Below are 57671 nucleotides of genomic sequence, written 5' to 3' on the forward strand. Positions count from 1 at the left end.
GGTGAACGCGAACCCTCGCACGTTGCCCACGGCCACGAAGTACAGCACGACTGCCGCGAGCAAGTTCACGGCCTTGGCTGCGAGCACTGTTTGCCGTGCTCGTTTCCAGCCGTGATCCACCGCTGCGGGATGCTTCTGCCCGCGCGGATCTCGTCCCTGATGCGCTCGAAGTACACGATGAACGAGTCGGCGGTCTGGCCGATGGCCACGATCAGACCGGCCACACCCGCCAGCGACAGGCGGTAGTTGGCACTCCAACCCAGCAAGGTGATGGCGAAGTACGTGATCAGGCCCGCCACCAACAGTGACGAGATCGTGACCAGGCCCAGCCAGCGGTACTGGAACATCGAGTAGACGCACACCAGTGCCAGACCCACCAGGCCGGCGATGATGCCCATGCGCAGCTGGTTGTTACCGAGAGTCGCGGAAATCTGCTGTTCCGACTCGATGCTGAAGCTCACCGGAAGGGCACCATACTTGAGCTGCTCGGACAGGAACCGTGCGTCCTCTTCCGTGAAGGAACCGGTGATCTGAGCACTGCCGTCGTTGATCACGGCGTTCATGGAGGGCGCGGAGATCACCGTGCCGTCCAGGAGGATCGCGAACTGGGAGCGGGGGTCGCCTGCTGGGACTGACCGATCTGGTACAGGCGCTCGGAGAGTTCCTTGAAGGTCTGGGTTCCCTCGGAGTTGAACTGCAGGTTCACGGCGTACTGGCCCGTGGACATGCCCTGCTGGTTGGTCGCGGTGCCGTAGGAGGCATCGTCGATGTCCGTGCCGGGAATTTCGAGGGGGCCCAGGATGTACTTGGCGTTGTTCGCCGGGTCGCAGGCCACCACGGCCTTCTCGGGATCCTGTGCCTTGCGTTCGTCCTGGGGGCGCTGCGCGGAGCAGTCCAGGGCTTCGAACTCCTTGACGAGTTCGGGGGTCACCCAGTTGGGGTCCGAGGAATCCGTGGGTTCGGCATCCGGTTCCGGAATGTCTCGATGGGGGTGCGCTGATCCTCCGGGGTGGGCGCACCTTCCGCCGTGGTGATCACGGGGCGGAACGCCATCTGCGCGGAGGTCTGAATCAGGTCGCGAGTCTCGGCGGAGGGAACACCGGGCATGGACACCACAATGTTCGAACCCGACTGGGTGCTGATCTCGGCCTCGGAGACACCCGTGCCGTCAACACGCTGGCGGATGATCTCCACGGCCTGGTCCAGCTGCTCCTGGGTGATCTCCTGACCGTCCTGAGCTTCTTGCAGCTCCGGGGACAGCACCATCTGTGTGCCACCCTCGAGGTCCAGGGCCAGCTTGGGATCCCAACCGGTCCGATCGGTGGTGACACCGTAGATCAGGATGCCCGCAAGGGCGATGGTCAGCACCGCCAGGGCCACGAGTCCGCGTTTGGCCGTGCTCACGGCGCTTGGGATCCCGAGCGCACAGAGCGAGACGCGCGGGATGCGGCCTTCGAGCTGGATTTCTTCGACTCGTCGGTACCCGAACGGCCCGAGGTGTCTTTATCTGATGCCATGTCTGTCCTTCAACAACGCACGGTGCGTGCGGCCTGCGCCCCAGCCGCACCGGGTCCGGTCATGAGAAACGGGCCGATGCTCTCGGCCCGTGTCTCACGCACTTCTTCAGTTGGTGTCGTTATCGCGGCGGTTGTCGCGCCACGTTCCGCGCGGTACATCATCACCCGGGACGTCCTGGCCCGGGGTGGTGTTGCCGGTTGCGGTATCACCGGGGACGTTGTCACCGGGCAGGTCGTGCTCGCGGTCCCCAAAGGATTCGCGTGCGCCACCCGCGGCGGTGGAACCCTCGCCGTCGGCCAGGCCGTCCTGTGCGATGGCGGCGTTCTCCGTGGCGGGATCATCGAGGATGGTGGTGACGGTCTGGGTGTGCACGGTCACGGAAGTACCCGGGGACACCTCCAGCACAGCCTTATTCTCATCACGGTCGATGGAGAGGACCGTGCCGTAGAGGCCGAAACTGGTCATCACGCGGGTACCGGGTTCCATGGTCGCTGCTTGGCCTTGATCTGGGCCTGAGCCTTCTTCTGGCGGCGCATGGGCAGCCACAGCAGCAGCACCATGACCACGAGCATGACGGGCAAGAACCATGCGGTTCCGCCGCCTCCTGACTGCTGGGCCTGTGCAAGAAGTTGGGCGGAGAGAATCACGGAGTTCCGTTCTGTAGACAATGTTGACGTCTGAGGTAACCCGCGAGGTCATGGGTGGACAATCGAGGCACCACAGGGATCCGCTCAAGTGTAGGTGATTGACCTGGCCGCCCGCTGAACCGTGACATACTCAACTCGCACTCACCTCGGACACGCAGCACACAACGCGCATCGCCACAGATGGGCAAGCCTCAGAAGGCCGTGGGCTGATCTTCCTCCGGCGGTTCCGTGGCCAGGGCCGTCCGCAGGGCAGGATCCTTGAAGGCAGCGTGATCGGGCACATTGAGTCCCAGGTGTTCCCACGCCGCGGCCATGGCGATGCGCCCGCGCGGAGTACGACCCAGGAGTCCCTCTCGAACGAGGAACGGTTCGGCCACGGTTTCGACCGTCTCGGTTTCCTCTCCGACCGCGATGGCCAACGTGGAGAGTCCGACCGGTCCCCCATTGAACTTGGTGACCAGGGCCGAAAGAACGTTGCGGTCCAGGCGGTCCAGTCCTCGGACGTCCACCTCGTACATGTCCAGCGCGGCACCTGCCGTACGGGCATCGATGCGATCCACACCGTGCACCAGGGCCCAGTCCCGCACACGCCGCAGCAGACGGTTGGCGATGCGCGGGGTGCCGCGGGAACGAGAGGCCACCTCGTAGAAGCCCTCGGAGGTCATGTTCAGATCAAGCAGACCTGCCGATCGGCGCAGGACGAGTTCGAGTTCGGGAACCGAGTAGAACTCCAAGTGGCCGGTGAAGCCGAAGCGATCACGCAGCGGACCGGGCAACAGGCCCGCACGCGTGGTGGCACCCACCAGGGTGAAGGGCGGAAGGTCCAGCGGAATGGACGTGGCACCGGCGCCCTTGCCGACCACGATGTCCACGCGGAAGTCCTCCATGGCCATGTAGAGCATTTCCTCAGCCGGCCGGGACATGCGGTGGATCTCGTCCAGGAAGAGCACTTCACCGTGAGTCAGCGAAGACAGGATGGCCGCGAGGTCTCCGGCGTGTTGAATCGCCGGACCCGATGAGATCCGCAGGGGAACGTCCAGTTCCTGGGCGATGATCATGGCCAGCGTGGTCTTGCCCAGTCCCGGAGGTCCGGACAGCAACACGTGATCCGCCGTGCGGCCACGCAACTTGGAGGCTTCCAACACGAGTGAGAGTTGGGCGCGCACGCGTTTCTGCCCCACGAAATCATCCAGGGTGCCCGGACGCAGACTTGCCTCGAGCTGCTGATCGTCCAGATCGCCCTCGGCGCCGACCAATCGTTGCTCACCTTGCACGGAACCGCGTTCTTCGTAGGCCATCAGGACCGTCCTCGGCTACGCGCGTGGCTCGTGCCCTTGGCCGTTCCCAACCAGGACAGCACCGCGCGCAGAATCTCCGGCACGTTGCCCGAGTCTGCCAGTTCGGGCTGGGTCTCCAGGCGTCGTCGATGCCCCGGGTGGCGTCCTTCTCGCTCCACCCCAGGCCCACGAGAGCGTCCATGACCTGTTCGCGCCACACCTGCATCTGCGGCTGAGCGGCCGGGCTCTCCTTGGGTTCCGGGAGCACGAGTTTGTCGGCCAGTTCCAGCACGATCCTGCGGGCGGACTTGGGCCCGATCCCCGGGACCGCGGTGAAGGCCTTGTCGTCACCGGTCGCGATGGCGCGTCGGGTCTCGTCCGGGCCGAGCACGGAAACCGCGGCCAGGGCGGTGCGCGGACCCACGCCGGACACCCCGAGCATCACGGTGAAGACTTCCTTCTCGTCCGCACCGGCGAAACCGAACAAAAGCGGGGCCTCGTCCTTGCGGGCGATGTAGGCGGTGTGCAGGTGCACGGTGCACCCGTGCGCAGCCCCGCCAGGGTGTGCGGGCTGGCCTGGACCTCGATGCCGAAGCCCGAGACCTCGACTACCGCCTGCGTGGCGCCCACGAAGCGCACCTCACCGGTCACCGAAGCAATCACTGGGCGGCTCCCGTCACGCGGGGTGTTCCCGCTATTGATTCGAACATGTATACGAACTGCAGCACGGCATCACTCTAACAACTCCCACGGACACGCACATTGCGCCCGCTGCGTCATCACCGGCGGGGAGAACGAGCCGCCCTGGGGGCCCTCGGCTGCCGCGATGCAGCTTCCGCCTGTTTCCACGCCTGTTGGGCCGCAGTGAGCCCGGAAGCTCGGACGGATGAAGCTGCGAGCCGGAGTGGGTGGACGTCTTGGCCGCCGCGTTCATACCGGCCATGCCTCCGCGCCAGCCGTGGCACACGGCCAGCGCAAGGGCGTCGGCGGCGTCGGCGGGCCGAGGCGGTGCCTCCAACCGCAAGATGCGAACCACCATGCGGTTGACCGATTCCTTGTCCGCGGCGCGTCGCCGGTTACGGCCGCCTTGACCTCGGACGGTGTGTGCCACGCGACCGGGATCTTCCGTCGGGCGGCGGCCGCTATGACCACGCCGGTGGCCTGGGCGGTTCCCACCACGGTGGGGGCGTTGTTCTGGGCGAATACGCGCTCCACCGCCACCACGTCCGGTGAGAATTTGTCCATGAGCGCCTCGGCGGTTTCCATGATCGCCAGCACACGGTTTTCGAGGGCTTCGTGCGCCTTGGTGCCGCTGACCTGCACGTGCACGAACGTCCCCGTGCGGTTGGCCGCCATGTCCACCACCGCGAAGCCGCAACGGGTCAGCCCCGGGTCCACCGCCAAAATGCGCTGTCCCGGGGCCGATCCGGTGGTCGAGCTAAGTGACACGGAGTGCTCAGTCCTCGTCTTCGAGCTCCGCGATCACGGACTCGGAGATGTTCGCGTTCGAGTACACGTTCTGCACGTCATCGAGCTCTTCAATCGCATCCGCGAGCTTGAGGAACTTCTTGGCGCCCTCGGCGTCCAGGTCCACCTTCATGGTGGGGCGGAACTGGGGATCGTCATTGTTGTAGTCCAGACCGGCTTCCTCGAGAGCCTTACGGATCTCGGGCAAGTCGGTGGCCTCGCTGACCACTTCGAAGACCTCGGATTCCTCGATGACCTCGTCCGCGCCGGCATCGAGCACGGCCATGAGGACGTCGTCCTCGGTGAGTCCGTCGGTCTTGGTCACCTCGGCCACGCCCTTGCGTTCGAAAAGGTAGGCCACGGAACCGGAATCCGCCATGGTGCCGCCGTGACGGGTCACGGCCACGCGGACCTCGGAGGCCGCGCGGTTCTTGTTGTCGGTCAAGCACTCGATGTACAGCGCGGTGCCCTGGGGACCGCGGGCTTCGTACAGGATCTCCGAGTAGTCGATGGTCTCGCCGGTCAGACCGGCACCGCGCTTGATCGCGCGGTCGATGTTGTCATTGGGCACGGAGTTCTTCTTGGCCTTGGACACGGCCAGGTCCAGTGCGGGGTTACCGGCGGTGTCCGCGCACCCATGCGGGCGGCCACCTCAATGCCTTGATGTACTTGGCGAAAGCCTTGGCGCGCTTGGCGTCGATCGCGGCCTTCTTGTGCTTGGTCGTGGCCCATTTGGAGTGACCTGACATCGAGTTCCTCCTAGAAGTTGTGTGCGCCCAGCGCAGCCGCGCCGGGTCAACGATTTGTCAATTATTTTAGCGATTCGACGGGGCCCTTCGGGCCGGGCCCCGGTTCGCTAGCGGGGTCTGGTCTGGGCGACGGCGCGCGCTTGCTCCGCGTAGGTGTCGTCCAGGGGTGTCACGGCGAACTGATCGCCGCGTGTCTCCACCGCGGTCCGCAACAGGAAGTCGGCCAGCGCCGGGTTCTTGGGCAACAGGGAACCGTGCAGGTAACTACCCAGGACATTGTGAGTCCGGCGCCCTCCGTGCCGTCCTCCCCGTTGTTGCCGGCTCCGCTGACCACGGTGGCCAATGGCGCTTGGTCCGGCCCCAGGGTGGTCAGTCCGGAGTGGTTCTCGTATCCGATGATGGTGCCGAATTCCGGCGACTCGGTCACGATGTTGCCGATCAACCGTTCCGGGCCGCCGACCGTCTGCAGGTCGAACATCTCGATCCCGGGCAGGGTCTCTCCCCCGCCCGTCCGAAATTCTTTGCCGAACAGCTGGTACAGACCACAGATCACAAGCATGGGGGTACCCGCCTCGGCAGCCTCGTGCAGCTTGGGCGCCACCCGAGCGAGGTCCTCGGCCACTCGGAACTGCCCCGAGTCCTGGCCGCCGCCACCTACGAAGAGGTCGGCGTAGTCAGGCCAGGGATCGCCGGGGTTGTAGTCGTGCACGCGCACCTCATAGCCGTAGCGTTCGGCGCGGCGCTTGAGGGTCAGGGTGTTGCCCCAGTCCCCGTAAATGTTCATGTCCCGCGGATACAGCTGGACGATGTCCAGGGAACCCAATTTTTCCTGATTCATGATCGGCTCCTTAGATCGCGTCCACGTGGGTCATGCCGCCCAGGATCTTGCGCAGCGACAACATGGCGGTGTACGTGCAGAAGATCCGCATGGGTCGGTCCCCCGCACCCGCGATGAACTTTTTGAGCGCCGTTTCCAGATCGGGTTCGACCGATCCGACCTCCACCAGGTCGTAGTCCAAGCGCAGGGCCATGTCCCACGCCCGCACACCGGAGACGATGTCCACGCCACCGGCACGCAGACTGTCGAAATCCACATCCCACAGCCACGACACATCGCGGCCGTCCGCATACGCGTCATTGATGGCAACCATCGTCGCGTAGTCATCGGCAGACGCCGAGGCCAACGACAAGCGGAAACCGGCCGGGTTCTTCACGAGCAACAGCTGCAGCGGCTTACCCTCCACGGTCACGGTCTCACCGCGCCCGAAGGCCGGCGTCACGCGCGACAGCTCATCGACCAGCGAGGCGACATCCGCGGTCTCGCCGAGCACCTGCAGGCTCAGTGCCAATGCCGCGGCGGCGTTGTACTGGTTGTACACGCCGTACAGGTCGATCGTGGCGGAGTGCTGCTCGCCGTGCACGTAAAGGTCGACACTGTTGGCCTTGACGGCGGTGAGCACCACGTCCGCTTGCGGCCGCGCCACGGAAGGCTGTTCCGAATCCAACTCGACGTCCTCCGTCTGGCGCAGCACATCGCGCATGTCGTCATCGGACGGGAACATGGGGCGCAGCGCGTCGGAGAGACCGAACCATTCAATGGTGGCGTCAGCGGCGACGTCGTCCGCGAGGCTGGCGATGCGCGGGTCTTCGCGATTGAGCACGACCGTGCCCGTGGTCGCTTGGCAACCTGGCTGAGCATCCGGCGCGTGGTGTCGATCTCGCCGAACCGGTCCAGCTGATCGCGCATCACGTTGAGCAGCAGCGCATAGCGCGGCTTGACCTGCTTGACGAAGTGCACGGCGTGCGCCTCGTCGAGTTCCAGCACCGCGACGTCCGCGTCGAGACGGCCGAAGGCATTCATCTCGGCGAGCAACGACGCCGCCACGCCACGCACGAAATTCGATCCCGTGCGGTTCGTGAACACGCGCAGTCCCTGTGAACGCAAGAGCTGCACGGCCATCTTGGTGGTCGTGGTCTTACCGTTGGTGCCGCTGATCACCACCACGCCGTGGGGCAGTTTGGCGAGTTCTTCCGACACGAAGCGGGGGTGCAGCTTTTCCATGACCAGGCCGGGGAAAGCGGATCCGCCGCCGCGCAGGCTCGAAGCCCACCGAACTCCCTGGCCGAGTAGACGTACGAGTGTCGAGACATGGATTCCATCCTAGTGACAGGGGTACCGCACGCGGACGCCGACTTTCGGGGCCCGCGTGCGGTGAGAATCAGGAACGGGGCCAGGCCGCGGCGATGTCGTCGCGATTGGCGCCCAGGGTCTGGATCAGTGGCTTGGTGTTGGCGATCACCGGCATGAAGTTGGCGTCACCGCCCCACCGCGGCACCACGTGCTGGTGCAGGTGAGCGGACAGCGAACCGCCCGCGGCGGAACCGAGGTTCAACCCCACGTTGACGCGGCCGGCTGTGCCACCTCGCGGATCGTGGCGACCGCAGTACGTGTCAGCACGTTCAGCTCCCACAATTCCTCGTCGGTGAGCTCGGTGATGTCCGCAACGTGACGGTACGGGCAGACGAGCAAATGGCCGGGGTTGTAGGGGAACAGGTTGAGCACCACGAAGCAGTGTTCACCACGGTGCACAATCAGGGCTTCTTCGTCCGTACGGTCCGGTCCCGTGCAGAACGGGCAGCCCGGATCCTCGTTGATCGAGGGGTCCTCACCGCGCACATAGGCGAGCCTGTGGGGTGTCCACAGCCGTTGGAAGCTGTCCGGGACGCCCGGGATCTCGAACTCGTCCTGAGAGACCCAGTGTTGGCTGTCGTTCTGCGACGTTTCGTCCGTCACGACTGCTCCGCAGCGGAGTCCGTGACGTCACCGTCCGACGGCGCCGAGGGATCCTCGTTCACGCGGTCGCGCACGTGCCGCACGATCATCTCAACGGCATCATCCACGGGGACCGCGTTGTACTGCGAACCGTCGCGGTAGCGGAACGACACGGCACCCGCATCGGCGTCGTCGCCGCCGGCAATGACCACGAACGGGATCTTGTCCTTGGAAGCCGTGCGGATCTTCTTGGGGAACCGATCCGAGGACGTGTCCACCTCGACCCGGATGCCCTGGGCCCGCAGCTTGGCCGCGAACTCGTCCAGGTAATCGTTGAAGGCCTCGGCCACCGGGATGGCGCGCACCTGAACGGGGGCCAGCCACGCCGGGAAAGCACCCGCGTAGTGCTCGGTCAGCACGCCCATGAAGCGTTCCACCGAACCGAACAGGGCGCGGTGGATCATCACGGGGCGCTGACGCGTGCCGTCCGCTGCCTGGTATTCCAGGTCGAAACGCTCGGGCAGGTTGAAGTCCAACTGGATGGTGGACATCTGCCACGTACGCCCGATCGCGTCCTTGGCCTGCACGGAGATCTTGGGGCCGTAGAAGGCCGCTCCCCCGGGATCCGGCACCAGCTGAAGACCGGAATCCTCGGCGACTTCCTGCAGTGTGCGGGTGGCCTCGTCCCAGATCTCGTCCGAACCGACGAACTTCTCCGGGTCCTTGGTGGACAGTTCCAGGTAGAAATCGTCCAGGCCGTAGTCCTTGAGCAACGAAAGGACGAAGTTCAGGGTGGCCGTCAGCTCATCCTTCATCTGCTCGCGCGTGCAGTAGATGTGGGCGTCGTCCTGGGTCATACCGCGCACGCGCGTCAGACCGTGGATCACGCCGGACTTCTCGTAGCGGTAGACCGCGCCGAACTCGAACAACCGCAGGGGCAGCTCACGGTAGGAGCGGCCGCGCGAGCGGAAGATCAAGTTGTGCATCGGGCAGTTCATGGGCTTGAGGTAGTAATCCTGGCCCGGCTTGGTCAGCTCACCGGTTTCCGGATTGCGCTCTTCGTCCACGTGCATGGGAGGGAACATGCCGTCCCGGTACCAGTCCAAGTGACCGGAGACCTCGTAGAGGTGGCCCTTGGTGATGTGCGGGGAGTAGACGAACTCGTAGCCGGCTTCCGTGTGACGCTGGCGCGAGTAGTCCTCCATCTCCTTGCGGATGATCCCGCCCTTGGGGTGGAACACGGGCAGGCCGGAACCGAGCTCGTCGGGGAACGAGAACAGATCCAGTTCGGAACCGAGCTTGCGGTGATCACGACGCTCGGCCTCCGCCAGTCGTTCCTTGTACGCCTTGAGCTCGTCCTTGGACGGCCAGGCCGTGCCGTAAATGCGCTGCAGCTGCTTGTTCTTCTCGTTACCGCGCCAATACGCGGCCGCCGAACGCATCAGCGCAAAGCCGTTACCGATCAACTTGGTATTGGGCACGTGAGGGCCGCGGCACAGATCGCGCCACACGATCTCCTGGCTCTGCCGATCCACGTTGTCGTAAATGGTGATCTCGCCGGCGCCCACTTCCACCGAGGCGCCCTCCGCGGATTCCTCCATGGAACCCGAACCGGGGCCGTTGGCCAGGTCGATCAGTTCGAGCTTGTAAGGTTCGTCCGCCATTTCCTTGCGAGCCTCAGCTTCATCAACGGCGCGGCGCTGGAACAGCTGCGACTTGTTCACGATCTTGAGCATCGACTTCTCGATCTTCTTCAGATCTTCCGGCGTGAACGGATCATCCACGTCGAAGTCGAAGTAGAAACCGTCCGTGATGTACGGACCGATACCCAGCTTGGCGTCCGGCCACAACTGCTGAACAGCCTGGGCCATAACGTGCGCGGTGGAGTGCCGCAGGACTTCCAGGCCCTCGGGGTCGCTCACCAGCACGCGTTCCACCGTGTCACCGTCAGCCAGTTCGGTGCTCAAATCCTTGAGCTCACCGTTGATGTGGGCCACCACCACCTCACGCTGATCCGCGTACAGATCAGCGCCGTGGTTCCTTGCGTCTCGGTGCGCGGGGCGCCGTCCACGGTCAGCTGTAATTGAGCGGCATCAGACATGAGTAACTCCTTGAAATGTTCGTGTGACGCGCGACCATACCGGGGACGCGCGGGACCCGCGGACCTTTCGGTGTAACGGGGACGCAGATGATGCTACCGCCCACGACCGGGGCGGAGACAGTTGACGGGCCGCAAACCCGCGCAGAATCAACTGCACCCCGAGCCGTGAGGCCCGGGGTGCAGCTATTACCGATTCAACGCCTCAGCGTTGCGGATCAGTTTCAGCGACGGGGAGCGTTGTCGCCCAGGCCGTCGCGACCGTCACGGCCATCCAGATCGCGGTCACGATCGGTCAGGTCGCGGTCACGGCCGTCAAGGTTACGGTCGGTGTCGGTCTCGACGTCGACCTGTTCCTTGCGAACGTCAGCTTCGACGCGCTGGGTGTCGCGAACGGTTTCCTTGTTCAGGCCAACCTCTTCGACAGCCACGGCTTCCTTCTCGACCACGGGGCGCTCTTCGTGGAGGGAAACCTCGACCTCTTCTTCACCGATGGTGCCGGTACCGGGGCGGCCCTGGCCGTCGCGGATCGGGGTGCGCTCGACGGAAACCTCTTCGCGCTCCACCGGGACGTCAACGGTCTCGTGGTCGGTGACCACGTACTTGCGCAGACGTGCACGGCCGGTCTCGCGCTCCTGGGTGCCAACGTTGAGCTGCTCCTCGTGGCGAACCACGGAAGCGTCGTCGCGGTCGGTGAGGTCGCGGTCGCGGTCAGCGACGTCGCGGCGATCCTGGTCAACCAGGCCGCGGTCGCGATCGTTCAAGTCGCGGTCGCGATCACGATCGGTGAGGTCGCGGTCGCCGTCACGGCCTGCAGCTGCGCCTGCAACACCGGCGGTGCCAGCGGTGCCGGCAGCGGCGTTACGGTCGCGATCGTTCAGGTCGCGGTCACGATCGCGGTCGGTGAGGTCGCGGTCACGATCTGCACCACGACCGTTGTCGTAGTTCAGCTCGTAGTAGCGGTAGAGCTCTTCCTCTTCCTGCGGGGAGAGGTGCTGGTCTGCATCAACCTTCGGAGCGTCCTTGATGACGTCCTTCTGGTAAGGCAGCACAACGCGATCGCCGTCCTGGCGAGCATCCTTCACCGGAACGAAGCTCTCCTTGGCGCCGAACAGGCCGGTGTTAACGGTCAGGAACGTGGGCTCACCCGAGTTGTCGTCGAGGAACACCTGCTCAACCTTGCCGACCTTGTCGCCGTCAGCATCGTAGGCAGTGCTGGAGAGAATCGCATTCACATCGAAAGTGGTCATCGCAAGAACTCCTTCAAGTTTATTGCGTTCGTCAAAGCACGGTTTGTGCCCTGCGAGCCATCACTCTGCACGATGGCATTGTGATCTAGCTTGCCGCCCAGCTTACTGATCTTCAGTTGACTGACAATAGGTTTTCTCTCTCGGGTGAAATGGCTTCGGGGTACTTCCCTCGGCTCGATTTTTCGATTAGTGACCCATGAGTACCACCCCGTGCTCCGGTACCCCGCCCGGCCCGGAATTGGTCATTCCCGAGCTGGGCACGTGGGGTAAGGCACAATGGGAAGGGAGCCGACAGGTGGCGGGCTGCGCATCCTGCGGAGGCGGCCACTTCCGACACTTCAACCAAGTATGGAGCCTCACGTGTGGGACGCACTGGTCAATAATCCCTGGATCCTCTGGCTGATCATCATGTTGATTTTGGCCGGGATCGAGATGCTCACCCTCGACTTCTTGTTTCTCATGATGTCCATTGCCGCACTGTGCGCCGGGGTGGTGAGTTTCTTCACCCACAACATCCCCTTACAAGTAGTCACATTTGCGGTGGTTGCAGTACTTCTCATCTTCCTTTTGCGTCCGGTTGCTCTCAACCGCATTAACAAATCCACCCCCAGCACGCGTTCCAATGCCGAACGACTGGTAGGCCTGTCCTGCACCGTTTTGGAACCCGTCAGTGAAAACACCGGCTTGGTCCGTCTCGAGGGCGATATCTGGACGGCGCGATCTGCCGAACACGACACGCTCGAGGTTGGCACCAAGGCCTACGTCTACCGGATCGACGGCGCCACGGCGGTCGTTTCAGGCACCGCCCCCGCCACCACGGATTTCTCCGACTCCCCCGCTTCCCAACCCGGGTACTAGAACCTCAGTGGGGCCGACCGGCCTCGCTCCACCCATGTGAGAGGACCCCATGGAAATCGTCATCACAGTACTGCTCGTAGTGGTGGTGCTGGCTGCGGCAATCGCCTTGATCAAAGCAGTTCGGATCATTCCGCAGTCCCGCGCCGGCATCGTGGAACGACTCGGCAAGTATCAATCCACTCTGAACCCCGGCCTGCACTTCCTCATCCCGTTCATCGATCGTCTGCTGCCCCTCATCGATCTGCGTGAGCAAGTGGTGCCGTTCCCCGCGCAGTCCGTGATCACCGAGGACAACCTGGTGGTCGGCATTGACACCGTGGTGTACTTCCAGGTCACCGACCCCCGTGCGGCGACCTACGAGATCACCAACTACATCCAGGCTGTGGACGAGCTCACCAGTGCCACCCTGCGTAACGTGGTCGGTGGCCTGAACCTCGAAGAAACCCTGACCTCGCGTGACAAGATCAACGCCGAGCTGCGCGGTGTGCTGGACTCCACCACCGGCCGCTGGGGCATCCGTATTTCCCGCGTGGACATCAAGGAGATCACTCCCCCGCCGTCCATCCAGGACTCCATGGAGAAGCAGATGCGCGCCGAGCGTGATCGTCGTGCGACCATCCTCACGGCCGAGGGTGAAAAGCAGTCCCAGATTCTGACCGCAGAAGGTGAACGGCAGGCCGCTGTGCTCTCCGCTGAAGGTGACGCCAAGGCAGCCATCCTCCGTGCAGACGGTGAAGCCCAGGCCATTGCCAAGGTGTTCGATTCGATTCACCGCGCCAAGCCCACGCAGAAGCTGCTGGCTTACCAGTACATCCAGACCCTGCCCAAGGTGGCGGAGGGTTCTGCCAACAAGGTGTGGATGATTCCTGCCGAGCTCAGCACCGCGCTGCGCGGTGTCGGCAACTTCCTCGCGACCCCGGGTGGCGGTGGCGAAGGCCCTCACGACTCCTCATGGGACGATCAGGAAGAGGAACCCGCAACCACCGGTTACTCCGAGCCCATCGTGGAATCGGAAACCGTCAAGGTCACCGAGAAGGATCTCGAGCCGGACTTGACGCTGACCGACCCCAATGATTTCGAAATGCCGGAGGCCCCTTTGCCGATCCGGCAGCCGGCGAGCACGGTTCGAGCAGTGCCGGGAATGAATCGCGCTAGTTCGTGGTTGTACCCGGTTGATGCGGATCTCTGGGTCCCGAGCGGCACGTTCGGGATCCGGGATCACGCCCTTTGTACCAGTAAGACTTCAGGAAGGACCGTCCAGTGAGCGATCGCAGCCTACGTGGAATGCGCTTGGGTTCCCAGTCCATGGAAACCGAGGCCGGAGTAGAGCCGGCACCGCGCCAGCGCGTGGAATACCGCACCAAAGATGGTGAGTCGGTGAGCGTGATGTTCGCGGCGGAGGCCGAGATTCCCCCGGTGTGGACCACCAAGACCGGTCACGAGGCCATCCTGGTCAACGGCGAGAAGCCGGAGAATCCTAACGAGAAGCACGTGCGCACGCACTGGGACATGCTCATGGAGCGTCGCAGCGCCGAGGAACTCGAGGAAATCCTCCAGCAGCGCCTGGACTTCTACAAGGAGCGCCACGCGATCTGATCCTCGCCTCTCCCCGGCCGGCCACCCGCACGGCGCGTCACCGGAGAGTGACCACGAACCAACGCCGACGCCGCGTACCAAGTTTGGTACGCGGCGTCGGCGTTTAAGGTCGTCCGGGGACGCGCCCCGGTCGCGTTACTTCCGCAGGCCCAGCTTGGCAGCGAGGGTCTGGGCGCGAGCGGTCAGGCCCCATTTGGCCACGTTGGTCGCGGCTTCCACGGTGACGTTCTTGCTCATCTTGGAGACGCCTTCTTCGCGTTCCACGAAGGTGATGGGAACCTCGGTGATCTTCAGGCCCAGGCGCTCGGTGCGCCACGCGAGGTCGATCTGGAAGCAGTAGCCGCGCGAGCGCACGGAATCCAGGTCAATAGCTTCGAGGGTGGCACGTTTGTACGCGCGGTATCCACCGGTGATGTCGTGAATGCTGGTGCCCAGCAGCACGCGCGAATAGAGGTTGCCGCCGCGGGAGATCAACTGACGATCCAGCGGCCAGTTCTCGGTGCGGCCACCCGGCACGTAACGGGAGCCGATGGCCAGGTCCGCGCCGTTCTCAATGGCGTCCAGGAGCAGGGGCAGCTGCTCGGGCTGGTGGGAGCAGTCCGCGTCCATTTCCACGAGCACGTCGTAGCCGTTGTCGAGGCCCCAATGGAAGCCAGCGATGTACGCCGGGCCCAGGCCTTCCTTCTTGGCACGGTGGAGCACATGGATGTGGTCATCAGCCGCGGCCATGTCATCGGCCATCTGACCGGTGCCGTCCGGGCTGTTGTCGTCCGTGATCAGGACGTGCGCGTCGGGAACGGCCGCCCGCAACCGGTTCACCACCGTGGGCAGCGATTCGCGTTCGTTATAGGTGGGAATAATGGTGAGAACTCGCACCGGGCGTCCTTTCAAGCCACTGGGGACGGGGAAAAACGCCCCGAACACACCACAGGGCAGGCCCACCCGCCTTCGGACCAGGCGCGGATCTCTCCGCAGCTCTGTTTTCTAAGGACGGATGAACCCACCCGGCAGTAAGAATTTAGTCTAACTGGCAATTCTGGTCAGCACCAAGATAGCCAATTGTCAATCACTCGAAGATCACGTTTCCGTTCACCACGGTGCGTTCGCACACGGGTAACCGCGGGTCGTCGAGTGCGGGAAGCGCTGGTGTGCGGGCACGAGGGTCCGTGCTCCACGACGCCCCCGTACCCTGCGCCTGCTGCACCATGAGTGACTCCGCATCCCACATGGCCAAGCTGGCTTCTGCTCCGGGAGCGAGTTGGCCGGCCAGTGGCTGAGCGTCACGCTGGGCCCGCCACACGCCACGGGTCAGCGCCAGGAACGCGGCGCGGGCCGAGGTTCGGTGGCTCGGCTCCTCCGCCTCGAGGGCGTCCTTGACGGCCTGCCACGGGTTATCGGCATCGGTTATAAGTGTCACGGGGACACCCGATCGTGCCAGTGCGGTCAAAGGCGCCGCACCTGGACGCGAACTCACGGACAGGGCGTGGCGGGCGAGCGATTCACTCTGCTCGTCGCTGAGTTCGCCCACGCCCACGAGTCGGTGCCCGCGCGACCTGAACGCACGCTCTCCCAGCGTGTCAGTCGCACGCTGGGCCGCCTCGAGAATCGCGTCGATGGTTGACGACGGCGTACCCTCCCCGGTCTCGTCGGTATCGACTACGCGGTCCTCGCACACGACCACTGCCTGGTAGCGAGCCTCGGAGCAGGCTACGAGGTGGGCGGTGATGGCTTCCACCTGGGCGGCATGGTCCTGAGCGGGGTCGACCTCAATCCCGAGGCACGGTCGGGGTGCCTCGACGGACGGAATGTCCGAAGCCTCTGTCACCGGATGGACGAGGATGGGCAAGGGTACGAGACCCGACTCGGAGGCGCGGGTCGCGGCGTCGTTCAAGGTCTGTGCGTTGTCGGCGAGCAGCTCCACTGCGCCATAGCCCTGCGCCGGAGAAACGATCTGCTGCCCTGAATCCGTGATCCGCTGATGCGCGACGAACGCGGGGGTGATCACTGCGCCTGTACATCGACCACGGTGGTCTGTTCGCTGGCCATGGCCTGTGCCGCGCCGTCCGAACCCAACCACGCGACCGTGGGCCCGTCCACCAGGATGGCCGTGGCGAACGGATCCACCGGTGAGTACACCGAGGCGTTCACGTACATCGCGGTGGTCTTGGTCTGTTGGATCACACTGTCCTCCGGAAAATCATGCGGTTGTTCACTGTTCAAAGACGCTGTACTCAACCACACCGCGACGCACGGCCTTGATGGCCTCGAGCGCCGTCTCGCGGATGGTCGGATCCAGGTGCTCGACCCCGGCCAGTTGGTCCAGCAGGTCGATGGTTTGTTTGGCCCAGCGGACAAAGTCGCCGGCGGCCAGGTCCGTACCGGACAGCGTTTTGGTCAGGCTTGCGCCACGGGCCCAGCGGTACATCGCGTCCACGAGCCCCAATTCGGGCTGCGCGGTCTGGGGAAGCCGATGCTGACCCTCTACATCGGTCAGTACCGACCAGTTATGAATCAGGGTCTGCACAGCGGCTTCCATGTGGGCCGTGGGCATCTTGGGGCGGGAACCTGGTCCTCGCGGCGAGGCTGGTAGACCAGTGCGGTGACAACGCCGGCCAGCCCGGCCACGTCCAGGCCGTCCAGGAACCCGTCGCGCAGGGTCAGGGCGAGTAGGAGATCGCGTTCGCCGTAGATCCGGCGCAACTGTTCACCCGCGGGCGTGGGCTTGAGTTTGCCGGACTCGTCCTGGCGCAGATAGTCGAAATGCGTGAGCACGGCGCAGACTCGGTCGAAGGTCGCCGCGATACTGCCGGTGCGACCCGCGATCTGCTTGCGCAGGCCCTCGGTTTCCTTCTCGAGTTTCCACGCGCGTTCGGCCCAGCGGGCGTGGTGCTCGCGGTCTGAACAACCGTGGCACGGGTGGGAGCGCAGGGCACGGCGGAGATCATCGATCTTGCGGTCCCTGGCCGAGGTCCCCCGGTCGAAGCGAATGGTGTGGCCGCCGCTGCGTTCGCGTGCGGGGCGGTGCTCACGCAGGCCGCGCGCACAGTGGACGCCAAATCCTTCCGTTCTTGCGGGGAACGGCCCGAGAATCGTTTGGGGATCTTGACCTTGGATTCTGGCTCCAACGAGCCGTCCAGATCATTGACGCCCACGCGACGCAATTTGCCGTCAAGGGTGAGGATGTGGGGACGCGGATCGAACGGGTGCTCGTCTGCCTTGACGACCACGGCGTATCCCGCGTTGCGGCCCTGTGGAATGTCGATGACATCTCCGGGGAGCAGATCCTGTAGGGACACCGCGGCATCGTTGCGTTGCCGGGCCGAACGGGACTTGGTGGCCGACTTCTCGAGACCGTTGAGCTCACGCCGCAGCCTTGCGTACTCGGTGAAATCACCCAGGTGGCAGGACATGGCTTCGCGATATGCCTCGAGGGTCTTCTCTTGGGACCGCACCCGTTTGGCAATGCCCACCACGGATCGGTCCGCCTGGAACTGGGCGAACGAGGTTTCCAGAATGGACCGTGACCGCTTAGCACCGTATCGGGCGATCAGGTTAGTGGACATGTTGTACGTGGGGCTGAAACTGGAGTTCAACGGGTAGGTGCGTTTGGAGGCCAGCCCCGCCACGGCCTGGGGATTCATCCCGTCGCGCCACAGCACCACGGCGTGACCCTCAACATCGATGCCTCGACGACCTGCACGACCCGTGAGCTGGGTGTACTCACCCGGGGTGATATCAACCCTCGATTCACCGTTGAACTTATCCAGACGTTCCAGGACCACGGAGCGGGCGGGCATGTTGATGCCCAACGCCAAGGTTTCCGTGGCGAACACGGCCTTCACGAGTCCCTGCGCAAACAACTGCTCGACCACTTCCTTGAACACCGGGAGCATGCCCGCGTGGTGAGCGGAGATACCGCGCACCAGTCCGTCGTACCAGTCGTGGTAGTTCAACGCCGCAAGGTCCGCGGTGGTCATGTGCGAGGTCGCTTCGGCCACGTAGGCGCGAACGGTTTTCTGCTCCTCCGGCGTGGTCAACCAGAGATCCGCGGCCACGCACTGGGCACGGCGGCGTCGCAACCCGCACGGGAGAAGATGAAGGTGATGGCCGGGAGAAGTGCCTCGGCGTCCAAGCGACGAAGCAACTGTGGACGGGAAATCCGCTCCTGGCGCGCAACGCGAGGCTCGGAATGGTGTGGCCCACGGCGGCGTCGGCCGCGATGATTGGGGCCGCGTCCGCCACCGCGACCACCGCGGGGGTGCTGGGCACGGAACAGTCTGAGCAGTTCCGGGTTGACCGCTGGCTCGTCCGCATTGGGCTCGGCCTGGCGCTCGGCGGCTTGCTCCACCGTGTCGTCCACGAAGAGGTCCAGTAGCTGCGGACCCACCTGCACGTGCTGCCACAGCGGAACCGGGCGGTGCTCGGAGACCACCACATCTGTGTGGCCCCGCACCTGGTCAAGCCAGGCACCGAATTCCTCCGCGTTGGAGACCGTGGCGGACAGTGACGCGAGTTGAACGTGTTCCGGCAGGTGGATGATGACTTCTTCCCACACGGCGCCGCGGAAGCGGTCGGCGAGGTAGTGCACCTCGTCCATGATCACGAACCCCAGATTGGTCAGGGTCGAGGAGTCCGCGTAGAGCATGTTCCGCAGGACTTCGGTGGTCATGACCACGATCTCGGCCTCGGAATTGACCGAGGTGTCTCCGGTCAGCAGTCCCACGCGGTGGCTGCCCCAGCGACGGGAGAACTCGTGGAACTTCTGATTGCTCAGCGCCTTGATGGGAGTGGTGTAAAAGGCTTTACGACCCTGAGCGAGGGCCAAATGGATCGCGAACTCCCCCACGACCGTTTTGCCGGCGCCCGTGGGTGCCGCGACCAGAACGCCGTGGCCCTTCTCGAGTGCTCTACAGCCCTCGATCTGGAACGGGTCGAGTTCGAAGTCCAGCGTCTGTTCAAACGCCGCGAGTTCGGTGTTCGCGTGGGCTGCACGAGCTTGGCGGCCATGAATCGATCGGCGTGTGAAGACATGGGACCAGCCTACGGCGTAGCGCGGACACCCATAAAACAGGGCCGCGTGGTTCCGCTGCTAGCCCATTTTGCGGAGATCGTCCGCGGAGGTCGCGCTGTCCGCGGTCATTCCCGTGGCGGCTTCGCGCTTGGCGGCCTTCTTGGCGCGCCTGCGGTCCAGGAAGAGACACAGCCCCACGGCCACGAAGAAGAGCAGCAACAAGGGGATGGCCAGGTACAACATGGTGACCGGGTCCGGACCGGGGGCCGCCATGGCCGAGATGACCAGAACGATCACCACGACCACGCGCCAGGACTTCAGAATCGTGCGTCCTGACAGCAGACCCAGCATGTTGAGCCCCACCAGGAACACCGGTATTACACAGGAGACGCCGAAGGTCAGGATCAGCTGCAAGAAGAATCGCAGGTACTGGTTGGCCTCCACGAAGTTCGCGCCACCCTCGGGCGTGAACGCGGTCAGTGCGTACACCGCGGCTGGCAACGCTGTGATGGCCAAGACACAGCCGCCGATGAACAGCGGAATGGCCGCGACTAGGAACCCCATGGCATAGCGGCGCTCGTGCTTGTGCAGGGCCGGGGTGATGAATGCCCACAATTGGTACAGCCACACGGGCGAGGCAAAGATCACGCCCAGCACCAGGCGACCTCGACCATGATGTTGAAGGAGCCGCCCACCGAGGAGTAGTTGATGGTGGCGGTTCGTCCCGAATCCGCGAGCCGTTGCAGCGGCTCGGTGATGTACTGCATGAACGGGTTGTAGACCATGAACCCCGCGACCGCACCGATCACGGCCGCAATGGCGGACTTGATCAGGCGATTGCGCATTTCGCGCAGGTGCTCCTTCAGGGCCATCTGGGCCTGAGGATTATTCCTGCGCGACGTGTTCTTCTTGCGGGCCCGACGCTCCTTACGGCGCGAAGGATCCCGCAGAGACTTGGAATCAGTGGCAGACATACGAACCTATGCGTTGAGTTGGACCGCACCGAGGTGCACAACCGGGCCGAACCATACGGTCCGGCCCGGGCGCTCAGTATTGACTAGTGCCCCGTGGATTACGCGCTGGGGCGCTGGTTGGGATCAACCTGGTTGTTCGGCTGAGCCGTTGTCTGACCGGTTGATTGGCCAGGAGACACCGGCCCGTTGTTCACGGTGTTGGTCGTGGTGGGGTTCTGCGGCTGGGAGATGTTCTGGCCGTCGGAAACCGGCTGACCGTTCACGGTGACGTTGTCGTCCTCGCCATCCTTCTTCATTTCCTTGACCTCGGACTTGAAGATTCGCATGGACTGTCCAAGGCTACGAGCCATGCCCGGAAGCTTGGGGGCACCGAACAGCAGCAGGATCACCACGAGGATGAGAATGATGGTGAGGGGGCTGTCAAACAAGCGGCCCATGGTGGAGTCCTTTCCGTTCAGCCCGGCGAAGGTCGGACAGCCGTTGGGGCTGGCCCTTGGCGTCCTTGCGGTTCATGCGGCGGATGAGCCGGGCTGTTTGTCGTTGATCGCGACCGCTCGAATAGGCGGCGCGGGCCGAGTTCACCGGGGTGAACACGGCAGGTTCAGCGGGTGTGCGCAGTGGTTGTGACGCTCCCTGGGCCGCGGCGTTCCACCGCACCGTGAAGTCATCGGCGAACGCCTCGACCTCACACAATGCGGGTAAGGCCTTCTTGGTGACCAGTCCCCACACCGCGCCCACGATGAACGCGAGACTGACCAGGACCAGAACGGTCCACAGCACAATCCACATCCACCACAGCATGGACCCCAGTATAGGGCCGCGGCCATGGTCTACGGTTGCGTTCCTTCCGTGAAGAGGCTGTTATTTATCCACTGTTCAACTGTGCGAACCACCTCGGGAGGTGCAGCCACGGCCACGTGCCCCGCGTGCCGGGTCACGAGCGAACACAGTGCCTCGACCGTGGGGAAATCCACTTCCGCAGCCACGTACTCGGGCAACTGCTTGGGACCCTTGGCACCCGCGTGCCCGTTGGTCACGGTAATGGGCGGTTCGTCCGTGGCGGGCAGTTCCACGGTCGCCGCACGCTTGGCGTGATAGTGCTCCACGATCCAGCGGCCGCGCCGGTCCGTCACGAGCACCGCTTGCACGGGCCTGCGCTTCTCGGGGTACAGGCTCGTGCGAGTTTCGGAGTCCATGCGCGGGTGTGCCTGGGCCTCCCCCACGTCCTCGCAGCTGAGAATGCAGTCCGCGCGGAACGTCCTGGGACCCTTGGCGTTGAGGCACCAACCGCGCACGTACTGGTGGCCGTCCGATGAGACGATGCGCACAGGGTCCACGAGCCGTTCGGTGACCTCGTCGCGGGACGCCACCACGTAGCGAATCTTCACGCGCCGATTGTTGGCAATCGCCTCGCGCACCCGGCCCACCAGTTCGGTGTCCTCAGGGACGGGCTCGGCGGGCTGGTCCGGCGCGGCCAGCGCGTCCGCGAGCGGCAAGGCATCCGCGGCGGTCGCGACTTTGCGCATGGTCGAACGGACGACGTCGCTGTTGCCGCCCGGCAGCGCCTGGAGGGTTTGCAGCCCCATCAGCAGCGCGCTGGCCTCGGGCACCGTGAGCCGCACGGGCTCCGACAGTTCCTGCGCGTTGCCCAGATAGATGTGCCCGTCATCCCAGGACGCGTCAATCAGTTGATCGGGCATGTGGCCCGGTCGACCGCACACGAACAAGGTTTGCAGGTCAGCAATCAGTTCCTGGTCGGTGATCCCGAAGTGCCGCGCCGTCTCCTCGAGCTGCGCTCCCTGGTGGGAGTACACGTGGCGCACGATGTGCAGGAGCCTGGCCAGGTGCTGCTCGGTGCTCGCCTTCGCGGCACCGTTACGGCGCTGTTTGCCCCAGGCAACCTGCACCCCACCGACACGGTCCTGGAACTTCTCGGCCTCGGCCAAGCGGCGTTCGACCGCTCGGGCCACGGCCCGCTGAGTGTCCAGATCGGCACCGGCGGCCGTGGCGACCCGGGCGTCCGGTCCTGCGGCGCACACGTGTTCGGCCGCACCCTCGGTGTCCGGAACGGCCAGCAGCACGGCGTCGAAACCGTCGGGAAGGTGTGGGTCCTCATCCGTGAGGGGCGTGGCGATCTGACGCAAGAGTTGAGCCGCGCCCTGGCGGACATAGACCGTGACCCGCACGCGCGTGGGCGGGTGGACCATGCGCGCGAGCTGGCCGCCCATGGAGAAATCTTCGGGAGGTTGGAAAGTGTCCCGGGTGATCGCCACCTCGGAAATGATGCGCGACAACCGGAAGGTGCGTTGGGCCTGCCGGTCCTCATCCCAACCGGCCAGGTACCACGCGCCGAAACGCGAACCGACGCCCCAGGGTTGAACCGTGCGGCGGCTGTAGGCACCCGTGCGATCCACGTAGTCGAAGCGCACCGTGCGGTGGCTCAGCACCGCGGACAGCAACGGTTCGAACGCTGGGTCCGCCACGGCCACGGTGGGCTGGACGTCACGGCCGGGTGCTGCCTCATGAGACAGCGCCGGTTCCAGCTTGTCGAGGGCGCGGCGCGCCAAACGATCCTGAGCGGCGTCGTTCCAGGCGTCCGCGGCAACCGCGAGGACGGCCGATTCCTCGGCGCTGAACTGGACCTGGGGTAATTGGTACGAACCGCGGGACACGCGATAGCGCGGGGCCAGCTGGGCGTCGGAGGCCCACGGATCGTCGTCGGGGATTTCCTCGACCGGGTAACCCAGGGACCTCAAATGCGATTTATCACGCTCGAACATCCGCTCGAACGCATCGTGGCTACCGGCCTTGTGGTACCCGGGAACGATCTCGCGGAGCTGGTCACGCGTGTAACCGCTCTCGCGGTCCAGGAGCGCAATGAGCAGGTTGAGGAGCCGCTCCGCCGACGCAGCGGTGGAGCGGCCCGTCACCGAACCTGAGGATGGGGGCATTTAGCGGACGTCGAGCAGATCGACCACGAAGATCAAAGCCTCGTCCGGGCCGATGGCGCCGGGAGCGCCGCGCTTGCCGTAGGCCATCTCCGAGGGGATCTCCAGACGACGGCGGCCGCCCACCTTCATTCCCAGCAGACCCTGGTCCCAGCCCTGGATGACCTGACCGATACCCACGGTGAAGTCCAGGGGTTGGTTGCGGTTCCAGGAAGCGTCGAACTCTTCGCCACCCGAGTATGTCACGCCCACGTAGTGGCAGGAAATGCTGTCTCCGGCCTTGGCCTCGCGGCCGGTGCCCGGAATCTCGTCGGTGATGCGCAGTTCGGTGGGAACCGGGTCCTGCGGGAAATCGATCTCCGGCTTGGAACGATCCAAGTTGCGCTGTCCAAATGACACGTTGCTGGCCTTTCGTAGAAACCGTCCCGGCACCGGGACCTGTCCGATCGACTAGTTTACTTCTCCGACTCGGACGGTGCTGGCTCGGGAGCCTCCGACCCGTTGCCTTCCTCCGAGGGCTGAGGAGCAGCGCTCTCCGACGGGGCGGCGGACTCGCTCGGCGCGGGCTCGGGGGTCGGAACGGCACCCAGGATGTCCACCACGAAGACGAGCGAACCGGACGGGTACTGCGAGTCCTTGCCCAGCTGCTTCTCGGTCCCGTAAGCCTGATCGGTCGGCACAGCGAGCAGGACGCGAGAGCCCACCTTCTGCCCTTTGAGGCCTTCCTTCCATCCCTCGATCACGTTGTCGAGCGGGAAGGATGCGGGCGCATTCTTGTCATAAGAGGAATCGAAGACCTCGCCGTCCTCCCAGCGCACGCCCACGTAGTTGGCGACCACCGTGTCCGTGTCTGCTACTTCTTCACCGTCGCCCTCGATGAGCACCTCCGTCTGGAGATCCTTGGGTTCCTTGCCGGAGGGCTTCTCGATGGTCGGGGTGCCTTCATCGTCCTGCGTGACATTGGGCATCTTGTCCGAGGTGTCCTTCATGTCCTCGTTGAGGGGCACCTGGATCTTCTTGGCCACCTGATACACCTCGACCGAGGTGGACTCGTCCCCCGCCGCGCCGCTCGTGTCGGGCGAGCTGTACGCGATGATCGCGCCTTCCTTGGCGTCAATCAGGGCATCGTGCATCTCGGGGATGGCTTCCTTGAGCTGGTTGTCCAGCTTGAGCACCTGACCGGCCCCCTGGCTGTACGTGTCGCCCAACGACGAACCGTCGGAACCCTTGAACAGCGCCGCCTGCAGGAGGATGTTGTCCCCCTCGTTGAGGTCTTCGCCGTCACCTTCGCGCAGCACCTTGGTCTCCGCCTCGCTCACCTGGAGTGGAGTTTCGAACGAGACCGACGGCGCGGTGCCCTCGGACGGGTCCTTGGCCAATTCCACCGAATCCATTTCGGCTCCGCCGCACGCGGTCAACATCAGGGACAAGGCCAGGGCGGTGCCCGCGGCCGGAACAATCTTTCGCAAAGGAGAATTCACCTTTCAACACGAATGGGCACTGAGGGAAGTCGCCCACCAATCTAAGGGACGCGCTTGAGCACCAGCTGATACTTCACCGGTCGCTCCAGTGGGGGTTCCCCGTGAACTTTCAGCTCTTGGACATGGCCTGGACCTCGGCAATCAGCTCGTCAGCGTCCGGTTGGGACGTGGCGAACGGGTCCTTGCACATTACGGTGCGCTGGTTCTGCGAACCGTTGAGTTTGAGGTGCACCCAGTCCACGGTGTAGTTCTCCCCCGCGTCCAGAACGGCCTGGATGAATTTCCCACGCAGCCTCGCCCGCGTGGCCGGAGGCTGCGTGACGGCGGCCCGAGCGGCGTCGTCGGAAATGAAGGACGCCACCGCGCCCCGCCGACTGAGCATGCGGAACAGCCCGTGCGTGGGTGAGGTGTCGTGGTAGGCGAAATCCAACTGCAGCAACCGCGGGTTGGCGTAATCCATGCCGTGGGCGGCGGCGTAGGAGTCCAGTAGTTTCTTCTTGATGGCCCAGTCGAGCTCGGTGTCCACCAGGTCGAAGCGCTGCTCGGCCACGGCGCGCAGACCGCGTTCCCACAGCTCCAGCACCCAGTCCACGCGATCGTGGTGCGCGCCGTGGCGATCCACGAAGTGTGTCACGGCCTGCAGGTATTCCTGCTGCAGGTCCACGGCGGACATCTTCTCCCCCGAGGCCAGTTCCACCTGCGCCCGCCGGTGAGGTCATGGGAAATGATGCGCAGCGCGGCCGCGGGATCCGCCAGTGTACGGTCCGGCAGGATCTTGCCGGCCTCGATCATGCGCAGCATGAGGTCCGTGGTGCCCATCTTGAGCGCCGTAGTGGTCTGGGACATGGAAGAATCGCCGTTGATCACGTGCAGCCGGCGGTAGTGCTCAGCGTCAGCGTGGGGCTCGTCGCGCGTGTTGATCATGGGCCGCGAGCGCGTGGTCGCGGAGGAGGAACCTTCCCAGATGTGGTCGGCCCGTTGCGAGAAGGAGTAGCTGGGACCGTTGGATCCGTCACCCAGAGTGAGCCCGCCGAATTCCGCGGGACCGTTCGGGTGCACGCGGCCGGCTCCCACCAGGATCTGGCGGGTCACCAGGAACGGGATCAGAACCTGCACCAGGCGGGCGTACTCGGTGCGGCGGGAGATCATGTAGTTCTCGTGGGAGCCGTAGGAGTTACCCGCGGAGTCCACGTTGTTCTTGAACAGGTGCACCGTGCCGCCGGTGCCGTCCTGGTCCAGTTCTTGTTGGAGCTGCTGTCGCAGATCGTCCACGATCAGCTCACCGGCTACGTCCTGCGCCACGACATCCTCGAGTGAGGCGGTCTCCGCGCTGGCGTATTCGGGGTGCGAACCCACGTCGAGGTAGAGCCGGCCGCCGTTGGGGAGGAACACGTTGGATGCTCTCCCCCACGCGAGCACGGGCGCGAACAAGCGTCGCGCCGTCTCGTCGGCACCCAGGCTGTGCCCCTGGGACACGCTGTGGTGATGCCGAACTCGGTTTCGATGCCGTAGATTCTGCGGTCCACGAGGTTACTGGCCGCCCTTCTGGACGAAGCCCTTCACGAAGGCCTCAGCGTTGGTTTCAAGCACGCCGTCGATCTCGGCGAGCAGGTCATCGGTGCCCTGGGTGTCGCGCTGGGCCTGACCCGCGCCCTGCGACGGCGCCGGGGTGCCGTTGTCGGGCAGGTCGGTTTCTTCCTCGCGGCGCGAGCCCTGGCCGAAAATTCGTTCCTGTGCCATGTGTCTCTCCTGAATCTTTCTGTGCTTCAAGTATCGGTACTCAGTTGATGCCGGTTCCGGTGACCGTGCCGGGGCGTTGTGCGGCCACCCGATGTACCCACTGTTCAACATCCGGGGCGTCGAACCATTCCCGGGTGCTCTCGCGGGTGAGGTCCAGCGGTTCGGGCATGCCGATGCGCGCGCCCCTGCGGATACCGGGGAATTCCACGTTCACACTGTCCCAGCCCACGCTCACCATGGCGGACGGGTAGCGGCGCACGGCGGTGCCGCGGAACCACGCACGGGTGTCCTCGGGTGGTTGATCCGCCGCGCGTTCGATGGTTCCGGAGTCGACCAGCGTGCGGATCCGTCCGGCCCCAGCCAGCCGGTGGTAGAGCCCCTTTTCAGGGCGTACGTCCGCGTACTGCAGGTCGATGGCGATCAACCGGGGGTCGTTCCACGCCATGCCGTCGCGCTGCCGGTACGCGTTGAGCAGGGCGTACTTGGCGGCCCAGTCGAGTCGGTCGGCCAAGCGGGAGGGGTCTTCCGCGAGGTCGGTCAGCACCTCGTCCCACAGGTCCAGTACCTGCTGGGTGTCCCGGTCCAGCCCGTCCGGCGCCAGTTCGCGCTCCAGGTCCAGCGCGGCACGGTAGTACTCACGCTGGATGTCGACGGCGCTCAGCTCGCGGGCGTCGCGCAAGGGCACGGTCGCAGTCACACTCGGGTCGTGGCTGACCGTCTGCAGGGCGGCCACGGGATCGACCAGGTCCAAGTCGGGTATCCGATCGTGTTCGATCAGGTTGAGCACGAGCGAGGTGGTGCCGAACTTCAACAGCGTGGCCGTGTGGGACAGGTTGGCGTCACCAATGATCACGTGCAGCCGGCGGTACTTGGTGTCGTCCGCGTGCGGTTCGTCGCGCGTGTTGACGATGGGGCGGTGGATGGTGGTTTCCAGGCCCACGGTGCGCTCGAAGAAGTCCGCGCGTTGGCTCAGCTGAAAGCCCGGTTCGGAACCGTCCACCCCCAGGCCCACGCGGCCGGCACCGCACATGATCTGGCGGGTCGCGAAGAACGGCAGCAGCGCCGCGGTGATCCGATCGAAGGGCACCGCGCGGTCCACCACGTAGTTCTCGTGGGCACCGTAGGACACTGACTTATTGTCCGTGTTGTTCTTGTACAGGTTCACGGCCGGAGTCCCCGTCTTTTCAGCACCCCGCGTGAGATCCTCCACGGCGCGCGCGGCCACCACGTCTCCCGCGGCATCCCACGTGAGCGCGTCCAGCGGGGTGGTGACCTCCGGTGAGGAGTACTCCGGGTGCGAGTGGTCCACGTACACGCGCGCCCCGTTGGGAATCACGGTGTTCATGATGACCTTCCGCCAGTCCATGTCCTCCGTGTACATCGCGGACTCGGTGATGGCCTCCGCCGCGATTTCCTCGGCGGTCAGTACCGGGGCTTGATCGGTCAGCTGCGAGGGGTGAGCTTGTTCACGACTCATGGTGTACCCGCGAGCATCGGACAGCGGCGCCTCGGAACCGTAGTCCCAGCCGGTGCCCACGCTCGTTTGCCCGCCCGAACCGTTCTTTCCAGAAGATTCCCGGGACAGTTCCCGTGCCACCCGCAGCGCATAACTGGTCACCACCCGCGTGGACAGCACGGTGGCATTGGCGTGGGGCTCCCCCACGGCCAACACGCCGAACTCCGTCTCACTGCCCATGACCCTGCGGACGCTCATGACCGCTCCCCTTCGGCGAGCGCTCCGGTGCCCCGATGAACGGCGATCCGCACGTCCTGGATCGTGTTGGCCCGGCGGCCGGTCAGGCGTGCCCAGTCCTCGGGATCCGCGGTGTTGGGCAGGTCCTGCTGTTCGTAGAACTCTTCGTCCACGGCGTCCACCAGGTGCTCGCGGGTCAGACCGCGCTCGCCCGTGGTCAGCAAGGTCTTGATGGCCTGCTTCTTGGCGCGGTCCACCACGTTGCGGATCACCGCGCCGGAGGCGTAGTCGGCGAAGTACAGGGTTTCCTGACCGCCGTCCCGGTAGGTGATGGTCAGGAACTCCGTGGCCGAGGTGCGGTCGTACATGTGGGCGATCGCTGCGTCGATCAACTGATCGGCGGCGGCCTCTCGGGAACCCGCCGCGGCGACGTCGGCCTCGCGCAACGGCAATTCCGGGGTGACGTAGAGCTTGAAGATTTCGCGAGCGCCGTCGCGATCCGGGCGGTCGATGCGGATCTTGACGTCCAGCCGGCCGGGACGCAGCACGGCGGGGTCGATCATGTCCTCGCGGTTGGTCGCACCGATCACGATCACGTTGTCGAGCTTCTCCACGCCGTCGATCTCGGTGAGCAGCTGCGGCACGATGGTCGTTTCCACGTCCGAGGACAGGCCCGAACCGCGCACGCGGAACAGCGAGTCCATTTCGTCGAAGAACACGACCACGGGAACGCCGCGGGCGGCCTGTTCGCGCGCATTGGCGAAGATCGAACGGATCTGGCGCTCGGTCTCACCCACGTACTTGTCGAGCAGCTCGGGGCCCTTGATGTTCAAGAAGTACCCCAGGGCGCGTTCGCGTCCGGCCTTCGCGGCACTGCGTTCGGCCAACGAGCGCGCCACCGCCTTGGCGATCAGCGTCTTGCCGTTGCCGGGAGGACCGTAGAGCAGAATGCCCTTGGGCGGGCGCAGGCCGTGCTCGCGGTACATGTCCGGGTGCACATAGGGCAGTTCCACGGCGTCGCGGATGGCCTCGATCTGGGTACCCAGGCCACCGATGTCCGCGTAGCTGACCTCCGGTACTTCTTCCAGGACCAGCTGTTCCACGTCCGTGCGTTCCACGTGCTCCAGGGCGAATCCGGTGCGGTGGTCCACGGTCACGGCGTCACCGGGCTTGGGGCGGTTCCGGCGCAGCGCCCCGGAGAGCAGCATGACGCGTTCCTCGTCCGAGCGGCCCACGGTCAGCACGCGGTCGTGGTCGATGATCTCTTTGATGGTGGCCACTTCGCCCACGCGGTCGTAGTCAAGCACCGCGGCCACCACGTAGTTCTCGTTGAGCAGCACCCCGATCCCCGGTTCGCACGAACTCAACGACACGAGCGGGCTCACGGCCACGCGCATCTTCCGCCCGGAGACCAGCACGTCCAGGCTGGCCATGGTGATCACCGGACCATCTCCCGTGGCCGTACCCACGGGCTGGTGCCCGGGATTGACCTGCTGCACCACACCGAAACTCATGGGCGGAACGGCCTCAGCGGCCAGCGTCTGCTTGAGTTTGACGATCTCCTGCCGCGAGGCATCCAGCAGGCGCACGAGCTTCTGGTTCTGCGAACCCACGCTCGCGAGTTGCTTGTCCAGATTGCGCTTCTGGTCGCGCAGCATATTGATCTGCCGCTGCGTGTTGTCGGTGGCCCGGTTCTCCGGGGTGGCGTCACTCATGACTGGTGTCCTCCGTGCTCTGCGGGGTGTTCTCCCGCCGCGAGTCGGGATCGATCTGTGCGGTGGCCTTGGCGGCCTGTTCGGCCAGGTTGGTCGCGTCGCGGCCGGCGCGGCGCAGCTTGCGGTCAGAGACGATCCGCTCACCCAGGGCCACGGGCGTCCACGCCTGCAGATCCTCTTCCGTGTAATCGCTCTTGGACGCACGGCGCTTGGGCGCCAGACGCACCGCACCTTCCGCGAGCTTGCGGGACTGGATCAGGAATCCCGTGTGCGCGACCATGCGGTGATCGGGGCGGACCGCCAGACCCTCCACGTGCCAGCCACGCACCATGGTCTCGGAGGCTTCGGGTTCGGTGTAGCGCCCGTCCGCGCGCATCGCCTCGGCCACGCGCGACAGCTGGGTCACGGTCGCGACATAACACATGACGACGCCGCCCGGGGCCAGTACGTGGGCCACGCGTCCAGGCATTCCCACGGGGCCAGCATGTCGAGGACCACGCGGTCCACGGAACCGGCTTCTTCGACCCGGGGCAGTTCCTCCGCGAGATCTCCCAGTGTCAGCTGCCACGCGGGGTGCGGACCGCCGAACATGGTTTCGATGTTGCCGCGGGCGATGTCCGCGAATTCTTCACGGCGTTCGAAGGAGTGCACCGTGCCTTCATCACCCACCGCACGCAGCAGCGAGATGGAGAGTGCACCGGAACCCACGCCGGCCTCAACCACGCGGGCCCCGGGGAAGATGTCGGCCATGGTCACGATCTGGCCGGCATCCTTGGGATACACCACGGCCGCGCCACGGGGCATGGACAGCACGAAGTCCTTGAGCAGTGGGCGTAGGGCCTGGAACTGGATGCCGCCCGAGTTGGTCACCACGGTGCCTTCAGGAGCGCCGATCAGTTCCTGGTGGGCCAGCACGCCGCGGTGGGTGTGGTATTCACCGCCCTCGGCCAGAGTGATGGTGGTGATGCGGCCGCTGTCATCGGTCAGCTGCACGCGTTCGCCCACGCGCAAGGGCCCCCTCCGATTGGCAGCACCGCGGACGGGTGCTGCGCTCTGGGTGGTTTCGGGGCGTTCGTGCGACTGATCGGTCATGTGCTCGCTTTCACGGAAGGGCGATGTGTTGTTCATCAGGGGGTGGCGCGCGTGGCGCTCCGGTCACTATCTGTCATTGTCTCACCGTGACGCGTGGGAGTCCTCATCGGCCCATGATGTGGCGGGCCAGATCCGTGTGGTGCACCACGCCCACCACGGAGCGGTCAGGATCGAGGATGAGCAGCACGGGAAACCGTTGATCTCCAGATGCCGCAAGAGATCGTCGCCTCGCTCGTCGGCGGGTGCGGAGGCTTCGGTGGGCGCCCATTCCATGACGTTACCCACCGGGGTGCTGCCGCGCAGGTCGGTCGGTACGGCGGCGGCTCGCTGCGGGCTGAGCACGCCAAGGTGACCCGAGGCGGCGTCGCGCGCCACGACGTCGGGAGTCCACCCGCTGTAGCCCTGGCTCGTGGCGGCTAAGACGGAGGAGTCCACCAAGGACAGCGGGAGGTCCGGGGAGAATTCGAGGGCGGGTCGCGCGATCGATGCTGCGCGCAAGGGGTGAACCCGGCCCAGCACCTTGGCCTGTTTGAGTGCTTGGGAGGCACCCATGAAAATGAACGCCGCAATCATGAGCGTGATCAACAGAGTGATGGGCGAGGACCAGAGTCGCTGCCACACGATCCACACCACGATCAGCGCGGCCAGGCCGCGGCCGCTCCACGCCGCCACGGTGGTGCCCTTGCTCTCCGACCCGGTGAGCCGCCAGACGATCGCCTCGACCACGCGGCCACCGTCCAGGGGCAGGCCGGGCAGCAGATTGAACAGGCCCAGGATCCAGTTGGCGAACACCAGCAACTGCAACAAGGCCCACCCAGGTCCCGCGTTCTGTGCCGGGGCCAGGAGCATGAGCGCGGTACCGATGCCCGCGAGGATGATGTTGGCGATTGGACCCACCAGAGACACCACGGCGGTGGAACCCGGCGAAGCGCGCACGGCGCCAAACGTCGTGTGGCCACCCATCAGCGTCAGCACGATCCGTCCGACCGGCCAGCCCGCAGCCCTGCCCACGAGCGCGTGCGCAACCTCGTGGACCAAAACGCTGAAGGCCAACCCCACGGCGAAACCGAAAGCGATGACCAGATTCAGCCAGCCCAGTTCGGGGTACACACGCCACAGAATGGGACCGTAGAGCACCACGGTCACCACCGCGATCACGAACCACGAGCGATCCAGGTGAACGTCAACACCACCGATCCGTCCCAGGCGGAGCCCCCGAGGGGCCGCGGAACCGCCGCTCATGCGAACGCCCGCTCGGTGGTGCGGGCGTGGTGTGTGGAGCGTTCTACAGGCATGCGCCCATGTTAAACGTGCGCCCGGGGAAGCTCCTGGATCACCACTCGTGGTACTGCATCCCCGCTCGCCGTACAGTGGAACGGTGAGTACGTTTGACGAGAAGAATTCGCAACCGCAGGTCGGGCCCTTCGGCGTGGTCCGCGACAGCGACGACACCGAGAAGGTCACCGTGATGATCGCGGCCTTCGAGGGCTGGAACGATGCCGGTGACGCCGCGACCGATGCCCTCAAGCTCATGAGTGAGCACTACGGGGCGCGCGAGGTCTTCGAGGTCTCCCCCGATGATTTCTACGACTACCAGTATTCCCGGCCCGTGGTCCGCCGTGGCCTGAGTGGTGAGCCCAAGCTGCAGTGGCCCACCACCAAGCTGTCCAAGGCCTCGGTGCCCGGAACCAACCTGGAACTGGTGCTACTTCACGGCTGGGAGCCCTCCTACAAGTGGCGCACGTTCACCGCCGAGTTGCTCGAACAGGCCACCACGCTGGACGTGGACTTCGTGGTCATGATCGGGGCGCTGCTGGCCGACGTGCCGCACACCCGGCCCATTCCCGTCACGTTGACCTCGGACACCGAAGAACTGCGCGACGAGCTCAACATCGAGGCGCCGCAGTACGAAGGCCCCACGGGCATCGTGGGCGTCCTGTCGCACATGGCCGCGCTCGCGGGATTCCCGACCATCAGCATGTGGGCCGCGGTCCCACACTACGTGGCGCAGTCGCCGTCTCCCAAGGCCGAGCTGGCCCTCTTGCGTCAGTTGGAGGAACTACTGGGCATCTCACTGCCCGTGGATCCGATCGTGGAGGACTCCGAAGCCTGGGAGCGCGGGGTCAATGAGCTGTCCGAAGAAGATCCAGAAGTTGCCGCCTACGTGCGTCAGTTGGAAGAAGCCAAGGACACCGTGGACCTCCCCGAGGCCACCGGTGACGCCATTGCGCGCGAATTCGAACGCTATCTACGACGCCGCGACGACCGCGGGTAGCGCCCCTCCCCCGCGTTCGTGCGAACGTCCCGGTCACAGCACAGTGGCGGCGGTTCCCTCCGAGGGGAACGCCGCCACTGTATTTCTTCGCGATGAGTCGGCTGATTAGAGCACGACACCCAGACGGGATTCGATGAGATCCACGGCCAGCTGACGATCCTCGGCGGACGCATGGGCGCCACGAGCGGCCGCACCGCCCTTATTGCGTGCGGCCCACGCATCTACTGCGATCAGGGCGGCCGGAGCGTTCAGGTCCTCGGCCAACGCAGCGCGAACCGCCTTGAGCAGGTCCTCAGCACCGGCGGTCTCCGGCTTGGCTGCGGCTTCGCGCCACGAAGCCAGCCGACGCTTGGCGTCCGCGAGCAACTCATCGGTCCAGAACCAGTCGGTGCGGTAGTGATTCGCCAGGATCGCCAGCCGGATCGCTGCAGGGTCCACGCCCTGTTCACGCAGCTTGGAGACCAAGACCAGGTTGCCTTGGACTTGGACATCTTCTCGCCCTCGAGTCCCACCATGGACGTGTGCACGAAGTGCTCGGCCATGGGCTTGCCCGACAGCGCGTAGGAGTGCCCGGCACCCATGTCGTGATGCGGGAACGCCAGGTCCGAACCGCCGCCCTGCACCGTGAACGGAGTGGGCAGGTACTTGAGGGAGATCAGGGAACACTCGATGTGCCAGCCGGGGCGGCCTGCGCCCAGTGAGGCACCATCCCAAGCGGGTTCGCCCGGGCGATTGACGCGCCACAACAGCGGGTCGAGGATGTCTCGCTTGCCTTCGCGCTCCGGGTCTCCCCCGCGCTCGGCGAACAGCGGGAGCATTTCTTCGCGAGTCAGACCGCACACGTCACCGACCACCCAGGCATCGGGATCGGTTTGCTTCAACTCTGCGGCGGCGTTGATGTCGAAGTAGACGTCGCCATCCGGCTGCTCCACACCTTTCTCGTCCACGCCTCCGGGCACCCGGTAGGCCAGACCTCGATCGATGAGGCGCTCCACGGCCGGCACGATCCACTCGACCGATTCGGTGGCACCCACGTAGCGGGCCGGCGGGACCACGTTCAAGGCGCTCATGTCCGTGCGGAACAACTCGGTTTGCTCCTCGGCCAGGTCCCGCCAATCGACACCCGTGGCTTCGGCGCGTTCGAGCAGGGGGTCGTCCACGTCCGTGACGTTCTGGACGTACGTGACGTGCTGAGCGGCGTCGTTCCAGGCGCGGTGCAGAAGATCGAAAGCTACGTACGTAGCAGCGTGGCCCATGTGGGTCGCGTCGTAGGGGGTGATGCCGCAGACGTACAAGCTTGCCTCGGGACCCGAGGGCAGCTGAACCATCCGCTGCTGCCGCGAGTTGTAGACCGAGGGCGTGGGGGCTGTTCCGGGCAATTCAGGAACGGGACGGGCAGACCAGGACTTCATACTCACCTTTTGTTCACGGACATCGGTCACTCATGACTTCAACGGGTGCCCCCGGCACCCTATTCCCCCGAATGTGTGGAAACACCGATCAGGCGTTGATCACTCCGGTTCCCAGGAGAACAAAGATGCCGGCACCCAACAGGATGCGGTACCAGACGAACAGGTTGTAGCTGCGCTCGGAGATGTAACGCATGAACCAACCGATGATCACGTAGGCGATCACAAAGGCGATACCCGTGGCCACGAGCGTCTGACCCATGGTGTAGATGCCCTCGGGTTCCTGGCCCGTCATGGCCTTGTACAGCTTGTACAGGCCGGAAGCGAAGACCGCGGGGATGGCCAGCAGGAAGGCGTAACGAGCGGCGGCCGCGCGGGTGTACCCCATGAGCAAACCCGCGGTAATGGTGCCGCCGGAGCGGGAGACACCGGGGATCAGGGCCAACGCCTGCGCCAGGCCGTAGCCGATGGCGTGCTTGACGGTCAGATCCTGCAGCACGCGTTCCTGCTTACCCACGTGATCGGCAATGGCCAGGAACAAACCGAAGATCACGAGCATGGACGCGGTGATCCACAACGAGCGGAACTGGCTGTCGATGTAGTCCTCGAGCAGAAGGCCCAGGAGCGCAATCGGGACCGAGCCCAGGATGATGAACCACCCCATGCGGCGTCGGGGTCCTTACGGGAAACCTTGCCGACCAGCGACAACGACCAGTGCTTGATGATCCGCACGATGTCTCGCCAGAAGAAGATCACCACCGCGGTTTCCGTACCCAGCTGGGTGATCGCGGTGAAGGCGGCACCCGGATCCGCGCTGTTGGGCAAGAACTCGCCCACGATGCGCAGATGCGCCGATGAGGATACGGGCAAGAATTCAGTCAGGCCCTGGACAATTCCCAGAATGATTGCTTCGATCCAGTTCACGCGACAACTGTACGGCACCCGGTGCTGAAAAATGGGTGAATAAAGGGCCCACGTGTTCTATAACACGTGAGCCCTCTTCCGCCCACACGGTGGGTCGTGACCGCTGACTATGCCCTAGCGACGGGAGGAATCCGACGAATCATTGTCGTCATCATCGTCGTAGTCGTCCTCGTCCACGAGATCTTCGTCCATCATCTCGTTGTCTTCGAGCAGGTCCTCGTCGTAATCGTCATCATCGTCGTCATCATCGTCGTCATCATCGTCCGAGTCGTCCTCGTCCTCAGCGAACACGCTGAGCGGAGTGACTTCGTCGTAGGCCTCGTACAGAGCCTCTTCGTAGGCGTCGAAGGCGTCGGCAATCGACAGGTACGCCCCGTCCACGGCGGGGTCGTTGTCCGAACGTCGATTTGCGGCGGCGGCCAGGTGTTCTTCGAACGCGTTGACCAGTGTTTGCAGGGCGGCGCGAGGATCATTGCTCATGGGGTAGACGTTAGTCGTTATCGAGGCAGAATGGGAGCAATGAAAGAACAACGTTTGTCCGAGATCACGTCCGCGCGCCATCTCCCCGTGGCCAGCCGGGACGACAGGTACGAATACCTCACGCTGACCGTAGCCCCCCGCGAACACCTCGCCGATGCCCGAGCCAGGTTCGCGAGCACGCAGAGTACGGCAAGTGGGAACTCATGCGCTCGGCGGTCCTCTACGGCGGTGCCCGCCGCTACGTCATGCGGCGGCGCATCATTCGCGTCGAACGCACCTTCTGATCTCGCGCTGATCTAGTCCGCCCGCTCGACGACGCCGTTCGGTACAGTCCTCGCGTCACCCCAGCTGCGGGCGCGGGCTCAGTCGGTCGGGATCGGACCCAGCAGCGACTTGGCCGTGGCGGCATGCACCGACTCGTTGTCCGACGGGTGGTACATCCCGGCAAGCACGTCACGGTAGAGCCGTTCCAATTCGCTCCCACGGCGGAACTGCGACCCACCGGTCGAACGCAGTGCCAGATCCACAACCTGCCGGGCGGTCTCCGTGGCCCGGTGCTTGAGGCCGGAGAACAGGATGAACCAGCGGGCACCGTGCTGAACCTCATGAACGGTGCCCACCGAATCCATGTCCGAGCTGAGCTGGCGCAGTTGTAGTTCCACGCCATCGCGCAGGATCCCGGCCTCCGCAATGTGCCAGCGGATATCCGGATCGGTCGCATAGCTGGCCCCGCGCGCATGCGACATCCGCTTGTTCACGATCTCCACGGACACCTCGATGGCCCGATCCGCGATCCCCGTGTAGACGGACGCCAGCAAGACCTCGAAGCACCCGAAGATTCCCCACACCACCGGATCCGGCGAAGGCCCCACGGGAATCTCGGTGAGAACGCGCTCCGGTGCCAGCACGGCGCCGTCGAGCACCGTGGTGCACGACTGTGAGGCACGCATGCCCAGCGCATCCCAATCCTGTTTGATGTCGATGCCTTCGGCCCCGCGTTCGAGGATGCCGAACACGAGGCGTCCGGAGCGTCGTCGTCGCGATCCGTACGGCGAGCGTGGACCAGCAGCCGGGTCCACGCCGGGGAAAGTGAGGTGAAAATCTTGGTACCGCGCAGAAGCAAGCCGCCGTCCGTGGGCTCCGCAGTGGTGGTTGCGTCGAAGAGCACGGAATCGTTTCCCGCCTCAGAAATCCCGAACGCAAACACTTCACCGGCCACGACCTGCTCGAAGATCTCGCGTGCGCGGTCGTCCCCGCGCTGCCACAGTGTGCGGGCAATGCCCACGATCACGTGGTGCATGTTGATGCCCAGCGCGGTCGACGGCGCCGCGGCGGCCAAGCGGCGCTGGGCCTGAGCGGCGTCGGACAGAGTGAAGCCCAGACCGCCGAATTCTTCGGGGACCAGGAGCCGCAGATAACCTGCGGCGCGCAAGTCCTCGAGGTCCTCGGTGAAGAACTCGTTGCGCTCGTCGTAGCCGGCCGCGCGATTGCGGAAGGTCTCGAGCATGTCGTCGGGAAGTACGTCCTGAATCGTGGTCACTGGATCTCCTGGGGATCGAGAATCGTCGGTAGGCGGTGGTCGTGGATCAGCGCAGGGGGTCGGCGGCGTCGAAGCTGCGGGCGATGCGATGGGTCGCGAAGAACGCCTCGTAGGGGCGGTTGCCGTACACGCCGATACGCGAGAACGAGGCCGGTACGGAGGCGTCCCGGTACCAACCGTCCGTGACATTGGGGCGCATGATGTCCAGCGTGGGCTGGTTCTCACCGTTGATCTGCACCTGCTGCCACTGGCCGTCGGTGTTGATCCACATCTCCACCCAGCCGCCGCTGCTCGCGTACGCATACTTGTACGCCTGAATCACGCCCACCCAGCGCCCGGTAGGCACCCGCACGTGGTTGCCGAGCAGTTGCGGGTCATCGCCCATGCGCAGCATGAGTCCACCTTCGGGGTGCCGCACGAGCATGAGGCCCAGCAGAGACGCACCGTTGGCCGCGGACCGTAGCCGCCGGTGAACAGGGTGATCCAAGTGTCGCGGTCGAAATCGCCGTCCAGCACGTAGACGGAGAACCCGTTGAAGTACACGTCGTTGTCGTTGCCGTGCGCGGCCGCCTTGATGATCGGCTCGGTTTCCACCATGGAACGGGGGAACTCGTTGCCCAGGGTCAGGCCGGGCCGGGAGGTGAAGCGGGCAACCTGACGACCGCCACCCACCGGATCAGGGACCAGGTGTACCCGAGCCCTTGCCGGTTGTCGTCGGGGATCAACTTGGCGTAGCCGCTGAGGCCCCGACCGTTGATGTCGGCGTCGAAGATCCGATCCGCCGCGAGTTCTTCGTCGCTCGGTTCGTCCTCAATCCAGTCGGGAATCTGGGTGGCGACTCCCACCGCGGTGGCCGCAGCGACCACGCCTGCGGCGGTGATGATCGCCCGACGTCGTGTGAGGCCAGCGCGGCGGTTCTCAACGGATTCGGGATCGGCGCTCCCGGGATTCTCCCCCACGTGTGCTCCTAATAGTTGGTCAGCAGGCGGTGCAGGACACGCGAGCCGAACTCCAGGGATGCGACCGGAACACGCTCGTCCACGCCGTGGAACATGCCCGTAAAGTCCAGCTCGTCCGGCAGCTGAAGCGGGACAAAACCGTAGCCGGTGATGCCCAGTTGCGAGAGTGACTTGTTGTCCGTTCCGCCGCCCAGCATGTAGGGCAACACCACGGCGTCCGGGTCTTCGGCCTTGAGCGAGTCCACCATGGCGTCCACCACGGTGCCCGAGAACGGAACTTCCAGTCCGATGTCCTCGAACTCGGTCTCGAAAGTGACCCCCTCACCGGCCAGTTCTTTCAACTTCTCCATGACGATGTCGCGCTGCTCGGGCAGGTAGCGCACGTCGATGGTGCCCTGGGCCGAACCGGGGATCACGTTGGTTTTGTAACCGGCATCCAGCATGGTCGGGTTCGACGTCGTTTGCAGCGTGGAACCCACGAAGCGCGCCACGTGACCGAGTTCGTCGAGCAGTCGCTTGGGATTGTCCGGATCGAACTCGACCCCGGTCATTTCGGTCACGGAATCAAGGAACGCCCGGGTGGTCTTGGTCAGCTCAATGGGCACGTGTACTCACCGATATTGGCCATCGCGCGGGACAACCGGGTCACAGCATTGTTCTCGTGCAGTCCGGAACCGTGGCCGGCCTCGCCCTTGGCAATCAGATTCAGCCACATCAGGCCCTTCTCCGCGGTTTGCAGAAGATAGGCGCGTTGACCGCCGATGTTCGCCGAGTAACCGCCCACTTCGCTGAGCGCGTCGGTCACGCCGTCAAACAGCTCCGGGTGGTTCTGCGTGATCCACTTGGACCCGTAGCTCATCCCGGCTTCCTCATCGGCGAAGAAACCGAACACGATGTCACGCTTGGCGCGATCCCCCGTGCGCGCCATGTGGCGCATGACCGAGAGCATCATGGCGTCCATGTCTTTCATGTCCACGGCGCCGCGGCCCCAGATCATGCCGTCCTTGACCTCACCCGCGAACGGATCCACGGACCAGTCATCGGCCAGTGCGGGCACCACGTCCAGGTGACCGTGCACCAAGAGCGCGTCTGCCGAGGGGTCGGTGCCCTCGATCCTGGTGAACACGTTGGCACGCCCCGGAGCGGATTCGAAGTACTGCGGCTCCAACCCCACCTCGGTGATCAATTCGGCCACGTATTCGCCGGCGGCGCGTTCACCCTTGGCGTTGCCCTGGAGTAGTTGGTGGTGTCGAAGCGGATGAGCTTCTGACAGATATCGGCCGTCTCGAGTTCCGGGGCCGAAGCTCCCGAGGTCGTGGAATCCGATGCAGACATGAGGTCTCCTTCTCCTGGGGTCGCCCGGGTCCAGCACCCCGGGTGTCGTTCGCTTACCTTCAACGGTAGTCCCCGTACTCCCCCGAGGCATTCAAGCGGGACCGTCTTGAAACAGCCACGTTCAAATAGTGGACGTGATTTGACAGAAAGCCCTCAGTTATTTCTGTTCGCTCTTACTTAGCAGTAGTATCAGGCGACGGTACTTTGAGATTCCCCCCAAATCCCCCCAAGGTCTCATGCCACATGAAATCCCTACCCCCTGATCTACCCCCCAATTTTCCGCATGACGAGTTGCCACAAGTGGATATTCGCGCCGTAGCGTTTCACCGCTGGCGCACGTTGAAGTGGCTCGTCTCCTTTGTCGAGCCCAATTCGACAAGCCCGCAGGAGGGTCACGCTCAAACTTTCGACGCCGCGTTGCAGCTGGCCAAGACCTGGTCCCTGGCCTATTGGGCCAGGCACTACGGGATCAATGAACTCCTCAGTGACAGTCCGCAAGTTGAGCTCGAACATCTGGAAGTTGATAAAGATTCGTCAACAATTCAGTGACGACATTGCCGCGGTGATCGCCGCAATCCGGTTCTCCGATACTCTGGTGTGACGAATGACAGGCCGCACCGGCCCTTGACCCATATGGAGGCCAAGATGAGTGGAACCATCACCCTGATCGCCCAAACATCGGAGACCAGCAGCACTAACCCGGTGCCCAGTCGACAGGTGACTGCCGAGGATATTCCGGCACTGTCGGAGCTGTTCTTCCAGGCCTACGATGCATCTTCCGCGGCCACGTCCAAAGAGGATGCGCAGCAGATCATCCGGGGTGTCTTCGACGGCGAGTTCGGCCCGTTGTTGCCGGACGCTTCCCCCGTGATCGAAGACGAGAACGGCCAGGTCATTGCCGCGGCCATCGTGTTGGAGCAGCGCAAGGGCGACAACATGCCCAAGGCCCCGTACCTGTTCGAGTTGTTCACGGCGTCGTCGCACCGCCGCCGCGGTTTGGCGGAGCAATTGGTCCGCGAGGCCATGACCAAGCTGTACAACCAGGGCTACGAAGAAGTCAGCCTGCGCATCGCAGAAGACAACTCCGCAGCCCTGGCGCTCTACCTCACGTTGGACTTCAACCGTTGGGTTCCGTACAACGACGATGTCTAAGCCTGGAGGCTAGAGCTCCAGTTCGCGCTGCGCGGGAGGAACTTCTCGCGCATCCGTGTGGCTGGCCCAACGAACGGTGACCTCGAGAAGACGCATGTTCTCGGGGTCACTGGTCTCTGCGGAGTCGGGGTGCTGAGCGGAGAGAACCTCTGCAGCGGCGGCCACCTGCGTCTCATCCAGGACGGCCGCTTCGCCCTCGAGCTGCACTTCCTCGGCGCCGTCGTTGACGATCACCAAGGAGACCCGGGGGTCCGAGGTGATGTTGGTGAACTTTCGGGACAGCGCGTTCGTCCCGAAGATGATGCGGCCGGCGTCACTGGCGGCCACGTGAACGTACGCGGACTCGGGGTAACCGGTTCCGCTATTGCTCGCGATCACAGCAGCTCCCGCGCGGCGCACGAATTCGACCAGCCAACGGCTGTCTTCCGAGATGTTCTTGCCCAGTTCCACCATGACGTCTCCTACCTGATTGTGCCTGTACCTGACACTGTCCACTGTAGGCTTCGGGCGCGTTGGAACCCGGGGTGGCGCTCCAGCGCGAGCCTTTAGAGCAGAGTGTTAAGCGGCTCCACCAAGTGGGGGCCCTGCACGGCCACGGAACCGACATCCTTGGTGACCGGATGCATCCGCCACTCGGACGCCACGTCGTAAGCTTCTGAGATCGCCCGAGTCACGACGTCTCGGGTGCGGTCCTTGTCCGGGGAAATCCATTCCGGAACCAGATCGCTGCTCATGCCGATGGGCAGACGGTTGTGGAGATTACCCAGGTCCGCAAGATGTTCGTTGACCGAGTCAGAGTCCGGGGCCTCGCAGGTCAGGATCGAGCATGACAGCAACCACTGGCTTTCGCCTTCTTTGCCGGAACGGGTCTGCCCTTCGCGGGTGCCCTCCAGCTGACCCTCCGGAATCTTCCACCACTCGTAAATACCGGCGAACCAGATCAATTGCTCCTCGGGCGGGTGCACGAAGTACGGCTGCTTCTTCCCCTTTCCCTTACTGCCATCGGCCGGGGCCAGCCACTCGTAGTAGCCGTCCGCGGGTATCGCGCAGCGTCGAGCCTTGATTGCGGACCTGAACGAGGGTTTCTCCAGGACGGTTTCCGAGCGCGCGTTGAACATCTTGGAGCCCATGGCGATGTCTTTCGACCACGAGGGCACCAGACCCCAGCGTGCCGCGTGCAACTCACGGTGCAGCGTGCCCTGGTCATCCAATCGTTCCAGCAGGATGGGCACGGTCTGGGTGGGCGCGGTGTTCCAGTTGGCCCGCACGTCGTCCCCGGCCAGGGTTTCGTCCACCTCAGCGTCGAATTCCAACGCGAGTTGACCTGGTGTCTTGGCAATGACGTAACGGCCGCACATGGAGTGCCCCTAACTGTTCTGGATGGATCCGTATCCCATGTACTGGGAGTACATGGCGTACACCTGCATCAAGCGTCTTCAACCTGAGACACCGTGGTTCCGGGACGCACGTCGTCCACCGCGCCTGCCGTGCCGGGGTCCCACTCCACGCCCAATGCCGAATAGACATCGGTCAAGACCGAGCGGATCGGGTCGGAATGCTCTACCACGATCACGCTGGAGAAATACCACGCGCCCGCCACGACTCGTTGGGCGGTCCCCGCCAGTTTGACCGGCCGGTGGGGATCCTGCGCGGTGCGAGGCGCATGCACGCTGTACTCCCCCGCGCAGTACTCGCCGGGGATCTCCCCCACGTCCGCGGGGATGTCCAGGTGCTCGAGTGCGGCCACGATCATGTCACCGAACAGGCGGTAACGGTCCTGGATACCGGTCTTGGGGTCAGGATCGGATTCGACGTGATCCACGATCAGGCACCCGCCGTGATAGCGGCCGCGCGTCCACCGACCCGGCGCACCAAAGGTGCGAACCCGGCGTCGAGCGCGGCCTTTCGAGCGCGTGCGAAGCCCGGGTTGAGCTCGTCTCGGCGACCGAAGGCGACCGTGGGGCGGGGTTGGTAGATCCGCAGGACGGGTCCGGTGTTCGACGACCGAGCGGCGTCGAGAATCGACAGGGAACGGCGATAGTCCTGCTCGGCACCAAGGGACTCGCGTTGACGTATAAGTTTCATGCTGCGCCCTACTTTAGTTCCTCGGTAGGGCGCTTTACGGCGACGACGCCGCCCGGTCACCTCACGCGGCCAAGGCCACCGTGGATCCGCTGCGCCACTGCGGCGATACCCTGTGTTCGCACGGCCTGATCCCGTCACGAATGGAGCGAATGGCGATTCCAGGCTTCAAAGGCCCGTAGGCCTGAGCGGCCGCGGTCGCAGCCGCGAGTAACCCATAGTCATCCAAAAGGTTGCGCGAGTCCTTCATGGCCAGGATCTTCTCCCCCGGTTCGGAAGTCTGAGTGACCGGCACGAAGCGGTGAATCCGGTGCTGGGCACGGGCCAACCGCTTCTTCTCACGGCGAGACAGCGAGTTGGTGTCCGGATGGGCGCGATGCCAGGCCTGCGCCCCTCGCAGAACACGGGTCAGCAGCGATACGTGGAACTCAGCGACAGTGCCGCCACCGTGCATTAGGGAACCCAGTGCGGACAGTTCATGGGACGTGAGAGCGGAACGGGTCCGCGGGGAAGTGAACGTCGACATGTCATCCTCTCGACATCGGATGGATCCAAGCTCGCAGGGTGCGTGCCAGATGTGGATCGATCATGCCGGGTGATGACTGATATTTCGTTGAGAGGAGCTGGAGGTTGGCTGGGGTGGTGCTCAGTGAACCCTGTCAAGGCTGCTCTCAGTAGTTCTGACATCACGGTTTTGGGCGGGTCTTGATGTCAGGCTGGTCGCCCCACATCAACGTGGTGCTTCACAGCTTTCTGGCGCCGCCCCAGTTCGGCAAAATAGTTGTACATCTCGCAAGATGGCGCGTCAGGAGTTAGAGGAGAAACGACATGATTCGCAAGGTTCTACTCTTCATCGCCGCAATAGTGGCCGGCACCTTCGTCATGGAGGTCTTGCAGAACATCGGAACCGACGTCTGGATAGCCCGCGGGTTGGGCGCGGTAACCGCCGCGTTTGTCGGTGTGCTGGGGTACTACCTGTTCCTGCGGGGTAAGCCGGAATCGTCGCCGGACACCAGGGAACGGGCAGAGCACCGAAACGGAGTTCAAGGTCGGTAGCCATTCCTATCGCTACGGAGACCGCGACTCGTTCGTAATTAAGCCCAAGGGCGAGCATCTTACGCGGTCACTAGAACTAATAGGACATCACGGCACTCAGGATTGATACTGGGGCCCGTTGATCGCTTTGTTCGGCAACCGTGCCAGAGACAGTCCACCGACGGCCGCAAGAATAATTGCCGTCAACGTCATCGCGCCTGGGAATCCCAATTGCTCGACTCCAAAACCGGCAATTAATGGTCCCGCCGCCAAACCAACTGCATACGCCAACGTATACAGCGCGTACGATCCACCCAAAGTCGGAGGATCCGAACGGAAACCCTGGATACTAATCAGGCTGTCGCGGGTGCCTGCAGCAGGCGGCCGATGCACCCAGCAATGCCATACCGATGGCGATTTGCCAGAGCATTGTTGCCCAGCCCACGAGCAGTAACGAGCCCACTACAGAGGCAATGCCAAGTCCTATGAGAATGCGAGGGGAGACACGAGAAACCATTGATCCAACGACTGGATTAGCAATTACCCCAACAAGAGCTGCTAACGCGAACAACAGGCCGATGACGAATGGACTCTCACTAAGTTGCACGGGCAATACGGGTTCCAGAGCCGCTATGACCGCCGCACCGAGCATGATGGCGATAACGATTGACCAGGAACCCGGTACACGAAGCACTGACATGGGACCTCCGGTGTCATCAGCTATTCGTGGGACATCTCGGACCAATATGATCCGCAGGATCCCGTCCAAGACCGCTATTCCAGCCGCGAGGATGAATGGGGAAGCCGTGCCGAATTCCCCCACCATGTAGCCCGCGAGTGGAGGTCCAATGAGTACGCCGAGCGTGATCGTGGATATCGCTATTCCCATAGCCATCCCTCGTCGGTCAAAGCTGGTCGTCGCCGCGATCAGCGCAAGACCTGCGACCCACGACATACCCCCGGCTACACCCTGCGCAAACCTGGCCAAGAGGAGCAGCCAGAAGGGCTCACCAACCGCGAAAATGAGAGTTGCAGCTGCCAGACCTACCATGCCAATCAGCAAAGGGATCTTCGGGCCCACACGATCAACGAGTCGCCCACTCAACAGTGCAGCGATGATCAACGCGATCGCGTAGGACCCGAACAGGATTCCTGTCATGGCTGGCCCGGCCTCCACCACGGAGGGCAAGAGGGGGAGCACTGGGACGGCCAGGCCAATGACTAAGTTGTCCACGAAGAGTGCAAGCGAAGCGACGACGAGCGCCCTCTTCGACAGCGTGCCAGGCGGAAGAGTCTTGAATGGAAAACAGCTCATGGGGGGCTCCTTTTGGTGATCAGTTCATCTATACATACAGGTTAGTCTGTATGTATAGAAACGACCAGTGTCCCCTATCTGTGATCCACTTGCGCCACGGGTCAGATCGGCGGTCCGACGCGCCATGGCTTTGCCGTTGGTGGACTTGCGTCCGACTCCTCAGCTCGCATCCACGCATGGACCTTTCATACTGGGAGCCCTCGGATCAGGACATGACTTTCTTAGGCACTTCTGCAACACCGAGGAACCCATCAACTAGGTAATCAACGGTTACTTGCAACTCAGCTTTTGATGGAAGCTCAGCGGGGTGCGTTATGGCTGTGACAGCGAGGCCCTGAAGGAACACCACAACGTTTCTAGCGACCATGTGCTGAGAAACGGGCAGATCCTTCGCCGATGCTAGGCAGTTTTCAATGTTGTGCTTCCACGAGTCGAGTGCATCTGTCTTTTTAGGGCTGCCGCTGCCGGACGATTGCGGCGCGACGATCACCGTGGTCGCCACCAACGATCGAAACTGCGAATCATCTTGTAGCCATTGCACATAGCGATGAAGCAAATTTCGCAGATTGTCTGCTGCATTCGCGGTGCTTGTGTCCTCTGCGAATAGTTGGTCACCAAACTTTGACCAACCGAACTGCAATGCCTCTACGAGCAGTTCAAATTTGGAATCAAAATGATGATTCAAAGCTCCACGAGACACTCCAGCCGCACGAGCGATGATCTCGAACGTCGCGCCCCGCCATCCATGCTCTTCGAAGGCAGTGAGCGAGGCGACCAAGATCGCTTGTTTCGTTTTCTTCGCATCCTCGGCCGACCGCTTCATGTCTGCAAGGCTAGTTCATTAATCACACCTAGAGGCCGTCGAATGCCTTCTCCAAGCGGAGGTGAAAAAGCCCGGTTCTGCAAGAACCTGCAGATCCGGCTTTCAGGCCTCGAGTCGAAATGTGTAGACCCTAGAAGTCCCAGTCCTCGTCTTCCGTGTTCACGGCCTTGCCGATCACGTAGGAGGAGCCGGAACCGGAGAAGAAGTCGTGGTTCTCATCCGCGTTCGGGGACAGCGAGGACAGGATCGCCGGGGACACGTCGGTCATCTCGCGCGGGAACAGCGCCTCGTAGCCCAGGTTATTGAGGGCCTTATTGGCGTTGTAATGCAAGAACTTCTTGACGTCCTCCGTCCATCCCACCGTGTCGTAGAGGGACTCGGTGTAGGCGATCTCGTTCTCGTAGAGCTCGTCCAACAGGTCGTAGGTGTACGCCTTGAGCTCTTCCTGACGCTCCGGGGTCTCCTCGACCAGACCGCGCTGGTACTTGTAGCCGATGTAGTAACCGTGCACGGCCTCGTCACGGATGATCAGACGAATCAGGTCCGCGGTGTTGGTCAGCTTGGCGTGCGAGGAGAAGTACATGGGCAGGTAGAAGCCCGAGTAGAACAGGAAGGACTCCAGCAGCGTGGAGGCAACCTTCTTCTTCAGGGGGTCATCACCCTTGTAGTACTTGATGATGATCTCGGCCTTGCGCTGCAGGTACGGGTTCTCGCGCGACCAGCGGAACGCCTCGTCGATCTGCTTCATCGAAGACAGCGTGGAGAAGATCGAAGAGTAGGACTTGGCGTGCACCGATTCCATGAACGCGATGTTGGTGTAGACCGCTTCCTCGTGCAGGGTCTTGGCGTCCGGGATCAACGACACAGCGCCCACGGTGCCCTGAATGGTGTCCAGAAGGGTCAGACCGGTGAAGACCTTCATGGTGAGGTCCTGCTCCTGCTCGGTCAGGGTCTTCCAGGACTGGACGTCGTTGGACAGCGGCACCTTCTCGGGGAGCCAGAAGTTGGAGGTCAGGCGATCCCAGACTTCGAGGTCCTTGTCGTCCTGAATGCGGTTCCAGTTAATGGCCTCCGCCGGGTGGCGGAGCAGTTCAACCTTTTCAGGTGTCATGGCGCGCGCTGGCTCCTTCGCTTAGTGAGGGGGCCGTCAAGCTACCCGGGGGTTCCTCACGCTCACGTGCGGTCGGGACGACGGCGCTTCAAGAGTAGCCCACACCGTCCAGTTCGGGCGATGGCCCAGGTCACCGGCACGTCTCGGCCCGGAAGGGTTAGCAGAATCCCACACCGGTCTCCCCTTGTCACGGCTTGTTTTCTGACGGCGAAGTTCACGCAAAAGCCCTTTTCAGATTCACATTTGTGAGGTCATGATGGTCACATCAGCGCCCCGAACGGGGCGGCTCGATCTACTGAAAGGAGACCGTCATGGTGGACATCGGAGGACTTGGAGACAAGGCAAAGCAGTTCGCTGAGGACAACCCGGACAAGGTTGACCAGGGCATCGAGAAGGCCGGAGACACCGTGGATGATCGCACCGGCGGTCAGCACGCGGAGCACGTCGACAAGGGCCAGGATGCGCTGCGTGACAAGCTCGGCGGCGGCAACGAGCAGTAATAGCTGATAGAACGGCGCCCCTCGGAAGAAATTCCGAGGGGCGCCGTTTGCTATGTACAGCGACTGGAAAAAAGCGCTGTAGGACTCAGGCCTCGCCGCCCTCACGAGCGAGTGCCGTCAGACGCGACACAGCGCGGTAGTACTTCTTCTGGTAGCCGCCGGCCATCATTTCTTCGGTGAAGACCTGGTCGAAAGGCACACCGGTCGAGAGGATCGGCAGATCCTTGTCGTAGAGGCGGTCTGCCAACACCACGAACCGCAGTGCCACGGCCTGCTGGTCGATAGTGCGCACTCCGCGCCACACGATGGCGTCCAGACCGTCGATCAGCGCACGGTAGCGGGACGGGTGCACGCGGGACAGGTGCTCGACCAGCGCGTCGAAATCGTCGATCGCCACGGCCTTGCCCGAGAAGGCTTGCTCGGCAGCGGCGTCCAGAGCGGCGTCGTCGGCGAGGGGCTGGGGCGCTTCGGGAAGGCCGCGGTGGCGGTAGTCCTCGCCGTCGATCCGCACCACGTCGAACTGGGAGGACAGCACCTGGATCTCGCGCTGGAAATCCTGGGCCGCGAACCGACCCTCGCCCAACGAACCGGGCAACGTGTTGGAAGTGGCCGCGAGCTTGACGCCCGCGTCCGCGAGTTCGCGCATGAGGCGGGACATCAGTACGGTGTCCCCCGGATCGTCGAGCTCGAACTCGTCGATGCACACGAGCTTGTAGTCCTTGAGCGCCTCCACGGTGTGGCGGAAGGTCAGCGCACCCACCAGGTTGGTGTACTCCACGAACGTGCCGAACGCCTTGGGGCCCGGAACCGCGTGCCACAGCGATGCCAGGAGGTGGGTCTTGCCCACGCCGAAGCCACCGTCCAGGTAAATGCCTTGCGCGGGCGAACCCTTCTGGCCTCCGCCCCCACCGAACAGCTTGGAGAAGAACCCGTTGCCGGAGGCCTGGCCGCCACCCACACCTGCAGCGAAGGCCTTGAGCTTCTCGACGGCCTCCGCCTGCGACGGCTGGGAAGGATCGGGCCGGTACGTGTCGAAGGAAACCTCTCCGAAGCGCTCGGACGGACGGAAACCGTCCAGCAACTCGTGGCCGGATACGCGCGGATTACGCTCCACGAGGTGTTCAATGTGCATGCTCACGTGAGGGGCCTCCCTGCCCGCTGCGCCACTCCCCCGCGAATTCACGGGCACCGGGCATCGGACGGCATTGATCGGTACGGATTCTGAGCAGCCTAACTGCTCCTGCCCCGATGCTACCGGTCAGCCCGTGGTGAACACGCGCGCTGCAGCGCCCGGTTGCAGCTTTCTCGCATGCATTCGTCACCGCGAGCGCACTACGCTGGAAATCAAGTCCCGCGCGCCGTGACGCGCACGTCTACACACGAGGAGTACTCCACATGCCCGTGGAAGCAGAGAACAACCAGGATTTCTCCCAGTACGCTCACCCGGAGCGGCTGGTCTCCACCCAGTGGGTGGCCGACAACGCAGGCAAGCCCGGCGTGGTGGTGGTCGAATCTGACGAGGACGTCCTGCTGTACGAAACCGGTCACATCCCCGGTTCCGTGAAGGTTGATTGGCACACGGACCTCAATGAGCCGGATACCCGTGACTACGTAAACGGTGAGCAGTTCGCAGAGCTCATGTCCCGCAAGGGCATCTCCCGCGACGACACGATCGTGGTGTACGGCGACAAGTCCAACTGGTGGGCCGCCTACGCCCTGTGGGTCTTCACCCTGTTCGGCCACGAGGACGTCCGTCTCATGAACGGCGGTCGCGACAAGTGGGTGGCCGAGGGCCGCGAACTCACCACCGATGCCACCGAGGTCACTCCGACCGACTACCCCGTGGTCGAGCGCGATGACTCCGTGATCCGCGCCTACCGCGAGGACGTCCTGGAGAACCTGGGCACCACCCCGCTGATCGACGTGCGCTCCCCGCAGGAATACACCGGCGAGCGCACCCACATGCCCGATTACCCCCAGGAGGCACACTGCGCGGCGGTCACATCCCCACCGCGGCATCGGTTCCCTGGGCTCGCGCAGCCGCGGAGGATTCCACCTTCAAGTCCCGTGACGAGCTGGACGCGATCTACCGCGAGGAAGTGGGCCTGTCAGACGGTGACGACATTATCGCCTACTGCCGCATCGGCGAGCGTTCCTCCCACACGTGTTCGTGCTCACCCACTTGCTGGGCTTCGACAAGGTCCGCAACTACGACGGTTCCTGGACCGAGTGGGCAACGCCGTGCGCGTGCCCGTGGCCCAGGGCGAGGCCCGCGGCGAAGCTCCGGAGGGTGCCCGGTGACCACTGACGCATTACCGAATCAGGTTCAAGAGCTGATCGAGGATTTCGACGCCGTTCCGGAACCTGACAAGCTCCAGCTCCTTCTCGAGTTCTCCCGTTCGCTTCCCGAGCTTCCCGCCCGGTACGGCGAGCACCCGGAGGACCTCGAGCAGGTGGTCGAGTGCCAGTCCCCACTGTTCCTGGCCGTTGAGCTCGAAGAGGGTACCCAGGATCCGGGCGTGAACATCTTCTTCTCCGCGCCGGCGGAGGCTCCGACCACCCGTGGATTCGCGTCCATTCTGTACGAAGGACTGGACGGTCTGCCCGCGTCCACCGTGCTGGACATCCCCGATGATCTGCCCGAGCGCTTCGGGCTGACCAAGATCGTGTCCCCGCTGCGCATGCGCGGCATGTCCGCGATGCTGGGCCGGATCAAACGACAGGTTCGGGACCAGCAAGCGGCCCGCACCGCCGGCTGACCATGGCTCGAAAACGCCCGGGCTCGGGCATCGCACGCTGCTACGGCGGCGCTTGCGATGCTCGACGCCGCCGGGGTTGCTATACGGCCCTGCCTTACCAGCATGATCCGCGCGCGGAATCGTTTGGTTTGGAAGCCGCGCAGGCTCTGGGCAAAGATCCTGCGTGCGTGTTCAAAACCATCATGGTCACGCACGAGAAGAACTGGGCCACGGTGATGGTCCCGGTCAGTTCCACAGTGGATCTGAAGGCGACCGCCCGGGAACTGGGGTGGAAGAAGGCGAGTCTCGCAGCGGCGTCGGCGGCTCAAACCCGCACCGGCTACGTGGTGGGTGGCATCTCACCGTTGGGGCAGAAAACCCCGTCTCCCACGCTGCTGGATGAATCCGCGCGGGACCTGCCGACCGTCTTGGTCTCCGGCGGGCAGCGCGGACTGGACGTCGAATTGTCCCCCGCGGACCTGCTCAGGCTGACGGGCGGGCGGTACGCACCGCTGGCCGCTTGAGCTTGGTGGGCAGCCACTCGCGCACGGCGCGTTCCCAGCGCTTGCGGTCGATGTTCCATTCCTTGGTGTGCCGGGCGCCGGCGAAACCCACGAAGTCCACGAACGGGCTGAGCTCTGCCAAGTGAACGGAACCCTCGACCGGGACCACCTCGTCATCCGTGGAGTGCAGGATGAGCGTGGGCGTGGTGATGTCCTCCCAGCGGGACAACCAGTCCAGCGCGTGCAGATCGAGGGGTGCCGCCAGGCCGGTGATCTTGGGACCCAGTCGATGGGAAATCAGGTCCGTGGCCATGCGGCCGATGCGCCGCGGAATCCGGTGGATCTTGGCCTGGTGCGCCACCAGCTCGAACCAATCCACGACCGGCCCGTCCAGCACCACCGCGCGGACCTTGTTGCGGTACTGGGTGAGTTCCAGGGTGCGGAGCACAATGGCACCACCCATGGACCAGCCGAACAGCACGATGTCCTTGGCACCACGAGACAAGGCGTACTCGATGCCGGCCTCGACGTCTTCCCATTCCGTGAAGCCCAGCCCGTAGCGGTTGTCCTGGGTGGCAGGAGCCTCGCGGTCATTGCGGTAGGAGACGATCAAGCTGTGCAGGCCGAGTTCCTGGGCCACTCGGACACCGCGAATACACTCCATGCGCTGCGCACCGCGACCGTGCACCATGACCGCCCAGACCCCCTCGTGCCGTTTCCGGTCGGTATTGCCGTCCGCTGGAATCACCCACGCGGGCGCAGGACCGAGTTCCGTGGCCACGTCCACCTTCTCGAACGCGAATCCAGCATCTCCCGGGCGGGCGTAGACCGTGCCGGTCCACCAACCCTTCTTCCCCTCTTCCAACTCGCCCCGGTAGACCCGTTCGACCAGCCGGGTCACCGTGTTGTGGTTCTGCCGCACCACGAAACCGATGCGTGCCATGCTCTGGCCCTCGTCGAAGCGCAGGGCGTAGGTACCGGCGGCGCGAGTGTCCGTGTTGGCGGGAAGTGTGATGAGCGGCTGACCGGAATTCGGGTCATTTTCGAGCTTCAGGACAGTGAGCTTTCCCCCGACCTTGGGTGGCACCACCACTTGGCGCGCGATGAGCGCCGCCAACCCACTGGACAGGGCAAACGTTGCCGACGCCGCACCAATGCTGGCCGTGGCACCCACGATGGCACCGTGGCGCCACGAACGGGCGGGGGCGTCTCCGGCGGGAGTCAAAAGCGAAGCCATATCGTCATTCTGACATGTCCACCCTGGACACCACCGGCGGGCATATTAGAGCGCGATGAACTGTTGTACCAGTGGCCCGATCTTCCACGCCGGCTGGACAGCTGGCGATCAAGAAGCCAACTACGAAACGGAGAAGTAATGTCTGAGAACTCCACCAACGAGTCGGTCTCCGCGCAGTCCGCTGCCCGCACCGACGCCCAGTGGCGCGAAATGCTGTCCCCCACCGAATACCAGGTGCTGCGTCAAGGCGGCACGGAGCGCCCGTTCACCGGCGAGTACGTGGATACGGAAACCACGGGTGTGTACGAATGTCGCGCGTGTGGCGCCGAGCTGTTCCGTTCCACCACCAAGTTCCACTCGAACTGCGGCTGGCCCTCGTTCTTCGAGCCGCTGGCCGAGGATCGTGTGCGCTACATCGAAGACACCTCGATGGGCATGAAGCGCGTTGAGGTTCGCTGCGCGGCGTGCGATTCCCACATGGGCCACGTTTTCGAGGGTGAGGGATTCAACACCCCCACCGACCTGCGGTATTGCATCAACTCCGTGTCCATGCGGTTGGTCCCGGACGAACAGGGCGAATAGAGGCCGCCCAAGCTACTGATCGGTCACTGGTTGCCCAGTGAAGTCGTGGACTTTTCTCACGGCGTGGCTCCCCTCACCCCCACCGACTCACTGGCTAATGTGAGCCTTGTGAGCGCGGTAAGCGAGCTGAACAGCACCCCGGAGGAATTTCGCACGGCAGTGCGATCTCTCGGTCGTGCACGCACTCGCCCGGAGGTCTCCCTGGCCCAGATCGCACCGCCCAACGGCTTGGCACCCCACGCGATTTCCATCGCGGCAGAGGTGGGCCGGATTCAACGCCGCACCCTGCGCACCATGCGCAACCACGAACAGACGCAGGCGCCCACCACGGCAGGTTCGTCATGTTGTACGACCCTTCACGGCCCGAACCGTGGGGTGGGGCTTTCCGCATCGTCAGCTGGTTCCGAGCCCACATGGACTTGGAGATCGGCCGCGACGAATTGCTCACCGATGTCAGCTGGACCTGGCTCACCGACGCACTGGACGAGAGCGGCGCTCGTTACATGGCCGAGGGCGGAACCGCCTCCCGGACCATGGAGAAGGGATTCGGTTCCCTGCGCGAAAACACCGACAGCGTGGAGATCGAAGTCCGCGCCTCCTGGACACCTCTGACCGAGTACGAACCGCAGAACTGGGCGGCCGCGCACGTGGAAGCCTGGTCAGAATTACTGTGCACCGCCACGGGACTTCCCCCGTTCAGCGAAGGTGTGACGTATTTGTAGTGGATCACACCTACTGATGGGTTCAGTGGCAGTACGGTAGGTACAACAGTTATCGATCCATTTGTCAGGAATTTTCATTAGCACCGTGAGTGATCAATCTCCCAGGCCGCCGCAGAAGCCTCAGACCACCGAAGTGGTGGTCGAGGGGTTCGAGGACTTCCATGTCCCGGCCACCGTTCACCTGCACGGGCCCGCCGAGGGCATTCCCCGTGTGGTGGATACGGCACGCGGTCTGGCACGCGCGGCGGAGCAGCTCGCGGAGGCAACCGGTCCCGTGGCGATCGACACCGAACGAGCCTCAGGATTCCGGTTCGGCCAGCGTGCGTTTCTGGTCCAGATCCGCCGCGAAGGTGCCGGCACCATCCTGATCGACCCCGAGGCCGTGGGATCACTGGCCAGCGTGAACGAGGCCCTGAGCGGCGTCGAATGGGTGCTGCACGCCGCGACACAAGACATGCCGTGCTTGCGTGACCTGGACATGACTCCCGACCTCCTGTTCGACACGGAGCTGGGTGGCCGACTGCTCGGACTGCGCAAGGTGGGGCTGGCCTCGATGACCGAGGAACTACTCGGGTTCACGATGTCCAAGGAACACTCGGCCGTGGACTGGTCCAAACGGCCCCTGCCCCAGGACTGGCTCAACTACGCGGCCCTGGACGTCGAAGTTCTGGTTCAGCTGCGCTGGGCCACGGAAGAACGACTGGCCGAAGCCGGGAAGCTCGACTGGGCCCGGCAAGAGTTCGAGGCCGTCCGTACAGCGCCGGCTCCGCCTCCCCGCAAGGATCCGTGGCGCCGTACTCACGGGATCGGCAACGTACGCGGGCGCCGCAAGCTCACCGCCGTGCGAAACCTATGGACGGCGCGCGAGAACCTGGCCAAGCACAAGGACCTCTCCCCCAGCCGACTCCTGCCGGATTCAGCCATCATCGCTGCAGCCAACGCGATGCCCCGCACGGTCCCGCAACTGCTGGCGACCCCTGGATTCCACGGCCGCTCAGCGTCCCGAGAGGCTCCGCGCTGGCTGACGGCGGTGCAGGAGGCCCGACTCACGGAAGAGCCCGTGCCCCACAACGTTCCCTCGGACGCCCTTCCGCCCGTCAAGCTGGGACACCAAGCGCCCGGAGGCCGCCGCGAGACTCAAGGCCATCAAACCGGCCGTGGCCGAGCACGCGGAAACCGTGGGTATGCCCACCGAGAACTTGGTTACACCGGAGTTGCTCCGCCGGTTCTGCTGGCAGCCGCCACGCTCCACCTCTGATGAGGCCGTGGCACAGCGCCTGATGGAATTGGGAGTACGGGAATGGCAGATCGAGCAGGTAGCGCCGGTCATCGGTAGCACCTGGCGTGCCTTGCGAGCCCAGCGTCGCGCGGAGAAGCACCCCGACGACGCCCCGCCCACATCCGAGGCTGCACCCGCTACTGACCCCGCAACAGCTACCGGCCCGGCCGAGAAGTAGTGACGTAACGGTCCGGCAGGTGACCGTTCACCAGGACTCGGCTGGCGGTGCCGGCCTTAGATATGACCGTGGCCGCACATCCACCCGGATGTGCGGCCACGTGTCTGTGACAGACGAAGATTACTTCTTCATGTCGTCCTTGGTGGGTGCCGGCTCTGCGGCATCCATGTCAACGTCCTTCTCGGTGGTCTCCGGCTTGGGCAGATCCGAGTTCGAGTTGGAACCGACCTTGGCCTTGACCGATGCGGCGCCGCCCTGCGCCTTGTCCTTGACGACCGAAGCGCCGTCCTGAGCCTTGGCGGACACGGTGCCGGCAGCCTTCTGCGCGGTGTCGGCAAGCTTGCCGCCCACCACGGGAACCTCGGCCTTGACCCAATCGGTGCCCTCGGACACCTTGTCCTGGACCTTGGGGTCGTTCCAGGTGTTGATGGCGGTCTCACGCAGGGACTCGTAGCTCTTACGGCCCGAGGCGGAACCCACGACAAAACCAACACCGAAACCGGCGACAAAAGCGAGACGCTTGATCATCTTGATTCCTTTCATTCCTTCGAGGCAGCCATCATGGCACCCCTTGACTGATACACATCCTACTGATCTTCGGCCGCACTCCCCCAGTTGACGCACGGAGTACCGGCCAGTCGCACCAAATTGCCAGGGTCGAAATCCTAGACTGATTCCAGTCAGACCGACGAAAGGATCCCATTGAGCACGCAACGAAATCAGCAGTCCGGACCGGCAGAGAACAGCGCCTTTCCCACGCGACGGCGCGTGGTGGGTGCGGCGGGTCTGGCCTCGGTTGCCGCGGTCGGGCTGAGTGCGTGCGGCGGTTCGGACCAAGAATCCAGCGACACCACTACCCCGCAAGCCCCCACCTCTCCCGTGGACGTCGCAGCCACCTCGGATATCCCGGTGGGTAAAGCGGTCAAGGTCGAGAAGGACGGGCTCCAGGCCGTGGTCGGACAGCCCACCGAGGGCACGTTCAAGGCCTTCTCCCCCGTGTGTCCGCACGAAGGATGCGTGGTGAATCCCGCCAACAAGAGCTACGTGTGCCCGTGCCACAGTTCCACGTTCGACATGACCACCGGTGATGTCCAGGGCGGCCCCGCCACCAGCGGTTTGGCCGAGTACCCCGTCAGCGTTCAGGGCGATCGCATCATCGTGGGTTGAACCTACGCGTGACTCAGGGCGGTCCGAGGGTGTCGGACTGCCCGCTACGCGCCATCCACCCGCCGCATCTGGCTGGTCTGGGTGGCGCGTACTTTCTCCGTCCGCCGGGCGAGCATAGGGAACCCGGGTGCCGAGCACGGAGGACAGCGTGTTCTGAGCAATTCGCTGCGCGGTGAGTCCGGTCTGTTCCAGGATTTGTTCGCGGCTCGCGTGGGCCAGGAACTCGGTGGGCAGGCCCACCTCGTTAAGGGCGGTGTCCACTCCGGCCGAGCGCATTTCCTGGCGAATCAGCGATCCGATGCCACCGGCGCGCACGCCGTCTTCGATGACCACCACGATCCGGTGCTGTGCGGCCAATTCCACCACGGACTTCGCCACGGGCAGCACCCAGCGCGGGTCCACCACGGTGGAGGACACGCCGTGCGCGGCCAGGCGCTCGGAGACGTCCTGGCTGATGCCGCACATCGCACCCAGGCTCACGATCAGCACGTCACGATGGTCGGTGTCCGGCTGAGTCGGGTCGCCGTTGCGGACCAGCACGTCCACGCCGTCCGACAACCGCTCCAACGCCGGCGACGGCGCTCCCACGGTTCCCTTGGGATAGCGCACCACGGTCGGTGCGTCCTCGATGGCCACCGCTTCGCGCAGCTCTTCGACCATCGTGGCCTCGTCGCGCGGCGCGGCCAGGTGCAGGCCGGGAATGATCTGGAGCAACGCGAGATCCCAGATGCCGTGGTGGCTGGGACCGTCCGGTCCGGTCACCCCGGCGCGGTCCAACACCACGGTCACGCCGGCCTTGTGCAGGGCCACGTCCATGAGCAATTGGTCGAATCCGCGGTTGAGGAACGTCGCATAGAGACCCACCACGGGGTGCAAGCCGCCAAAGGCCATACCCGCGGCCATGGTCAGAGCGTGCTGTTCGGCAATACCCACATCCACCACGCGGTCCGGGTGGGCCAGCTGCATTTTCTGCAGGCCCATGGGAATCAGCATGGCGCCCGTGACTCCCACGATGTCTTCACGCTCGTCCGCGATGGCCGCGATCTCGTCGCGGAACACGTGAGTCCAGGTGCGCGAGGAGGAAGTGGCAGTCGGTTTGCCGGTCGACGGATCAATCACCGGCACGGAGTGGAACTGGTCGTTCTCGTCCAGTCGGGCGGGCAGGTATCCGTGGCCCTTCTCGGTCATGGCGTGCACGATGACCGGCCCACCAAAATTCTTGGCGTTGCTCAGGGCTTGCTCCATGGCCTCCAGATCGTGACCGTCAACGGGTCCCACGTACTTCATGCCCAGGTCCTCGAAGATGCCCTGCTGGACCACCACGTCCTTGATGCCCTGCTTCATGCCGTGCAGGCCCCGGTACACGGCGGAGCCAGGTGCCCGGATTCCTGGAGGAGTCCCTTGACCTTCTCCATGGTCTGTTCGTAGCGGCGGTCGG

At 64.2% G+C, this 57671-nt stretch carries 46 protein-coding genes and 19 pseudogenes (1 of these 65 running past the window's edge); 17 read left to right on the top strand and 48 right to left on the bottom strand.

Translation table 11 applies throughout. The features are described 5' to 3' along the window. From secD to YO9_RS0104155, 13 genes and pseudogenes are all read right to left on the bottom strand, one after another. A pseudogene (gene secD, locus YO9_RS0104105) lies at window positions 1-1416 on the bottom strand (protein translocase subunit SecD); the annotation flags it as partial. A 207-nt stretch (window positions 1417-1623) separates the two neighbouring features. Next, window positions 1624-2004 (bottom strand): preprotein translocase subunit YajC, encoded by a 381-nt coding sequence (locus YO9_RS16740; RefSeq protein WP_223286081.1) that lies wholly within the window; start codon window positions 2002-2004, stop codon window positions 1624-1626. After that, complete coding sequence (locus YO9_RS16745) at window positions 1983-2165, bottom strand: hypothetical protein (protein WP_016996368.1); 183 nt, start codon at window positions 2163-2165, stop codon at window positions 1983-1985. Before YO9_RS16745 ends, YO9_RS16740 begins: the two co-directional genes overlap by 22 nt. A gap of 191 nt (window positions 2166-2356) precedes the next feature. Then, complete coding sequence (ruvB, locus tag YO9_RS0104115) at window positions 2357-3463, bottom strand: Holliday junction branch migration DNA helicase RuvB (RefSeq protein WP_016996369.1); 1107 nt, start codon at window positions 3461-3463, stop codon at window positions 2357-2359. Next, a complete protein-coding gene (gene ruvA, locus YO9_RS0104120) occupies window positions 3429-3977 on the bottom strand; it encodes a Holliday junction branch migration protein RuvA (RefSeq protein ID WP_317259743.1) in 549 nt (182 codons plus the stop codon). Before ruvA ends, ruvB begins: the two co-directional genes overlap by 35 nt. Further along, window positions 3884-4105 carry an OB-fold domain-containing protein gene (locus tag YO9_RS20560; RefSeq protein ID WP_317259744.1) on the bottom strand — a complete coding sequence of 74 codons (222 nt, stop codon included), beginning with the start codon at window positions 4103-4105 and terminating at the stop codon, window positions 3884-3886. Before YO9_RS20560 ends, ruvA begins: the two co-directional genes overlap by 94 nt. Window positions 4106-4221: 116 nt before the next feature. Beyond that, window positions 4222-4798 (bottom strand): annotated as a pseudogene (locus tag YO9_RS0104125) (crossover junction endodeoxyribonuclease RuvC). A gap of 100 nt (window positions 4799-4898) precedes the next feature. Beyond that, window positions 4899-5658, bottom strand: a pseudogene (locus tag YO9_RS0104130) (YebC/PmpR family DNA-binding transcriptional regulator). A 107-nt stretch (window positions 5659-5765) separates the two neighbouring features. Then, a pseudogene (locus YO9_RS0104135) lies at window positions 5766-6496 on the bottom strand (type 1 glutamine amidotransferase). A 10-nt stretch (window positions 6497-6506) separates the two neighbouring features. After that, a pseudogene (locus tag YO9_RS0104140) lies at window positions 6507-7720 on the bottom strand (DUF1727 domain-containing protein). Window positions 7721-7877: 157 nt separating this feature from the next. Continuing rightward, window positions 7878-8452: pseudogene (locus YO9_RS0104145) on the bottom strand (HIT family protein). Then, window positions 8449-10532: pseudogene (gene thrS, locus YO9_RS0104150) on the bottom strand (threonine--tRNA ligase). The pseudogenes YO9_RS0104145 and thrS overlap by 4 nt, the downstream one beginning before the upstream one ends. Window positions 10533-10753: 221 nt before the next feature. After that, window positions 10754-11779 (bottom strand): DUF2382 domain-containing protein, encoded by a 1026-nt coding sequence (locus YO9_RS0104155; protein ID WP_016996375.1) that lies wholly within the window; start codon window positions 11777-11779, stop codon window positions 10754-10756. Between the two features lie 360 nt (window positions 11780-12139). Here YO9_RS0104155 and YO9_RS0104160 point away from each other — a divergent pair, with 360 nt between their 5' ends. The 3 genes from YO9_RS0104160 to YO9_RS0104170 are packed head-to-tail and all read left to right on the top strand — an operon-like array spanning window position 12140 to window position 14233. Continuing rightward, entirely contained in the window at window positions 12140-12637 is a 498-nt protein-coding gene (locus tag YO9_RS0104160) for an NfeD family protein (RefSeq protein WP_016996376.1), read from the top strand. 49 nt (window positions 12638-12686) lie between these two features. After that, entirely contained in the window at window positions 12687-13901 is a 1215-nt protein-coding gene (locus YO9_RS0104165) for an SPFH domain-containing protein (RefSeq protein ID WP_016996377.1), read from the top strand. Beyond that, complete coding sequence (locus tag YO9_RS0104170; protein ID WP_031272653.1) at window positions 13898-14233, top strand: RNA polymerase-binding protein RbpA; 336 nt, start codon at window positions 13898-13900, stop codon at window positions 14231-14233. Before YO9_RS0104165 ends, YO9_RS0104170 begins: the two co-directional genes overlap by 4 nt. A 135-nt stretch (window positions 14234-14368) precedes the next feature. Here YO9_RS0104170 and YO9_RS0104175 read toward each other — a convergent pair whose 3' ends face one another. From YO9_RS0104175 to YO9_RS0104245, 16 genes and pseudogenes are all read right to left on the bottom strand, one after another. Further along, window positions 14369-15109, bottom strand: a complete 741-nt coding sequence (locus YO9_RS0104175) for a polyprenol monophosphomannose synthase (RefSeq protein ID WP_016996379.1) — start codon at window positions 15107-15109, stop codon at window positions 14369-14371. 190 nt (window positions 15110-15299) lie between these two features. Further along, window positions 15300-16238: an amidohydrolase family protein gene (locus tag YO9_RS0104180; RefSeq protein ID WP_223286082.1), complete on the bottom strand. Its 939-nt coding sequence runs from the start codon at window positions 16236-16238 to the stop codon at window positions 15300-15302. Next, entirely contained in the window at window positions 16235-16414 is a 180-nt protein-coding gene (locus YO9_RS16750) for a hypothetical protein (protein ID WP_223286083.1), read from the bottom strand. The genes YO9_RS0104180 and YO9_RS16750 overlap by 4 nt, the downstream gene beginning before the upstream one ends. A 28-nt stretch (window positions 16415-16442) precedes the next feature. After that, window positions 16443-19264 (bottom strand): annotated as a pseudogene (locus tag YO9_RS0104185) (DEAD/DEAH box helicase). A gap of 58 nt (window positions 19265-19322) precedes the next feature. Then, window positions 19323-20116, bottom strand: a pseudogene (tatC, locus tag YO9_RS0104190) (twin-arginine translocase subunit TatC). A gap of 200 nt (window positions 20117-20316) precedes the next feature. After that, window positions 20317-20655: a Sec-independent protein translocase subunit TatA gene (gene tatA, locus YO9_RS0104195; protein WP_016996380.1), complete on the bottom strand. Its 339-nt coding sequence runs from the start codon at window positions 20653-20655 to the stop codon at window positions 20317-20319. Beyond that, window positions 20639-21019, bottom strand: coding sequence for a hypothetical protein (locus tag YO9_RS0104200; protein WP_016996381.1), 381 nt, complete (start codon window positions 21017-21019; stop codon window positions 20639-20641). Before YO9_RS0104200 ends, tatA begins: the two co-directional genes overlap by 17 nt. Window positions 21020-21048: 29 nt before the next feature. Further along, on the bottom strand, window positions 21049-23148 hold the full coding sequence (locus YO9_RS0104205; RefSeq protein ID WP_016996382.1) for a WYL domain-containing transcriptional regulator: 2100 nt from the start codon (window positions 23146-23148) through the stop codon (window positions 21049-21051). A gap of 21 nt (window positions 23149-23169) precedes the next feature. After that, entirely contained in the window at window positions 23170-23565 is a 396-nt protein-coding gene (locus YO9_RS0104210) for an FKBP-type peptidyl-prolyl cis-trans isomerase (RefSeq protein WP_016996383.1), read from the bottom strand. A 56-nt stretch (window positions 23566-23621) separates the two neighbouring features. Next, on the bottom strand, window positions 23622-24635 hold the full coding sequence (locus YO9_RS0104215) for an FKBP-type peptidyl-prolyl cis-trans isomerase (RefSeq protein WP_016996384.1): 1014 nt from the start codon (window positions 24633-24635) through the stop codon (window positions 23622-23624). A gap of 121 nt (window positions 24636-24756) precedes the next feature. After that, window positions 24757-26123: pseudogene (pafA, locus tag YO9_RS0104220) on the bottom strand (Pup--protein ligase). Between the two features lie 54 nt (window positions 26124-26177). Beyond that, window positions 26178-26387, bottom strand: a complete 210-nt coding sequence (locus tag YO9_RS0104225) for a ubiquitin-like protein Pup (protein ID WP_016996385.1) — start codon at window positions 26385-26387, stop codon at window positions 26178-26180. Window positions 26388-26427: 40 nt separating this feature from the next. Next, on the bottom strand, window positions 26428-28101 hold the full coding sequence (dop, locus tag YO9_RS0104230; protein ID WP_223286084.1) for a depupylase/deamidase Dop: 1674 nt from the start codon (window positions 28099-28101) through the stop codon (window positions 26428-26430). After that, complete coding sequence (gene arc, locus YO9_RS0104235) at window positions 28098-29795, bottom strand: proteasome ATPase (RefSeq protein WP_016996387.1); 1698 nt, start codon at window positions 29793-29795, stop codon at window positions 28098-28100. Before arc ends, dop begins: the two co-directional genes overlap by 4 nt. Continuing rightward, window positions 29788-30887 (bottom strand): annotated as a pseudogene (locus tag YO9_RS0104240) (tRNA (adenine-N1)-methyltransferase). The gene arc and the pseudogene YO9_RS0104240 overlap by 8 nt, the downstream one beginning before the upstream one ends. Before the next feature lie 81 nt (window positions 30888-30968). Further along, complete coding sequence (locus YO9_RS0104245) at window positions 30969-32129, bottom strand: site-2 protease family protein (protein ID WP_223286085.1); 1161 nt, start codon at window positions 32127-32129, stop codon at window positions 30969-30971. A 136-nt stretch (window positions 32130-32265) separates the two neighbouring features. Here YO9_RS0104245 and YO9_RS0104250 point away from each other — a divergent pair, with 136 nt between their 5' ends. Further along, the gene (locus YO9_RS0104250; RefSeq protein ID WP_016996388.1) at window positions 32266-33162 is read left to right on the top strand and encodes a PAC2 family protein; all 897 of its coding nucleotides are present in this window, start codon (window positions 32266-32268) and stop codon (window positions 33160-33162) included. Window positions 33163-33267: 105 nt separating this feature from the next. Here YO9_RS0104250 and mshC read toward each other — a convergent pair. The 3 genes and pseudogenes from mshC to YO9_RS0104265 form a co-directional block, all read right to left on the bottom strand. Further along, window positions 33268-34574 (bottom strand): annotated as a pseudogene (mshC, locus tag YO9_RS0104255) (cysteine--1-D-myo-inosityl 2-amino-2-deoxy-alpha-D-glucopyranoside ligase). 88 nt (window positions 34575-34662) lie between these two features. Next, a pseudogene (locus YO9_RS0104260) lies at window positions 34663-35495 on the bottom strand (undecaprenyl-diphosphate phosphatase). A gap of 114 nt (window positions 35496-35609) precedes the next feature. Next, on the bottom strand, window positions 35610-35975 hold the full coding sequence (locus YO9_RS0104265; RefSeq protein WP_016996392.1) for a hypothetical protein: 366 nt from the start codon (window positions 35973-35975) through the stop codon (window positions 35610-35612). Between the two features lie 203 nt (window positions 35976-36178). Between YO9_RS0104265 and YO9_RS21355 the strand changes: the two genes are divergently transcribed. After that, window positions 36179-36259 carry a hypothetical protein gene (locus tag YO9_RS21355; protein WP_396350724.1) on the top strand — a complete coding sequence of 27 codons (81 nt, stop codon included), beginning with the start codon at window positions 36179-36181 and terminating at the stop codon, window positions 36257-36259. A gap of 78 nt (window positions 36260-36337) precedes the next feature. On the opposite strand, the pseudogene YO9_RS0104275 reads toward YO9_RS21355, so the two are convergent. The 5 genes and pseudogenes from YO9_RS0104275 to YO9_RS0104295 all read right to left on the bottom strand — a co-directional run bounded on the left by YO9_RS0104275 (window position 36338) and on the right by YO9_RS0104295 (window position 39809). Further along, window positions 36338-37482, bottom strand: a pseudogene (locus YO9_RS0104275) (acyl-CoA dehydrogenase family protein). A gap of 79 nt (window positions 37483-37561) precedes the next feature. Continuing rightward, complete coding sequence (locus YO9_RS0104280; RefSeq protein ID WP_223286086.1) at window positions 37562-37837, bottom strand: hypothetical protein; 276 nt, start codon at window positions 37835-37837, stop codon at window positions 37562-37564. Then, on the bottom strand, window positions 37834-38112 hold the full coding sequence (locus YO9_RS0104285) for a hypothetical protein (protein WP_223286087.1): 279 nt from the start codon (window positions 38110-38112) through the stop codon (window positions 37834-37836). Before YO9_RS0104285 ends, YO9_RS0104280 begins: the two co-directional genes overlap by 4 nt. A gap of 26 nt (window positions 38113-38138) precedes the next feature. Next, entirely contained in the window at window positions 38139-38474 is a 336-nt protein-coding gene (locus YO9_RS0104290; protein ID WP_016996396.1) for a hypothetical protein, read from the bottom strand. A gap of 8 nt (window positions 38475-38482) precedes the next feature. After that, window positions 38483-39809, bottom strand: a pseudogene (locus YO9_RS0104295) (M20/M25/M40 family metallo-hydrolase). Window positions 39810-40052: 243 nt separating this feature from the next. Here YO9_RS0104295 and YO9_RS0104300 point away from each other — a divergent pair. Beyond that, window positions 40053-40358: a hypothetical protein gene (locus tag YO9_RS0104300; protein ID WP_223286088.1), complete on the top strand. Its 306-nt coding sequence runs from the start codon at window positions 40053-40055 to the stop codon at window positions 40356-40358. A gap of 96 nt (window positions 40359-40454) precedes the next feature. Next, window positions 40455-40961 (top strand): GNAT family N-acetyltransferase, encoded by a 507-nt coding sequence (locus YO9_RS0104305; protein ID WP_223286089.1) that lies wholly within the window; start codon window positions 40455-40457, stop codon window positions 40959-40961. A 9-nt stretch (window positions 40962-40970) separates the two neighbouring features. Here the strand turns inward: YO9_RS0104305 and YO9_RS0104310 are convergent, their stop codons facing one another. The 5 genes from YO9_RS0104310 to YO9_RS0104325 all read right to left on the bottom strand — a co-directional run bounded on the left by YO9_RS0104310 (window position 40971) and on the right by YO9_RS0104325 (window position 43569). Further along, window positions 40971-41414, bottom strand: coding sequence for a pyridoxamine 5'-phosphate oxidase family protein (locus tag YO9_RS0104310; RefSeq protein WP_016996399.1), 444 nt, complete (start codon window positions 41412-41414; stop codon window positions 40971-40973). A 92-nt stretch (window positions 41415-41506) separates the two neighbouring features. Next, window positions 41507-42319, bottom strand: a complete 813-nt coding sequence (locus YO9_RS0104315; protein WP_016996400.1) for an SOS response-associated peptidase — start codon at window positions 42317-42319, stop codon at window positions 41507-41509. Window positions 42320-42387: 68 nt separating this feature from the next. Further along, window positions 42388-42783: a hypothetical protein gene (locus YO9_RS16755; protein ID WP_223286090.1), complete on the bottom strand. Its 396-nt coding sequence runs from the start codon at window positions 42781-42783 to the stop codon at window positions 42388-42390. Window positions 42784-42785: 2 nt separating this feature from the next. Continuing rightward, the gene (locus YO9_RS16760) at window positions 42786-43046 is read right to left on the bottom strand and encodes a hypothetical protein (RefSeq protein WP_223286091.1); all 261 of its coding nucleotides are present in this window, start codon (window positions 43044-43046) and stop codon (window positions 42786-42788) included. Window positions 43047-43107: 61 nt separating this feature from the next. Further along, on the bottom strand, window positions 43108-43569 hold the full coding sequence (locus tag YO9_RS0104325; RefSeq protein WP_016996401.1) for a hypothetical protein: 462 nt from the start codon (window positions 43567-43569) through the stop codon (window positions 43108-43110). A gap of 302 nt (window positions 43570-43871) precedes the next feature. Between YO9_RS0104325 and YO9_RS0104330 the strand changes: the two genes are divergently transcribed. Beyond that, complete coding sequence (locus YO9_RS0104330; RefSeq protein ID WP_016996402.1) at window positions 43872-44099, top strand: hypothetical protein; 228 nt, start codon at window positions 43872-43874, stop codon at window positions 44097-44099. A 328-nt stretch (window positions 44100-44427) separates the two neighbouring features. Here YO9_RS0104330 and YO9_RS0104335 read toward each other — a convergent pair whose 3' ends face one another. From YO9_RS0104335 to nrdF, 3 genes are all read right to left on the bottom strand, one after another. Continuing rightward, window positions 44428-45393 carry an MFS transporter gene (locus tag YO9_RS0104335; protein WP_016996403.1) on the bottom strand — a complete coding sequence of 322 codons (966 nt, stop codon included), beginning with the start codon at window positions 45391-45393 and terminating at the stop codon, window positions 44428-44430. Between the two features lie 205 nt (window positions 45394-45598). After that, window positions 45599-46216 carry a TetR/AcrR family transcriptional regulator gene (locus YO9_RS0104340; protein WP_016996404.1) on the bottom strand — a complete coding sequence of 206 codons (618 nt, stop codon included), beginning with the start codon at window positions 46214-46216 and terminating at the stop codon, window positions 45599-45601. A 130-nt stretch (window positions 46217-46346) separates the two neighbouring features. Continuing rightward, on the bottom strand, window positions 46347-47327 hold the full coding sequence (gene nrdF / locus YO9_RS0104345; protein ID WP_016996405.1) for a class 1b ribonucleoside-diphosphate reductase subunit beta: 981 nt from the start codon (window positions 47325-47327) through the stop codon (window positions 46347-46349). 311 nt (window positions 47328-47638) lie between these two features. Here nrdF and YO9_RS0104350 point away from each other — a divergent pair, with 311 nt between their 5' ends. Next, window positions 47639-47827, top strand: a complete 189-nt coding sequence (locus tag YO9_RS0104350; protein WP_016996406.1) for an antitoxin — start codon at window positions 47639-47641, stop codon at window positions 47825-47827. 85 nt (window positions 47828-47912) lie between these two features. Here the strand turns inward: YO9_RS0104350 and zapE are convergent, their stop codons facing one another. Further along, complete coding sequence (gene zapE, locus YO9_RS0104355) at window positions 47913-48959, bottom strand: cell division protein ZapE (RefSeq protein WP_031272661.1); 1047 nt, start codon at window positions 48957-48959, stop codon at window positions 47913-47915. Between the two features lie 263 nt (window positions 48960-49222). On the opposite strand from zapE, the pseudogene YO9_RS0104360 reads away from it, so the two are divergent. From YO9_RS0104360 to YO9_RS0104370, 3 genes and pseudogenes are all read left to right on the top strand, one after another. Beyond that, a pseudogene (locus tag YO9_RS0104360) lies at window positions 49223-50128 on the top strand (sulfurtransferase). Then, on the top strand, window positions 50125-50586 hold the full coding sequence (locus tag YO9_RS0104365) for a SufE family protein (RefSeq protein ID WP_016996408.1): 462 nt from the start codon (window positions 50125-50127) through the stop codon (window positions 50584-50586). Before YO9_RS0104360 ends, YO9_RS0104365 begins: the two are co-directional and overlap by 4 nt. A 167-nt stretch (window positions 50587-50753) precedes the next feature. Further along, window positions 50754-51089, top strand: a complete 336-nt coding sequence (locus tag YO9_RS0104370; RefSeq protein ID WP_317259745.1) for a YbaK/EbsC family protein — start codon at window positions 50754-50756, stop codon at window positions 51087-51089. Here the strand turns inward: YO9_RS0104370 and YO9_RS0104375 are convergent. Further along, window positions 51049-52305 (bottom strand): alpha/beta hydrolase family protein, encoded by a 1257-nt coding sequence (locus YO9_RS0104375; RefSeq protein ID WP_016996410.1) that lies wholly within the window; start codon window positions 52303-52305, stop codon window positions 51049-51051. The two genes, YO9_RS0104370 and YO9_RS0104375, sit on opposite strands and share 41 nt — an antisense overlap. Before the next feature lie 138 nt (window positions 52306-52443). On the opposite strand from YO9_RS0104375, the gene msrB reads away from it, so the two are divergent. The 5 genes and pseudogenes from msrB to YO9_RS16770 all read left to right on the top strand — a co-directional run bounded on the left by msrB (window position 52444) and on the right by YO9_RS16770 (window position 56233). Next, complete coding sequence (gene msrB / locus YO9_RS0104380) at window positions 52444-52887, top strand: peptide-methionine (R)-S-oxide reductase MsrB (RefSeq protein WP_016996411.1); 444 nt, start codon at window positions 52444-52446, stop codon at window positions 52885-52887. Window positions 52888-53046: 159 nt separating this feature from the next. Further along, window positions 53047-53121, top strand: a pseudogene (locus YO9_RS19665) (hypothetical protein); the annotation flags it as partial. A 107-nt stretch (window positions 53122-53228) separates the two neighbouring features. Then, complete coding sequence (locus YO9_RS19670; RefSeq protein WP_016996412.1) at window positions 53229-53609, top strand: DUF3000 family protein; 381 nt, start codon at window positions 53229-53231, stop codon at window positions 53607-53609. Window positions 53610-53745: 136 nt separating this feature from the next. Further along, window positions 53746-55066: pseudogene (locus YO9_RS0104390) on the top strand (HRDC domain-containing protein). A 909-nt stretch (window positions 55067-55975) separates the two neighbouring features. Then, window positions 55976-56233 (top strand): QcrA and Rieske domain-containing protein, encoded by a 258-nt coding sequence (locus tag YO9_RS16770; protein WP_262925581.1) that lies wholly within the window; start codon window positions 55976-55978, stop codon window positions 56231-56233. Window positions 56234-56311: 78 nt separating this feature from the next. Here the strand turns inward: YO9_RS16770 and dxs are convergent. Further along, window positions 56312-57671 (bottom strand): annotated as a pseudogene (dxs, locus tag YO9_RS0104395) (1-deoxy-D-xylulose-5-phosphate synthase) (its annotated part continues 615 nt past the right edge of the window); the annotation flags it as partial.

Origin of the sequence: Kocuria atrinae C3-8, assembly GCF_000286355.1 — a bacterium.
Classification (GTDB): domain Bacteria; phylum Actinomycetota; class Actinomycetes; order Actinomycetales; family Micrococcaceae; genus Kocuria; species Kocuria atrinae_A.

Bases quoted from the DNA above. Each gene is read 5' to 3' on its own strand.
- YO9_RS0104200 (WP_016996381.1), bottom strand. From the start codon at position 21,019: ATGCTGTGGTGGATGTGGATTGTGCTGTGGACCGTTCTGGTCCTGGTC.
- YO9_RS0104300 (WP_223286088.1), top strand. From the start codon at position 40,053: ATGAAATCCCTACCCCCTGATCTACCCCCCAATTTTCCGCATGACGAG.
- YO9_RS0104225 (WP_016996385.1), bottom strand. From the start codon at position 26,387: ATGGCACAGGAACGAATTTTCGGCCAGGGCTCGCGCCGCGAGGAAGAA.
- YO9_RS0104285 (WP_223286087.1), bottom strand. From the start codon at position 38,112: ATGGTGGAAACCGAGCCGATCATCAAGGCGGCCGCGCACGGCAACGAC.
- arc (WP_016996387.1), bottom strand. From the start codon at position 29,795: ATGAGTGACGCCACCCCGGAGAACCGGGCCACCGACAACACGCAGCGG.
- dop (WP_223286084.1), bottom strand. From the start codon at position 28,101: ATGAGCGTCCGCAGGGTCATGGGCAGTGAGACGGAGTTCGGCGTGTTG.
- YO9_RS0104310 (WP_016996399.1), bottom strand. From the start codon at position 41,414: ATGGTGGAACTGGGCAAGAACATCTCGGAAGACAGCCGTTGGCTGGTC.
- YO9_RS0104265 (WP_016996392.1), bottom strand. From the start codon at position 35,975: ATGAGCAATGATCCTCGCGCCGCCCTGCAAACACTGGTCAACGCGTTC.
- YO9_RS21355 (WP_396350724.1), top strand. From the start codon at position 36,179: ATGCGCTCGGCGGTCCTCTACGGCGGTGCCCGCCGCTACGTCATGCGG.
- YO9_RS19670 (WP_016996412.1), top strand. From the start codon at position 53,229: ATGTTGTACGACCCTTCACGGCCCGAACCGTGGGGTGGGGCTTTCCGC.
- ruvB (WP_016996369.1), bottom strand. From the start codon at position 3,463: ATGGCCTACGAAGAACGCGGTTCCGTGCAAGGTGAGCAACGATTGGTC.
- YO9_RS16760 (WP_223286091.1), bottom strand. From the start codon at position 43,046: ATGAAACTTATACGTCAACGCGAGTCCCTTGGTGCCGAGCAGGACTAT.
- YO9_RS16740 (WP_223286081.1), bottom strand. From the start codon at position 2,004: ATGGAACCCGGTACCCGCGTGATGACCAGTTTCGGCCTCTACGGCACG.
- YO9_RS0104165 (WP_016996377.1), top strand. From the start codon at position 12,687: ATGGAAATCGTCATCACAGTACTGCTCGTAGTGGTGGTGCTGGCTGCG.
- msrB (WP_016996411.1), top strand. From the start codon at position 52,444: ATGTCTGAGAACTCCACCAACGAGTCGGTCTCCGCGCAGTCCGCTGCC.
- zapE (WP_031272661.1), bottom strand. From the start codon at position 48,959: ATGCACATTGAACACCTCGTGGAGCGTAATCCGCGCGTATCCGGCCAC.
- YO9_RS0104335 (WP_016996403.1), bottom strand. From the start codon at position 45,393: ATGAGCTGTTTTCCATTCAAGACTCTTCCGCCTGGCACGCTGTCGAAG.
- YO9_RS0104315 (WP_016996400.1), bottom strand. From the start codon at position 42,319: ATGTGCGGCCGTTACGTCATTGCCAAGACACCAGGTCAACTCGCGTTG.
- tatA (WP_016996380.1), bottom strand. From the start codon at position 20,655: ATGGGCCGCTTGTTTGACAGCCCCCTCACCATCATTCTCATCCTCGTG.
- YO9_RS0104305 (WP_223286089.1), top strand. From the start codon at position 40,455: ATGAGTGGAACCATCACCCTGATCGCCCAAACATCGGAGACCAGCAGC.
- YO9_RS0104155 (WP_016996375.1), bottom strand. From the start codon at position 11,779: ATGACCACTTTCGATGTGAATGCGATTCTCTCCAGCACTGCCTACGAT.
- YO9_RS0104245 (WP_223286085.1), bottom strand. From the start codon at position 32,129: ATGAGCGGCGGTTCCGCGGCCCCTCGGGGGCTCCGCCTGGGACGGATC.
- YO9_RS0104340 (WP_016996404.1), bottom strand. From the start codon at position 46,216: ATGAAGCGGTCGGCCGAGGATGCGAAGAAAACGAAACAAGCGATCTTG.
- nrdF (WP_016996405.1), bottom strand. From the start codon at position 47,327: ATGACACCTGAAAAGGTTGAACTGCTCCGCCACCCGGCGGAGGCCATT.
- YO9_RS0104325 (WP_016996401.1), bottom strand. From the start codon at position 43,569: ATGTCGACGTTCACTTCCCCGCGGACCCGTTCCGCTCTCACGTCCCAT.
- YO9_RS0104375 (WP_016996410.1), bottom strand. From the start codon at position 52,305: ATGGCTTCGCTTTTGACTCCCGCCGGAGACGCCCCCGCCCGTTCGTGG.
- YO9_RS0104350 (WP_016996406.1), top strand. From the start codon at position 47,639: ATGGTGGACATCGGAGGACTTGGAGACAAGGCAAAGCAGTTCGCTGAG.
- YO9_RS0104330 (WP_016996402.1), top strand. From the start codon at position 43,872: ATGATTCGCAAGGTTCTACTCTTCATCGCCGCAATAGTGGCCGGCACC.